The 56,123-nt window shown below is 62.3% G+C and carries 52 protein-coding genes, 2 tRNA genes and 1 pseudogene (2 of these 55 only partly in view); 39 read left to right on the top strand and 16 right to left on the bottom strand.

Annotated elements, in window-relative coordinates; genetic code table 11:
* Together motA and motB are read left to right on the top strand one after the other, a co-directional pair.
* A protein-coding gene (gene motA / locus ACYU03_RS23520) for a flagellar motor stator protein MotA (RefSeq protein ID WP_461887002.1) crosses the window boundary here: on the top strand, window positions 1–518 show its 3' portion. It extends 334 nt beyond the left edge of the window; the window shows 518 of its 852 coding nt (coding positions 335–852); its start codon lies off the left edge, out of view; its stop codon occupies window positions 516–518.
* 3 nt (window positions 519–521) lie between these two features.
* The gene (motB, locus tag ACYU03_RS23515) at window positions 522–1,538 is read left to right on the top strand and encodes a flagellar motor protein MotB (protein WP_461887001.1); all 1,017 of its coding nucleotides are present in this window, start codon (window positions 522–524) and stop codon (window positions 1,536–1,538) included.
* Window positions 1,539–1,595: 57 nt separating this feature from the next.
* On the opposite strand, the gene rsgA is transcribed toward motB, so the two are convergent.
* Window positions 1,596–2,627, bottom strand: a complete 1,032-nt coding sequence (gene rsgA, locus ACYU03_RS23510; protein WP_461887000.1) for a small ribosomal subunit biogenesis GTPase RsgA — start codon at window positions 2,625–2,627, stop codon at window positions 1,596–1,598.
* 85 nt (window positions 2,628–2,712) lie between these two features.
* On the opposite strand from rsgA, the gene orn reads away from it, so the two are divergent.
* Window positions 2,713–3,255 (top strand): oligoribonuclease, encoded by a 543-nt coding sequence (orn, locus tag ACYU03_RS23505; protein ID WP_461886999.1) that lies wholly within the window; start codon window positions 2,713–2,715, stop codon window positions 3,253–3,255.
* 150 nt (window positions 3,256–3,405) lie between these two features.
* Window positions 3,406–4,017, top strand: a complete 612-nt coding sequence (locus ACYU03_RS23500) for a trimeric intracellular cation channel family protein (RefSeq protein WP_461886998.1) — start codon at window positions 3,406–3,408, stop codon at window positions 4,015–4,017.
* 16 nt (window positions 4,018–4,033) lie between these two features.
* Here ACYU03_RS23500 and queG read toward each other — a convergent pair whose 3' ends face one another.
* Window positions 4,034–5,116, bottom strand: a complete 1,083-nt coding sequence (gene queG / locus ACYU03_RS23495; protein WP_461886997.1) for a tRNA epoxyqueuosine(34) reductase QueG — start codon at window positions 5,114–5,116, stop codon at window positions 4,034–4,036.
* 64 nt (window positions 5,117–5,180) lie between these two features.
* Here queG and ACYU03_RS23490 point away from each other — a divergent pair, with 64 nt between their 5' ends.
* From ACYU03_RS23490 to ACYU03_RS23430, 13 genes and pseudogenes are all read left to right on the top strand, one after another.
* Window positions 5,181–6,041: an NAD(P)H-hydrate dehydratase gene (locus ACYU03_RS23490; RefSeq protein WP_461886996.1), complete on the top strand. Its 861-nt coding sequence runs from the start codon at window positions 5,181–5,183 to the stop codon at window positions 6,039–6,041.
* The gene (gene tsaE / locus ACYU03_RS23485) at window positions 6,029–6,502 is read left to right on the top strand and encodes a tRNA (adenosine(37)-N6)-threonylcarbamoyltransferase complex ATPase subunit type 1 TsaE (protein ID WP_461886995.1); all 474 of its coding nucleotides are present in this window, start codon (window positions 6,029–6,031) and stop codon (window positions 6,500–6,502) included. The genes ACYU03_RS23490 and tsaE overlap by 13 nt, the downstream gene beginning before the upstream one ends.
* A complete protein-coding gene (locus ACYU03_RS23480) occupies window positions 6,503–7,936 on the top strand; it encodes an N-acetylmuramoyl-L-alanine amidase (RefSeq protein WP_461886994.1) in 1,434 nt (477 codons plus the stop codon).
* Complete coding sequence (mutL, locus tag ACYU03_RS23475; RefSeq protein ID WP_461886993.1) at window positions 7,933–9,825, top strand: DNA mismatch repair endonuclease MutL; 1,893 nt, start codon at window positions 7,933–7,935, stop codon at window positions 9,823–9,825. Before ACYU03_RS23480 ends, mutL begins: the two co-directional genes overlap by 4 nt.
* Window positions 9,826–9,828: 3 nt before the next feature.
* Complete coding sequence (miaA, locus tag ACYU03_RS23470; RefSeq protein WP_461886992.1) at window positions 9,829–10,800, top strand: tRNA (adenosine(37)-N6)-dimethylallyltransferase MiaA; 972 nt, start codon at window positions 9,829–9,831, stop codon at window positions 10,798–10,800.
* Window positions 10,801–10,894: 94 nt separating this feature from the next.
* Window positions 10,895–11,155 carry an RNA chaperone Hfq gene (gene hfq / locus ACYU03_RS23465; protein WP_461886991.1) on the top strand — a complete coding sequence of 87 codons (261 nt, stop codon included), beginning with the start codon at window positions 10,895–10,897 and terminating at the stop codon, window positions 11,153–11,155.
* Window positions 11,156–11,167: 12 nt separating this feature from the next.
* Window positions 11,168–12,469, top strand: coding sequence for a ribosome rescue GTPase HflX (gene hflX / locus ACYU03_RS23460; RefSeq protein ID WP_461886990.1), 1,302 nt, complete (start codon window positions 11,168–11,170; stop codon window positions 12,467–12,469).
* Between the two features lie 96 nt (window positions 12,470–12,565).
* Window positions 12,566–13,732: an FtsH protease activity modulator HflK gene (gene hflK / locus ACYU03_RS23455; protein WP_461886989.1), complete on the top strand. Its 1,167-nt coding sequence runs from the start codon at window positions 12,566–12,568 to the stop codon at window positions 13,730–13,732.
* The gene (gene hflC, locus ACYU03_RS23450) at window positions 13,732–14,601 is read left to right on the top strand and encodes a protease modulator HflC (protein WP_461886988.1); all 870 of its coding nucleotides are present in this window, start codon (window positions 13,732–13,734) and stop codon (window positions 14,599–14,601) included. The genes hflK and hflC overlap by 1 nt, the downstream gene beginning before the upstream one ends.
* Window positions 14,602–14,863: 262 nt before the next feature.
* A complete protein-coding gene (locus ACYU03_RS23445) occupies window positions 14,864–16,051 on the top strand; it encodes an ATP phosphoribosyltransferase regulatory subunit (protein ID WP_461886987.1) in 1,188 nt (395 codons plus the stop codon).
* A 55-nt stretch (window positions 16,052–16,106) separates the two neighbouring features.
* Window positions 16,107–17,399 (top strand): adenylosuccinate synthase, encoded by a 1,293-nt coding sequence (locus tag ACYU03_RS23440; RefSeq protein ID WP_461886986.1) that lies wholly within the window; start codon window positions 16,107–16,109, stop codon window positions 17,397–17,399.
* Between the two features lie 624 nt (window positions 17,400–18,023).
* Window positions 18,024–18,716 (top strand): annotated as a pseudogene (locus ACYU03_RS23435) (methyl-accepting chemotaxis protein); the annotation flags it as partial.
* Between the two features lie 21 nt (window positions 18,717–18,737).
* Window positions 18,738–19,622: a methyl-accepting chemotaxis protein gene (locus tag ACYU03_RS23430; RefSeq protein WP_461891534.1), complete on the top strand. Its 885-nt coding sequence runs from the start codon at window positions 18,738–18,740 to the stop codon at window positions 19,620–19,622.
* On the opposite strand, the gene ACYU03_RS23425 is transcribed toward ACYU03_RS23430, so the two are convergent.
* The 4 genes from ACYU03_RS23425 to ACYU03_RS23410 form a co-directional block, all read right to left on the bottom strand.
* Entirely contained in the window at window positions 19,619–21,184 is a 1,566-nt protein-coding gene (locus tag ACYU03_RS23425) for an ABC transporter permease (protein ID WP_461886985.1), read from the bottom strand. The two genes, ACYU03_RS23430 and ACYU03_RS23425, sit on opposite strands and share 4 nt — an antisense overlap.
* On the bottom strand, window positions 21,184–22,197 hold the full coding sequence (locus tag ACYU03_RS23420; RefSeq protein ID WP_461886984.1) for an extracellular solute-binding protein: 1,014 nt from the start codon (window positions 22,195–22,197) through the stop codon (window positions 21,184–21,186). Before ACYU03_RS23420 ends, ACYU03_RS23425 begins: the two co-directional genes overlap by 1 nt.
* A gap of 181 nt (window positions 22,198–22,378) precedes the next feature.
* Window positions 22,379–22,465: transfer RNA gene (locus ACYU03_RS23415), tRNA-Leu, on the bottom strand.
* An 80-nt stretch (window positions 22,466–22,545) separates the two neighbouring features.
* Window positions 22,546–22,632 (bottom strand) — tRNA-Leu (locus ACYU03_RS23410).
* A gap of 268 nt (window positions 22,633–22,900) precedes the next feature.
* Between ACYU03_RS23410 and rnr the strand changes: the two genes are divergently transcribed.
* From rnr to ACYU03_RS23370, 8 genes are all read left to right on the top strand, one after another.
* The gene (gene rnr / locus ACYU03_RS23405) at window positions 22,901–25,468 is read left to right on the top strand and encodes a ribonuclease R (RefSeq protein ID WP_461886983.1); all 2,568 of its coding nucleotides are present in this window, start codon (window positions 22,901–22,903) and stop codon (window positions 25,466–25,468) included.
* Entirely contained in the window at window positions 25,465–26,211 is a 747-nt protein-coding gene (gene rlmB, locus ACYU03_RS23400) for a 23S rRNA (guanosine(2251)-2'-O)-methyltransferase RlmB (RefSeq protein WP_461886982.1), read from the top strand. The genes rnr and rlmB overlap by 4 nt, the downstream gene beginning before the upstream one ends.
* Window positions 26,212–26,426: 215 nt before the next feature.
* Window positions 26,427–26,852: a 30S ribosomal protein S6 gene (rpsF, locus tag ACYU03_RS23395; protein ID WP_461886981.1), complete on the top strand. Its 426-nt coding sequence runs from the start codon at window positions 26,427–26,429 to the stop codon at window positions 26,850–26,852.
* Window positions 26,853–26,880: 28 nt separating this feature from the next.
* On the top strand, window positions 26,881–27,111 hold the full coding sequence (gene rpsR, locus ACYU03_RS23390) for a 30S ribosomal protein S18 (protein WP_009403887.1): 231 nt from the start codon (window positions 26,881–26,883) through the stop codon (window positions 27,109–27,111).
* A gap of 34 nt (window positions 27,112–27,145) precedes the next feature.
* A complete protein-coding gene (locus ACYU03_RS23385; RefSeq protein WP_461886980.1) occupies window positions 27,146–28,045 on the top strand; it encodes a hypothetical protein in 900 nt (299 codons plus the stop codon).
* A gap of 21 nt (window positions 28,046–28,066) precedes the next feature.
* On the top strand, window positions 28,067–28,513 hold the full coding sequence (rplI, locus tag ACYU03_RS23380; protein ID WP_461886979.1) for a 50S ribosomal protein L9: 447 nt from the start codon (window positions 28,067–28,069) through the stop codon (window positions 28,511–28,513).
* A gap of 110 nt (window positions 28,514–28,623) precedes the next feature.
* On the top strand, window positions 28,624–30,021 hold the full coding sequence (dnaB, locus tag ACYU03_RS23375) for a replicative DNA helicase (RefSeq protein ID WP_461886978.1): 1,398 nt from the start codon (window positions 28,624–28,626) through the stop codon (window positions 30,019–30,021).
* 178 nt (window positions 30,022–30,199) lie between these two features.
* Complete coding sequence (locus tag ACYU03_RS23370) at window positions 30,200–32,500, top strand: YgiQ family radical SAM protein (protein ID WP_461886977.1); 2,301 nt, start codon at window positions 30,200–30,202, stop codon at window positions 32,498–32,500.
* A gap of 62 nt (window positions 32,501–32,562) precedes the next feature.
* On the opposite strand, the gene ACYU03_RS23365 is transcribed toward ACYU03_RS23370, so the two are convergent.
* The gene (locus ACYU03_RS23365; protein WP_461886976.1) at window positions 32,563–33,150 is read right to left on the bottom strand and encodes an LOG family protein; all 588 of its coding nucleotides are present in this window, start codon (window positions 33,148–33,150) and stop codon (window positions 32,563–32,565) included.
* 348 nt (window positions 33,151–33,498) lie between these two features.
* On the opposite strand from ACYU03_RS23365, the gene azu reads away from it, so the two are divergent.
* Window positions 33,499–33,948 carry an azurin gene (gene azu, locus ACYU03_RS23360; protein WP_461886975.1) on the top strand — a complete coding sequence of 150 codons (450 nt, stop codon included), beginning with the start codon at window positions 33,499–33,501 and terminating at the stop codon, window positions 33,946–33,948.
* A 141-nt stretch (window positions 33,949–34,089) separates the two neighbouring features.
* Here azu and nadE read toward each other — a convergent pair whose 3' ends face one another.
* A complete protein-coding gene (nadE, locus tag ACYU03_RS23355; RefSeq protein ID WP_461886974.1) occupies window positions 34,090–34,917 on the bottom strand; it encodes an ammonia-dependent NAD(+) synthetase in 828 nt (275 codons plus the stop codon).
* 3 nt (window positions 34,918–34,920) lie between these two features.
* A complete protein-coding gene (gene pncB, locus ACYU03_RS23350; protein WP_461886973.1) occupies window positions 34,921–36,126 on the bottom strand; it encodes a nicotinate phosphoribosyltransferase in 1,206 nt (401 codons plus the stop codon).
* Between the two features lie 458 nt (window positions 36,127–36,584).
* Between pncB and ACYU03_RS23345 the strand changes: the two genes are divergently transcribed.
* The 6 genes from ACYU03_RS23345 (at window position 36,585) to ACYU03_RS23320 (ending at window position 43,130) form a co-directional block, all read left to right on the top strand.
* Window positions 36,585–37,718, top strand: coding sequence for a branched-chain amino acid ABC transporter substrate-binding protein (locus tag ACYU03_RS23345; protein WP_461886972.1), 1,134 nt, complete (start codon window positions 36,585–36,587; stop codon window positions 37,716–37,718).
* Between the two features lie 154 nt (window positions 37,719–37,872).
* Window positions 37,873–38,787, top strand: a complete 915-nt coding sequence (locus ACYU03_RS23340; RefSeq protein WP_461886971.1) for an ABC transporter permease subunit — start codon at window positions 37,873–37,875, stop codon at window positions 38,785–38,787.
* A gap of 2 nt (window positions 38,788–38,789) precedes the next feature.
* Window positions 38,790–40,073 carry a high-affinity branched-chain amino acid ABC transporter permease LivM gene (livM, locus tag ACYU03_RS23335; RefSeq protein WP_461886970.1) on the top strand — a complete coding sequence of 428 codons (1,284 nt, stop codon included), beginning with the start codon at window positions 38,790–38,792 and terminating at the stop codon, window positions 40,071–40,073.
* Complete coding sequence (locus ACYU03_RS23330; protein ID WP_461886969.1) at window positions 40,070–40,945, top strand: ABC transporter ATP-binding protein; 876 nt, start codon at window positions 40,070–40,072, stop codon at window positions 40,943–40,945. The genes livM and ACYU03_RS23330 overlap by 4 nt, the downstream gene beginning before the upstream one ends.
* Window positions 40,942–41,658, top strand: coding sequence for an ABC transporter ATP-binding protein (locus ACYU03_RS23325; protein WP_461886968.1), 717 nt, complete (start codon window positions 40,942–40,944; stop codon window positions 41,656–41,658). The genes ACYU03_RS23330 and ACYU03_RS23325 overlap by 4 nt, the downstream gene beginning before the upstream one ends.
* A 704-nt stretch (window positions 41,659–42,362) precedes the next feature.
* Complete coding sequence (locus ACYU03_RS23320; protein WP_461886967.1) at window positions 42,363–43,130, top strand: SDR family oxidoreductase; 768 nt, start codon at window positions 42,363–42,365, stop codon at window positions 43,128–43,130.
* Window positions 43,131–43,165: 35 nt separating this feature from the next.
* Here the strand turns inward: ACYU03_RS23320 and ACYU03_RS23315 are convergent, their stop codons facing one another.
* The 3 genes from ACYU03_RS23315 to ACYU03_RS23305 all read right to left on the bottom strand — a co-directional run bounded on the left by ACYU03_RS23315 (window position 43,166) and on the right by ACYU03_RS23305 (window position 45,696).
* Window positions 43,166–44,269, bottom strand: a complete 1,104-nt coding sequence (locus tag ACYU03_RS23315) for an AGE family epimerase/isomerase (RefSeq protein WP_461886966.1) — start codon at window positions 44,267–44,269, stop codon at window positions 43,166–43,168.
* Window positions 44,270–44,441: 172 nt separating this feature from the next.
* Window positions 44,442–45,074: a TetR family transcriptional regulator gene (locus ACYU03_RS23310; RefSeq protein WP_461886965.1), complete on the bottom strand. Its 633-nt coding sequence runs from the start codon at window positions 45,072–45,074 to the stop codon at window positions 44,442–44,444.
* A gap of 121 nt (window positions 45,075–45,195) precedes the next feature.
* Entirely contained in the window at window positions 45,196–45,696 is a 501-nt protein-coding gene (locus ACYU03_RS23305; protein ID WP_461886964.1) for a phage infection protein, read from the bottom strand.
* A gap of 342 nt (window positions 45,697–46,038) precedes the next feature.
* Here ACYU03_RS23305 and ACYU03_RS23300 point away from each other — a divergent pair, with 342 nt between their 5' ends.
* The gene (locus ACYU03_RS23300) at window positions 46,039–48,099 is read left to right on the top strand and encodes an AsmA family protein (protein ID WP_461886963.1); all 2,061 of its coding nucleotides are present in this window, start codon (window positions 46,039–46,041) and stop codon (window positions 48,097–48,099) included.
* A gap of 96 nt (window positions 48,100–48,195) precedes the next feature.
* On the opposite strand, the gene ACYU03_RS23295 is transcribed toward ACYU03_RS23300, so the two are convergent.
* Together ACYU03_RS23295 and osmE are read right to left on the bottom strand one after the other, a co-directional pair.
* Window positions 48,196–48,726 (bottom strand): ferritin-like domain-containing protein, encoded by a 531-nt coding sequence (locus ACYU03_RS23295; RefSeq protein ID WP_461886962.1) that lies wholly within the window; start codon window positions 48,724–48,726, stop codon window positions 48,196–48,198.
* A 48-nt stretch (window positions 48,727–48,774) separates the two neighbouring features.
* On the bottom strand, window positions 48,775–49,116 hold the full coding sequence (gene osmE / locus ACYU03_RS23290) for an osmotically-inducible lipoprotein OsmE (protein WP_461886961.1): 342 nt from the start codon (window positions 49,114–49,116) through the stop codon (window positions 48,775–48,777).
* 122 nt (window positions 49,117–49,238) lie between these two features.
* Here osmE and ACYU03_RS23285 point away from each other — a divergent pair, with 122 nt between their 5' ends.
* Window positions 49,239–50,129: a lipase family alpha/beta hydrolase gene (locus ACYU03_RS23285; protein WP_461886960.1), complete on the top strand. Its 891-nt coding sequence runs from the start codon at window positions 49,239–49,241 to the stop codon at window positions 50,127–50,129.
* Here ACYU03_RS23285 and ACYU03_RS23280 read toward each other — a convergent pair.
* Entirely contained in the window at window positions 50,110–51,003 is an 894-nt protein-coding gene (locus tag ACYU03_RS23280; protein ID WP_461886959.1) for a DMT family transporter, read from the bottom strand. The genes ACYU03_RS23285 and ACYU03_RS23280 overlap by 20 nt on opposite strands.
* Window positions 51,004–51,100: 97 nt before the next feature.
* On the opposite strand from ACYU03_RS23280, the gene ACYU03_RS23275 reads away from it, so the two are divergent.
* The 3 genes from ACYU03_RS23275 (at window position 51,101) to ACYU03_RS23265 (ending at window position 53,369) form a co-directional block, all read left to right on the top strand.
* A complete protein-coding gene (locus ACYU03_RS23275) occupies window positions 51,101–51,886 on the top strand; it encodes an AraC family transcriptional regulator (protein ID WP_461886958.1) in 786 nt (261 codons plus the stop codon).
* 80 nt (window positions 51,887–51,966) lie between these two features.
* Window positions 51,967–52,248, top strand: a complete 282-nt coding sequence (locus ACYU03_RS23270; protein WP_461886957.1) for a PsiF family protein — start codon at window positions 51,967–51,969, stop codon at window positions 52,246–52,248.
* Window positions 52,249–52,361: 113 nt separating this feature from the next.
* A complete protein-coding gene (locus ACYU03_RS23265; protein WP_461886956.1) occupies window positions 52,362–53,369 on the top strand; it encodes an AI-2E family transporter in 1,008 nt (335 codons plus the stop codon).
* A gap of 81 nt (window positions 53,370–53,450) precedes the next feature.
* On the opposite strand, the gene ACYU03_RS23260 is transcribed toward ACYU03_RS23265, so the two are convergent.
* Window positions 53,451–54,722, bottom strand: a complete 1,272-nt coding sequence (locus ACYU03_RS23260; RefSeq protein WP_461886955.1) for an Hsp70 family protein — start codon at window positions 54,720–54,722, stop codon at window positions 53,451–53,453.
* 161 nt (window positions 54,723–54,883) lie between these two features.
* Here ACYU03_RS23260 and cbpA point away from each other — a divergent pair, with 161 nt between their 5' ends.
* Both cbpA and ACYU03_RS23250 read left to right on the top strand, forming a co-directional pair.
* On the top strand, window positions 54,884–55,828 hold the full coding sequence (gene cbpA / locus ACYU03_RS23255) for a curved DNA-binding protein (RefSeq protein ID WP_461886954.1): 945 nt from the start codon (window positions 54,884–54,886) through the stop codon (window positions 55,826–55,828).
* Between the two features lie 2 nt (window positions 55,829–55,830).
* On the top strand, window positions 55,831–56,123 hold the 5' portion of the coding sequence (locus ACYU03_RS23250; RefSeq protein WP_461886953.1) for a chaperone modulator CbpM. 13 nt of this gene lie beyond the right edge of the window; 293 of the gene's 306 nt are visible here — the first part of the coding sequence; it begins with the start codon at window positions 55,831–55,833; the stop codon falls past the right edge of the window.

Raw genomic sequence — 56,123 nt, 5'->3', positions numbered from 1 at the left:
ACCCGGCGGTGCTCGGCGATGCCCGCATGACCGCGTTCATCTGTGACTACCTGCGCATCATGTCGACCGGCAACATGGCCCCGCACGAGCTCGAGGGCTTGTTCGACATGGAGTTGCTGAGCCTCAAGGAGGAGCTGGACCACCCTTCTCACGCGGTGAACAGCATCGCCGATGGCATGCCCGGCTTCGGTATCGTCGCGGCGGTACTGGGCATTGTGGTGACCATGGCTTCGCTCGGCGATGGCGACCAGACTTCGATCGGCTTGCACGTAGGCGCGGCACTGGTCGGCACCTTCTTCGGTATCCTGGCGGCCTACGGCTTCTTCGGTCCGTTGGCCCACGCGCTGCGCCACGATGCCAAGGAAGAGCTGAACGTCTACGAGGGGATCAAGGCGTCGCTGGTCGCCTCGGCCTCTGGCATGCCGCCATCGCTGGCTGTCGAGTTCGGGCGCAAGGTGCTCTACCCGGCGCACCGGCCGAGTTTCATGGAGCTGGAACAAGCGGTTCGCGGTCGCTGAGTCATGGAGAACAATCAGCCCATCATCGTCAAACGCGTCAAGCGCTTTGGTGGCGATCATCACAGCGGCTCCTGGAAGATCGCCTTCGCCGACTTCGCCACGGCAATGATGGCGTTCTTCCTGGTGCTCTGGCTGTTGTCCAACGCCACTCCGGAGCAGAAGATCGCCATCGCCGGTTACTTCAAGGACCCGATTGGCTTCTCTGAGAGTGGTACGCCCTACATCATCGACTTGGGCGGTTCGCCCCAGCTCTCGCCGGAAAAGACCATCAACCCTGAGGTGAGGTCCGAGGCGACGCCCGATACCAGCATTCACCTGGGCCAGGACAAGATCGAAAGCATGGCCGAGCAGGTTGAGCGCGAGCGTCTCGAACTGCTGCTGCAAGAGTTGCAGAACAAGGTCGAGGAGAACCCGCAGCTGCAGAAGTTCAAGGACCAGATCCTGTTCGAGATCACCCAGGATGGCTTGCGCATCCAGATCATGGATGCCGAGAACCGGCCGATGTTCGATCTGGGCAGCGCGCGCCTGCAGCCATACTTCGAAGACATCCTGTTGGCCATGGCCGACACCATCAAGGCTGTGCCGAACAAGATCAGCATCAGCGGCCACACCGATGCCAAGCCTTACGCCGGCACCGGCAACTTCGGCAATTGGGAGCTGTCGGCCAACCGTGCCAATGCTGCCCGTCGCGCGCTCGTTGCTGGCGGCTACCCGGACGAGCAGGTAGCGCGGGTGGTCGGCTACGCCTCGTCGTCGCTGTTCGACCGCAAAGATCCATTCAACCCGGTCAACCGGCGGATCGACATTATCGTCCTGACCAAGAAGGCCCAGCGTACTATCGAAGGTGAACAGGCGGAGCCGACCCCTTCGTCGACCGGCAATCCGGGCGCAGTGGAGCCGGCTGTGCCGAAAGCCGAAGACGCGGCGCCAGCCCTGGAGCCGGTGCAGCCTCGCGAGTTGCGGCAGAAGCTGAACATCTTCGAGGAGGGTGTATTGAAGATGGACGACGCCCAGGAGTAAACCGGCTTCCTTGCGGATGCACCGGGCAGGAGGCCTGTTTCGGCCTCCTTGTGGGTATCAGTAACTGTCTTCAGGCAGGCTGGCGATGATCGAGCGGTAACTGTTCATGCGTTGAGGCTGGATGCGGCCATCTTCCAGGGCCATGAGCAGGGCGCAGCCAGGCTCGCGGTCGTGTTTGCAGTCACGGAAGCGGCAGGTCCCGATCAGATCGCGGAACTCGATGAAACCCGCTTCGACATCATCGCGGCTGACATGACCCAGGCCGAACTCACGGATGCCTGGGGAGTCGATCAGCTCACCGCCGCCAGGGAAGTGATAGAGACGGGCAGTGGTGGTGGTGTGGGTACCTTGCCCCGACCATTCGGACAGGTCGCCGACGCGTGTCTGGGCGTCGGGCAGCAGGCTGTTGACCAGCGAAGACTTGCCGACGCCTGACTGGCCGACGAACACGCTGATATGTCCGTCCAGGGCCTCCTGCAGGCGTTGCATGCCATCGCCTTGATGGGCCGAGACCTCCAGCAGGGGGTAGCCCAGTTGCCGGTACACCGCCAGCAGGGCGTTGAGCGCCGGAGCGTTTTGCTCGTTGATCAGGTCGGCCTTGTTCAGCAACAGCAAGGGCCGGATGCCGGCGTGCTCGGCAGCCACCAGATAGCGGTCGATCAGGTTGGCCTGGGGTTCCGGCGCGGGGGCGAAGACGATCACGATCAGGTCGACGTTGGCCGCCACCGGCTTGAGTTGGCCGTGGTTGTTCGGGCGGCATAGCTCGGTACTGCGGGGCATCTGCGCGACGATCACGCCAATGCCCTGGTTGCCTGCACGCCAAACCACGCGGTCGCCGGTGACCAGGGCTGGCAGGTTGGCGCGTAGGTGGCAGCGGAACACCTGGCCGGCGACTTCGCCTTCCTGGGCTTCGACCTCGACCTGCACTCCAAAGTGGGCGATCACCAGGCCCAGTTGTTCTGGCCCCAGGTCTCCACCTTCGAGCTCTTGCAGCACGTGCTGCTCGCGTTTGGCGGCGCGGGCAGCGCGCTCATTCTGGATTTTTTCGATACGCCAGTTCTGGCGGCGATTGAGCTGGCGTTTGGCCATGGAGGTTCCGTGGTGGCGGGGCGATAGAAAACGGCAGGCAGTTTAGCATGTAGGCTAATATGGCGGCTTAGTCGAGGAGCCTACCATGCAGAACCCGCAGAACCTGATCTGGATCGATCTGGAAATGACCGGCCTGGATCCGGACAACGATGTCATCATCGAGATGGCCACCATCGTGACCGACAGCGAGCTGAATACGTTGGCCGAAGGCCCGGTGATCGCCATCCACCACAGCGATGAAGTGCTGTCGCGCATGGACGAGTGGAACACCCGCACCCATGGCGCCTCAGGCCTGACCCAGCGCGTGCGTGAGAGCCGCGTCAGCATGGCCGAGGCCGAGGAGGCCACCCTGAAGTTCCTGGAGCAATGGGTGCCGAAGGGCAAGTCGCCGATCTGCGGCAACAGCATCTGCCAGGACCGCCGCTTTCTCTACCGGCACATGCCGAAGCTGGAAGAGTACTTCCACTACCGCAACCTGGACGTTTCGACCCTCAAAGAGCTAGCCGCGCGCTGGGCGCCGCAGGTTCGCGACAGCTTCAAGAAGGGCGGCACGCATCTGGCACTGGACGATATCCGCGAGTCCATCGCCGAACTGCGCCACTACCGCGAGCACTTCATCAAGGGCTAAGCCGGTAAGCTGCAAGCTGCACGAGGTGTGCGCTGATAGTGGTGGCTTGCCTGGTTGGCTGAGCGACAGCGATCAGCTTGAAGTTTGGAGTCTGTGGCTGAGGGGAGTGCCCCCGGTTAGAATGCGCCCCCCTCTGCACGGATCCGCACCATGTTGTTGATGCTCTACCTCATTGCTATCACCGCCGAAGCCATGACCGGCGCGCTCTCGGCCGGGCGTCGCGGCATGGACTGGTTCGGCGTGGTGCTCATCGCCTGTGTTACCGCCCTGGGGGGCGGGTCGGTGCGCGACGTGCTACTTGGGCACTATCCGCTGACTTGGGTGAAACACCCGGAATACCTGGTGCTGACCAGCTTTGCCGCACTGGTGACCATCTTCATCGCGCCGCTGATGCGCCATCTGCGTTCACTTTTCCTGGTGCTCGATGCCCTGGGGCTCGTGGCCTTCACCTTGATCGGCTGCATGACCGCCCTGGAAATGGGCCAGGGCATGCTGGTGGCGTCCATCAGTGGGGTGATCACGGGCGTGTTCGGCGGCATCCTGCGGGATATCTTCTGCAACGACATTCCCCTGGTGTTCCGCCGTGAACTCTATGCCAGCGTGTCCTTCGCCGCCGCCTGGTTCTACCTGGGGTGCGTGTACTTCGAGTTGCCGGCCGAGCAGGCCATGCTGCTGACTTTGTTCGGCGGTTTCCTGGTGCGGCTGCTGGCGATCCGTTTCCATTGGGAAATGCCGAAGTTCCACTACAACGACGCGCATTGAGGGACGCGATACGTTCCTACAGGGGCGGTGTGTGGGCGCGGGATTGGTGTTGGGCCAACGCCCATTGCACATGTTCGCGTACCAGTTCCGATGGATGGTCCTGGCGGGCGCGCAGGGCTTCCAGGACCGGTATGGTCGACGGTGCATTGCCCAGGCCCACGGCCAGGTTGCGCAACCAGCGTTCATAGCCCGCGCGGCGCAAGGGCGAGCCTTCGGTATTGCTGAGGAAGGTCGCTTCGTCCCACAGGAACAGCTCGGCCAGGTTGGCATTGTCTAGGTTGTGGCGTGGTTTGAAGTCGCCCTCGCTGGTTGGGCGGGCGAAGCGATTCCATGGGCAGACGATCTGGCAATCGTCACAGCCGAACACCCGGTTGCCGATCAGCGGGCGCAGTTCGACGGGGATGGCGTTCTTCAACTCGATAGTCAGGTAAGAAATGCAGCGCCGTGCATCGAGCACGTAAGGGCCGATGAAGGCGCCCGTGGGGCAGATGTCCAGGCAGGCCTGGCAGCGGCCGCAGTGTTCGCTGGCCTGGGCGTCATCCACCGGCAGTGGCAGGTCGACGAACAGTTCGCTGAGGAAGAAGTAGCTGCCAGCCTTGCGGTTGAGCAGCAGGGTGTTCTTGCCGATCCAGCCGAGCCCGGCCTGTTGGGCGATGGCCTTTTCCAGTACTGGCGCGCTGTCGACGAAGGCGCGAAAGCCGAACGGGCCGATAGCCTGTTGTATGCGTTCGGCCAGGTGCTGTACGCGTTTGCGGATCAGTTTGTGATAGTCGCGCCCCAGGGCATAGCGGGACACGTAGGCCTTTTCCGGTTGGGCCAGGCGTTGCGCCATCTGCGTGTCGCCGGGCAGGTAGTCCATGCGTAGCGACACCACGCGCAAGGTTCCGGGCACCAGTTGCTCGGGGTGCGAGCGTTTGCTGCCGTGGGCGCTCATGTACTCCATCTCGCCCTGGTAGCCGGCGTCGAGCCAGCGTTGCAGGTGCTGTTCATGCTCGCCAAGGTCCACTCCGGCGATGCCAACATGGGCAAAACCGAGTTCTCTGCCCCAATCCTTGATGGATTCGGCCAGTGCGGTGAGGTCGAGGGTGGCGGCGGACATGGGAAATAAGGCAATACGGGCTCAGGTGCGTATAATTCTGCCAGACATCGGAGCCTTTGACCCCATGCCCCAGACCAAACACCCCACTAATGCACCACAGTTGCTCAGCAGCGTGAACCTGGCCAGCCTGCCACCGCGCCGGCGGGAAGCGCACAAGGGCGATTTTGGCCATGTGCTGGTCGTCGGTGGTGATCTCGGTACTGGTGGCGCGGTGTTGCTCAGTGCCGAGGCGGCCCTGCGTTGTGGGGCAGGGCTGGTTTCCATGGCCACTCGCCCCGAGCATGTGGGCGCGGCCCTGGCCCGCTTGCCCGAGGTCATGTGCCTGGGCGTGAACTCGGCCAACCAGGTGCTGGGCGTGCTGGAGCGCGCCTCGGTTCTGGTGGCTGGTCCTGGCCTGGGCCAGGCGGCGTGGGGGCGCAGCTTGCTGTCGGCGGTAGCGGATGCCGGTCTGCCGCAGGTCTGGGATGCCGACGCGCTCAACTTGCTGGCGCGTACGCCGCTGGCCCTGCCCAGCGGCAGCATCCTTACCCCGCATCCGGGGGAGGCGGCGCGCTTGCTGGGTGTATCTACCGAGGCGGTGCAGGCCGACCGACCCGGTGCGGCGCGCAAGCTGGCGCGCAAATACGCCAGTGTCTGCGTGCTCAAGGGGGCCGGGACACTGGTCGCCGACCCGGCAGGGCAACTGGCCTTGTGCAGCCGCGGGCACCCGGCAATGGCCGGGGCCGGGTTGGGCGATGTGCTCACCGGCGTGTTGGCCGCGCTGCTGGCGCAAGGGATGCAGGCCTGGCCGGCGGCCTGCCTGGGTGTCTGGCTGCATGCCTGTGCCGGTGAACGGCTGGGCGTGCGTGGGCGCGGCCTCGCGGCCAGTGACCTGATTCCGGTTATTCGCGAATTGTTGGAGGAGCATTCAGCGTGTCAGGTGTAACCCTGTTTCTGGCCGACGAACAGGCCATGATCGATTTCGGTGCGCGCTTGGCGCAGGTTACCGGCGGTCACGGCGTGATCTTTCTCGAAGGCGACCTGGGGGCCGGCAAGACGACCTTGTCGCGCGGCCTGATCCGTGGTTTGGGTCACACCGGGGCGGTGAAGAGCCCGACCTTCACCGTGGTCGAGCCTTATGAGATCGGCGAGGTGCGCGCCTACCATTTCGACCTCTACCGCCTGGTTGATCCGGAGGAGCTCGAGTTCATGGGCATTCGTGACTACTTCGAGGGAGACCCTCTCTGTCTGTTCGAATGGCCCCAAAAAGGAGCGGGCGTTTTGCCAAAGCCCGACCTGACCATTACCATAAGCCCCCAAGCGGGTGGACGCTCGCTGATCCTGTCGCCGCAGGGCTCGCGCGGCGAAGCCTGGTGTGCCGCTCTGGCCGTCGAATTCAAACAGTAAATGGGGATAGGTATGCGCATACGCGCGTTGGTCGCTGTCGTTGGACTGCTGCTGACAACAGTGACCGTTGACGCTCTGGCCGTCACGCAAGTCAAGAGCATGCGTCTATGGCGTGCCCCGGACAACACGCGGCTGGTCTTCGACCTGTCCGGTCCTGTGCAGCACAGCGTGTTCACCCTGACCGCGCCGGATCGCCTGGTCATCGACATCAATGGTGCGACCCTGGCTGCTCCATTGACCGTCTCCACCAGCAATACTCCGATCAGCAACGTGCGTTCGGCCCAGCGCACCGCCACCGACCTGCGCGTGGTGGTCGACCTGAAGAAGTCCGTCACGCCCAAGAGCTTCACCCTGACGCCCAATGCCCAATACGGCAACCGCTTGGTGGTCGATCTCTATGACCAGGAAGCCGATGCCGTTGCCGCCACCGCGCCAGCGACGCCAACAACGCCTGCTACCGCGCCCGCCGTACCGGTGACGCCAAGCCAGCCCGCCATCAAGCTGACGCCGGTGCCCAATGGCAAGCGTGACATCGTCGTTGCGATCGATGCTGGCCATGGCGGTGAAGACCCTGGTGCTTCGGGCGCGCGCGGCCAGCATGAAAAAGACGTGGTGCTGAAGATCGCCAAGGAGCTGCAACGCCAGATCAACACCGACAAAGGCTTCCGTGCGGAACTGACCCGTACCGGCGATTACTTCATCCCGCTGCGCAAGCGCACCGAGATCGCCCGTAAGAAGGGCGCCGACTTGTTCATTTCCATTCACGCCGATGCTGCGCCGTCCAAGGCTGCTTTCGGGGCTTCGGTGTTCGCTCTTTCCGACCGCGGAGCCACTTCCGAGACCGCGCGCTGGCTGGCTGACAGCGAAAACCGCTCCGACCTGATCGGCGGCGCCGGCAATGTCAGTCTCGATGACAAGGACCGCATGCTCGCTGGCGTACTGCTCGACCTGTCGATGACCGCGACCCTGAGCTCGAGCCTGGACGTCGGGCAAAAGGTACTGGGCAACCTGGGCCGGATCACTCCATTGCATAAGCGCCGCGTCGAACAGGCGGGGTTCATGGTGTTGAAGTCGCCGGACATTCCCTCGATCCTCGTGGAAACCGGGTTCATCTCCAACGCCAATGAAGCGGCCAAGCTGGCCACCACCAGCCACCAGCAGGCCTTGGCGCGTTCGATCCACAGCGGCGTGCGCCAGTTCTTCCAGCAGAACCCGCCGCCGGGCACCTACATCGCCTGGTTGCGCGACAATGGCAAGATCGCTCAGGGGCCGCGTGAGCACACCGTGCGTCCGGGCGAGACACTGGCCATGATTGCCGTGCGCTACCAGGTCAGCGTGGCCAGCCTGCGCTCGACCAACAAGCTCAAGAGCGATGAGCTGAAGATCGGCCAGCATCTGGATATACCCAGTACTGCCTTGGCGGCCCAGCAATGAGTGGTGGTAGCCGCATCGAGCTGCTCAGCCCGCGGCTGGCCAACCAGATCGCCGCTGGCGAGGTGGTCGAGCGTCCGGCGTCGGTGATCAAGGAACTGCTGGAGAACAGCCTGGACTCCGGTGCCCGGCGCATCGACGTCGAAGTCGAGCAGGGTGGGGTCAAGCTGCTGCGGGTGCGTGATGACGGCAGTGGTATCGCCGCCGATGACCTGCCGCTGGCGTTGGCCCGCCATGCCACCAGCAAGATACGTGAACTGGAAGACCTCGAAGGCGTGTTGAGCCTCGGTTTCCGGGGCGAGGCGCTGGCTTCTATCAGCTCGGTGGCGCGTCTGACCCTCACCTCGCGTACCGCCGCTGCCAGCGAGGCCTGGCAGGTCGAGACCGAGGGGCGCGACATGACCCCGCGGGTCCAGCCTGCGGCACACCCCGTCGGCACCTCGGTGGAAGTGCGTGACCTATTCTTCAATACCCCGGCCCGGCGCAAGTTCCTCAAGACCGAGAAGACCGAGTTCGATCATCTTCAGGAAGTCATCCGGCGCCTGGCCCTGGCTCGTTTCGATGTCGGCTTCCATTTGCGCCACAACGGCAAGAGCATCCTCAGCCTGCACGAGGCGCCGGATGAGATCACCCGTGCGCGCCGGGTTGCGGCCATCTGCGGTCCGGGCTTTCTCGAGCAGGCGTTGCCTATCGAGGTCGAGCGCAACGGCTTGCGTCTGTGGGGCTGGGTCGGCCTGCCGACCTTTTCGCGCAGCCAGGCCGACCTGCAGTACTTTTTCGTCAATGGCCGTGCGGTACGCGACAAGCTGGTCGCCCACGCGGTGCGCCAGGCGTATCGCGATGTGCTGTTCAATGGGCGGCACCCGACCTTCGTGTTGTTCCTCGAACTCGACCCGGCCGGGGTCGATGTCAACGTTCACCCGACCAAGCACGAAGTGCGCTTCCGCGAAGGGCGCATGGTCCATGACTTCCTCTATGGCACCTTGCACCGGGCCTTGGCCGACGTACGCCCGGAAGACCAGCTCGCCGCGCCGGCTGCGGCCAGCGAGATCGTCCGGCCTACAGGCCTGCAGGCTGGTGAGTTCGGTCCCCAGGCTGAGATGCGCCTGGCCACGCCAGTGCTCGAACAGCCGCAAGCAGAGACTCGTCCGGCGTCCGCCGGTAGCGGTTCGGGCTACCAGTACCAATACACCCCGCGCCCGGCCCAGGCGCTGCCGGCCGCAGAGGCCCAGGGTGTCTACCGTGAGTTCTTCGCACCGCTCAACGGCGCCACGGCGCCGGCGGCCTTGCCAGAAAGCCAGGGCGACATCCCGCCGCTGGGCTATGCCCTGGCGCAACTCAAGGGTATCTACATCCTTGCGGAGAACGCGATCGGCCTGGTTCTGGTGGACATGCACGCGGCCCATGAGCGGATCATGTACGAGCGGCTCAAGGTGGCCATGGCCAGCGAGGGCCTGAGCGGCCAGCCGCTGCTGGTGCCCGAGTCGTTGGCGCTGAGCCAGCGCGAGGCTGATTGCGCCGAGGAGCATGCCCAATGGTTCCAGCGCCTGGGCTTCGAGCTGCAGCGCCTGGGCCCGGAGAGCCTCGCCATTCGCCAGATCCCGGCGTTGCTCAAGCAGGCCGAGGCCAACCGCCTGGTGCAGGATGTACTGGCCGACCTGATGGAGTACGGTACCAGCGACCGTATCCAGGCCCACCTGAACGAGTTGCTCGGTACCATGGCTTGCCACGGCGCGGTGCGTGCCAACCGGCGCCTGGCCATACCCGAGATGAACGCGCTGTTGCGCGATATGGAGAGCACCGAGCGCAGCGGGCAGTGCAACCATGGCCGTCCGACCTGGACCCAGATGGGCCTGGACGACCTGGACAAACTCTTCCTGCGCGGTCGATAGAACATGAGCGGCAAGCCCCCTGCGATATTCCTGATGGGCCCGACGGCGGCCGGCAAGACCGATTTGGCCATCGAACTCACCAAGCACCTGCCTTGCGAGCTGATCAGCGTCGATTCGGCGCTGGTCTACCGGGGTATGGACATAGGCACCGCCAAACCATCGAAAGAGGTGTTGGCGGCACACCCCCACCGTCTGATCGACATTCTCGACCCTGCAGAGAGCTATTCGGCCGCCGAGTTTCGCCGTGACGCCCTGGAGGCCATGGCCGAGATCACTGGGCGAGGCAAGATTCCGCTGCTAGTCGGCGGCACCATGCTGTATTACAAGGCCCTGGTCGACGGCTTGGCGGACATGCCCGCCGCAGACGCTCAGGTGCGTGCGGAGCTGGAAGCGCAGGCCCGCGAACTGGGCCTGGCCGACTTGCACCGACAATTGGCCGAGGTCGATCCGGAGTCGGCGGCGCGGATTCACCCCAATGATCCTCAGCGGTTGATCCGAGCGCTGGAGGTCTATCGGGTGAGTGGCGAGAGCATGACCACCCATCGACAGCGTCAATTCGCGGAAAGTCTCGTCGCAGACGCAGGCGGCCGGGGACATTTGCCCTATACTGTCGCCAGTTTGGCAATTGCTCCTACAGATCGTCACATTTTGCATCAGCGAATTGCGTTACGATTTTCGCAGATGCTGGAACAGGGCTTCGTCGACGAGGTCCGAGTGCTGCGAGCCAGAAGTGACTTGCACGCGGGGCTGCCGTCTATACGAGCAGTGGGTTATCGACAGGTCTGGGACTATCTCGACGGCAAGCTGAGCGAGGCCGAGATGCGCGAGCGGGGTATCATTGCCACTCGCCAACTGGCCAAACGCCAATTCACCTGGTTACGCGGCTGGTCCGGCGTGCACTGGCTGGATAGCCTGGCCTGCGACAATCTGTCCCGCACCTTGAAATACCTGGGGACCGTCTCCATATTGAGCTGAGTCCCTGCAATTGCCGTCTATTCTTGGTAATGGGCGGCTTGAATTATCGAATTTCATTGTTTTTTTACTATTGATCCTTACAGGAGTGCGGCATATGTCAAAAGGGCATTCGCTACAAGACCCTTACTTGAACACCTTGAGAAAAGAGAAAGTTCCGGTTTCGATCTATCTGGTCAACGGCATCAAACTGCAGGGCTCGATCGAATCCTTCGACCAGTTCGTGGTCCTGTTGAAGAACACCGTCAGCCAGATGGTCTACAAGCACGCCATCTCGACCGTGGTACCTGCTCGCCCGGTTCGCCTGCCAAGCCCGTCCGACTCCGAGCACGGCGACGCTGAACCAGGTAACGCCTGATAGGAGTCTGCTTTGTTCTTTGAGCGCCACGGTGGTGGTGAACGAGCACTCCTCGTTCACTTGGAAGGTCAGAACCCTGAGGCGCGCGAAGACCCGCAGGAGTTTCAGGAGCTGGCATTATCGGCCGGAGCCGATATTGTCGCGTTCGCCAATGTGGCGCGGCACCAGCCTACCGCCAAATACCTGATTGGCAGCGGCAAGGTCGAAGAATTGCGCGACCTGGTCGGAACCGAGCAGGTAGATCTGGTGATTTTCAATCACACCCTCACGCCCAGTCAGGAACGTAACCTCGAACGTGTCTTCGAGTGCCGCGTGCTTGACCGTACCGGGCTGATTCTCGACATTTTCGCCCAGCGGGCGCGTACCCATGAGGGCAAGCTGCAGGTCGAACTGGCCCAGCTCGAACACATGAGCACGCGGCTGGTCCGCGGCTGGACCCACCTGGAGCGGCAGAAGGGCGGTATCGGCCTGCGCGGGCCGGGTGAAACCCAGTTGGAAACCGACCGGCGCCTGTTGCGGGTCCGCCTACGGCAGATCAAGGCACGCTTGGAGAAGGTACGCAGCCAGCGCGAACAGGCACGGCGTGGACGCAGGCGGGCGGATATCCCGTCGGTGTCGCTGGTGGGATACACCAACGCCGGCAAGTCGACCTTGTTCAATGCCCTGACCACGTCCGACGTGTATGCGGCCGACCAGTTGTTCGCCACCCTCGACCCGACCTTGCGCCGCCTTGAGCTGGATGACGTCGGGCCGATCGTGCTGGCCGACACGGTGGGTTTCATCCGGCACCTGCCGCACAAGCTGGTCGAGGCATTTCGGGCTACGCTCGAAGAGTCGAGCAACTCCGATCTGCTTCTGCACGTGATCGATGCCCATGAGCCGGACCGCATGGAACAGATCGAGCAGGTGATGGCGGTGCTGGGAGAGATCGGCGCCGAAGGCTTGCCGATCCTCGAGGTCTATAACAAACTCGACTTGCTCGAAGATGTTGAGCCGCAGATCCAGCGTGATGCCGACGGCAAACCGCAGAGGGTCTGGGTATCGGCACGTGACGGGCGTGGCCTGGAGCTGGTCGGCCAGGCGATTGCCGAGTTGCTGGGGGATGATCTGTTTATCGGTACCCTGCGCCTGGAGCAGCGTTTTGCCCGCTTGCGCGCGCAATTCTTTGCCCTGGGGGCTGTGCAAGGCGAGGAGCATGATGAACAAGGCAGCAGCCTGCTGAGCGTGCGTCTGCCCCGGGTCGACCTCAATCGCCTGGTCAGTCGCGAGGGTATGGAGCCGCAGGTGTTCATAGAGCAACACACTTTGCAATAAATGCCTGGCGACGACGTCAGGCAGCCGTGACAGGCATTCTGTAGCATTGGACGGCGCGCCGTGGGCGCGTCTTTGCTTTATCAGATGGAGAGCGCTATGGCTTGGAATGAGCCGGGTGGCAACTCGAACAATCAGGATCCCTGGGGCGGGCGCCGTGGTGGCGACAAGAAAGGTCCGCCGGATCTCGACGAGGCCTTCCGCAAGCTGCAGGACAGCCTGAACGGCATGTTCGGCGGTGGTAAGAAACGCGGTGGTGGTGACAGGCATATCGGCAAGGGCGGTGGTTTCGGCCTGCTCGGTATCGGCCTGGCCGTGCTGGCAGCCATTTGGCTGTACAGCGCCGTGTATGTGGTCGATGAACAGGAGCAGGCTGTTGTCCTGCGCTTCGGCAAGTACTACGAGACCGTAGGGCCGGGCCTGAACATCTACTTCCCGCCGATCGATCGCAAATACATGGAGAATGTGACCCGCGAGCGGGCCTACACCAAGCAGGGGCAGATGCTCACCGAGGACGAGAACATCGTCGAGGTGCCGCTGACCGTGCAGTACAAGATCACCAACCTGCAGGATTTCGTGCTCAACGTCGACCAGCCGGAAGTCAGCTTGCAGCATGCGACCGACAGTGCTCTGCGCCACGTGGTGGGTTCCACCGCGATGGACCAGGTGCTGACCGAAGGCCGTGAGCAGATGGCCGTGGAAATTCGCGAGCGTCTGCAGCGCTTCCTCGACACCTACCGCACCGGTATCACCGTGACCCAGGTCAACGTGCAGAGCGCGGCAGCCCCGCGTGAAGTGCAGGAAGCCTTCGACGACGTGATCCGCGCCCGTGAAGACGAGCAGCGTTCCCGCAACCAGGCCGAGTCCTATGCCAACGGCGTGGTGCCGGAAGCACGCGGCCAGGCTCAACGGATCATCGAGGACGCCAACGGTTACCGCGACGAGGTAATCTCGCGGGCCAAGGGTGAGGCCGACCGCTTCAGCAAGCTGGTGGCCGAATACCACAAGGCGCCTGATGTGACCCGTCAGCGTCTTTACCTGGAGACCATGCAAGAGGTCTACAGCAATTCGAGCAAGGTCATGGTGGCAACCAAGGACGGGCAGAACAACCTGCTCTACCTGCCGCTGGACAAGATGGTCGAAGGCGGTCGCAGCAGGCCGGCTCCAGCCAGTGGCGTGTCGGCATCGGCCAACGATGCAGCTGCGCGCGCCGCGGCGGATCTGCAACAGCAACAACAGTCGCTGCGTTCTAGGGAGAGCCGCTGATGAGCAATAAATCGCTGATCGCCCTGATCGTTGCCGTGGTGCTGGCGATCGTGGCCTGGAACAGCTTCTATATCGTGGCCCAGACCGAGCGGGCAGTGCTGCTGCAATTCGGTCGCGTGGTCCAGGCGGATGTCCAGCCTGGCCTGCACGTGAAGGTCCCTTACGTCAACCAGGTGCGCAAGTTCGACGCCCGCCTGATGACACTGGATGCACCGACCCAGCGCTTCCTGACCCTGGAGAAGAAAGCCGTGATGGTCGATGCCTACGCCAAGTGGCGGGTTCAGGATGCCGAGCGCTTCTACACGGCGACCTCGGGCCTCAAGCAGATCGCTGACGAGCGTCTGTCGCGCCGTCTGGAAAGCGGCCTGCGTGACCAGTTCGGTAAGCGCACCCTGCACGAGGTGGTTTCCGGTGAACGTGACGCGCTGATGGCTGACATCACGGCTTCGCTGAACCGCATGGCCAACAAGGAGCTGGGCATCGAGGTCATCGACGTCCGCGTCAAGGCCATCGACCTGCCGAAGGAAGTGAACCGCAGCGTGTTCGATCGTATGAGCACCGAGCGTGAGCGTGAAGCCCGCGAGCACCGCGCCAAGGGTAACGAGTTGGCCGAAGGTATCCGCGCGGATGCCGACCGTCAGCGCCGTGTCCTGCTGGCCGAGGCCTATCGTGAATCGGAAGAGACCCGCGGTGATGGTGATGCCCAGGCGGCTGCCATCTACGCCAAGGCCTACTCCCAGGACCCTGACTTCTACGCGTTCTACCGTAGCCTGCAGGCGTACCGCGAGAGCTTCTCGAGCAAGAGCGACGTGCTGGTCCTGGATCCGAAGAACGAGTTCTTCCGCTACCTGGACAAGAGCAAACCCTGAGCAGAGACCCCGCCGGGCGGCTAAAACGCCTGGCGGGGTGATTTCTGCGTGAAAACGGGTGTATGATGCGGCAGCCGGGAAATTCCCGGCTTTTTTGCGTCTGTAAGTTAATGGCCTGAACGCGGCCGCGACGCAAGGTATTCGAGGGTGTTGGCACGGCGGCAGCGCTGGGATCAGTGCTGCCTGCTGCTGTCTGCCGATACCTGCTTCACTCAAGGCTCGCCCGCAGGCAGGCCGCCCGGACCAAAGGGGAAATGGCGTAATGGCAACGGTAGACCGCTGGCTTCTGCCAGATGGCATCGAAGAAGTACTGCCACCTGAGGCGGCGCGCATCGAGATCGCGCGTCGCCAGGTGTTGGACCTGTTCCAGAGTTGGGGTTACGAACTGGTCGTTACCCCGCATATCGAGTACCTGGAATCGCTGCTGACCGGTGCCGGCCAGGACCTGGACCTGCGTACCTTCAAGGTCGTCGATCCGCAGTCCGGCCGGCTGATGGGCTTCCGTGCCGACTTCACGCCCCAGGTGGCGCGCATCGATGCGCATACCCTGCGCCGCGAAGGGCCGAGCCGCCTGTGCTATGCCGGTAGCGTCCTGCACGCCCAAGCGCGCGCTCTGTCGACGTCGCGCAGCCCGATCCAGCTGGGTGCCGAGCTCTATGGCGATGCCAGTCCGGTCAGTGATGTCGAAGTCATCAGCTTGATGCTGGCCATGCTGCAACTGGCTGATGTGCCCGACGTACACATGGACCTGGGTCATGTGGGCATCTACCGTGGCCTGGCCCGCGCCGCTGGCCTTTCTGGCGCAGCCGAGCAGCAGTTGTTCGACGCGTTGCAGCGCAAGGCCAGCGATGAAGTCTATGAGCTGACTGCTGACCTGCCGAAGGATCTGGGCAACATGCTGCGTGCCCTGACCGAACTGTGTGGCGGCCGCGAAGTGCTGACCGAGGCGCGCGTGCGCCTGGGCCGTGCTCCGGCTGGCGTACTGGCAGCCTTGGACGACCTGCTGGCAATCGCTGACCGCCTGGCGGCGCGTTACCCGGATTTGCCGCTGTATTTCGACTTGGGCGAGCTGCGGGGCTACCACTATCACACCGGCGTGGTGTTCGCCGTGTTCGTCCCCGGAGTCGGTCAGTCGATCGCCCAGGGCGGGCGCTACGATGACATCGGCGCCGACTTTGGCCGGGCGCGCCCGGCCACCGGTTTCTCTACGGATTTGAAGACCCTGGTCACACTGGGGCGAGCGGAGGTCGTGTTGCCTTCTGGCGGGATCTGGATGCCCGACAGCGGCGATGCGGCCCTCTGGCAGTTGGTCTGCCAGTTGCGCAACGAGGGCCAGCGAGTGGTCCAGGCTTTGCCTGGGCAGCCGTTGAGTGCTGCTCTCGAGGCGGATTGTGATCGGCAATTGATTCAGCAAGACGGGCGCTGGCAGGTTCTGCCGCTGACCCAGTGAGTTTCTCCGCCGGCAGTTGCCGGCACCCAAGATTGCGTGAATGAGGACAAGTGTTATGGGTAAGAATGTCGTCGTCCTGGGCACCCAATGGGGTGATGAGGGCAAAGGCAAGATCGTCGACCTGCTGACCGAACATGCTGCCGCCGTAGTGCGCTACCAGGGCGGCCACAACGCAGGCCACACCCTGGTGATCGACGGTGAGAAGACCGTGCTGCACCTGATTCCCTCGGGCATCCTGCGTGAAGGCGTTCAGTGCCTGATCGGCAACGGCGTGGTGGTTGCACCGGACGCCCTGCTGCGCGAAATCACCAAGTTGGAAGAGAAGGGTGTGCCTGTGCGCGAGCGCCTGCGCATCAGCCCCTCCTGCCCGCTGATCCTGTCTTATCACGTGGCGCTGGACCAGGCCCGTGAAAAGGCTCGTGGCGAACAGAAGATCGGTACCACCGGTCGTGGTATCGGCCCAGCCTACGAAGACAAGGTGGCCCGTCGCGGCCTGCGCGTCGGCGACCTGTTCCATCGTGAGCGCTTCGCTGCCAAGCTGGGTGAGCTGCTGGATTATCACAACTTCCAGTTGGTCAACTACTACAAAGAGCCGGCGATCGACTTCCAGCAGACCCTGGATGAGTGCATGGCTTATGCCGAACAACTCGAGCCGATGATGCAGGACGTCACCGCTGAGCTGCATGTCCTGCGCCGCGCTGGCAAGGACATCATGTTCGAAGGCGCCCAGGGCTCGCTGCTGGACATCGACCACGGCACCTACCCGTACGTCACCAGCTCGAACACCACTGCTGGCGGCATCGCCACCGGTTCCGGCGTTGGCCCGATGTACCTGGACTACATCCTGGGCATCACCAAGGCCTACACCACCCGTGTTGGTTCCGGTCCGTTCCCGACCGAGCTGTTCGATGACATCGGTGCGTTCCTCGCCAAGCGTGGTCATGAGTTTGGCGCCACTACTGGTCGCGCCCGTCGTTGCGGTTGGTTCGATGCCGTGATCTTGCGTCGCGCCATCGATGTCAACAGCATCTCCGGTCTGTGCCTGACCAAGCTGGACGTGCTCGATGGCTTGGAGACCATCAATATCTGCGTGGGCTACAAGAACGAGAACGGTGCGGTTATCGACGCCCCGACCGATGCCGACAGCTACATCGGCCTGGAGCCGGTGTACGAGGAAATGTCCGGCTGGAGCGAGTCGACCCTGGGTGCCAAGACCCTGGACGAACTGCCAGCCAATGCGCGTGCCTACATCAAGCGCATCGAAGAGCTGGTTGGCGCGCCGATCGATATCATTTCCACTGGCCCGGACCGCAACGAGACCATCGTGCTGCGCCATCCGTTCGCCTGATCGAGCCCCTTAAAGGCTGATCCAGCGCCGCGCTCCCGCAAGGGGGCGCGGCGTTTTTATTTTGCAGCCAGCGTCAGCTGGCGATGATGGGCGGCGCGGCGCTGCCCTTTGGCAAGACGGTGCCTTGCATCGCCAACTGACGTTGGCGCCTACCCTAGTACTGCACCCCCCTAGGGTGTTTGTAAGTTTATTTGTCGTTTATGCCTGCTGCTCCGGCACAACCTTTGCTGTAAGAATGGTCCTAAAGTGCCATCAGTTTAATGGCGCCAGAAGTATGAGGGTCTCCACGTGTCCGCCGTTCTCTCACTGTTACGAAGCCGCCTGTTGCGGCCAGTCTTTGTTGCCCTTGGTATCGCTCTTTTGGTGCAGGTGCTGGTCGCGGTCGCCCTGACCCGGAGCACGGTCACCGCGTTGGAGGCCGACTTGGGCGAGCGCCTTGGTGGTGATAGCGAGAAGCTGTCCGCAGAGCTGGAGCAAGCCGGGCAGGAAGTACGCTCCAGTCTGGACAGCCTTTCGGCCAGTACGCGCCAACGCCTGACGGCGGGTCTGTCCTCGCGTCTGGAGGGCGAGCAGCAACAGCTGCGCGCTACCTTGGAGAAGAATCTCAAGGATTCGGCCAACGACATGGCCGAACTGCTCGCCTCAGTCGCCCCTCGCGCCATGTGGGACAACGACGTGCCCATGCTTTCGGAGTTCGCCCGGCGCGCGCAACGTAATCCCAGCGTACTGTTCGTGGTCTACGACGATGCCGAGGGACAGCATCTAACCCGCTACCTGAACCGGCAGAACCCCATCAACCAGGCCTTGATCGAGAAGGGCGCGGGCGAGCGGGCGCTGGACAAGGTGCTCGATGCTGCCCGCAATGACCCGTCGGTGTACTTTGTCGAAGCTTCGATCAGCCCCAATGGCGTGGAAATCGGCAAGGTGCTGATGGGCGTCTCCACGGTGGCGGTGGAGCAGGAGCTCAAGGCCCTGGATCAGCGTTTTACGGCGCTGATCGCCAGCGGTGACCAACTGGTGGGGGACAGCCTGGTCGGTGCCGCCGCCGATAGCGGCAAGGCCCTGCGCGCACGGCTGGAGGCAGCCCAGTCCAGCGCTGGAGCCATGCAGGCGAACACTGCGCAAAGTGTGCGTGAGGCGGCGGCTGAGTTGCGCTGGCGGATCGGGCTGGGTCTGGCCTTGGTCGGCCTGGGGGTGTTGCTGCTGGTGGCTGTGGTGCTCGGGCGCCGAGTGGTGAGCAAGCTGCGTTTGCTGATCGCTGCGCTCAATGACTTGGCCGCGGGCGAGGGCGATTTGACCAAGCGCGTGACCCTGGACAGTCGCGACGAAATCGGCGACATGGCTTGCGCGGTCAACCGTTTCGTCGACAAGCTGCAGCCCATCGTGCGTGAGGCGGGCGAAGTGGCCCAGCGCACCGGCATCGAGATCGGCACCATGGCCCAGCACAATGCCGGTGCCGATGCCGCCGCGGCGTTGCAGCGCGACGAAGTGGCGGCCAGCCTGCGAGATCTGTCGACCATGGCCGACGAGGCCCAGGCCGAGAGCCAGGCCATGCAGGCCGCTTTGCAGCAGGTGGTGGATATCCGCCAGGCAACGGACGAGAACAGTCGCACATCCACGCAGTTGGCTGGCCTGATCGAGAACCTGGCCGGACAGGTGGAAACCGGCTCTGAGGTAATCGAGCGCCTGGCCCAGCAAAGCGAGCAGATCGAAGTGGTGCTGACCGTGATCCATGGCATCGCCGAGCAGACCAACCTGTTGGCGCTGAACGCTGCGATCGAGGCGGCACGGGCTGGCGAGACCGGGCGGGGTTTTGCCGTGGTCGCCGACGAAGTGCGGGCCCTGGCCAGCAAGACGCAGAGTTCGACCGGTGATATCCAGGCGCATATCGGCGCCCTGCAGCAGGGGGCGAAGGAAGCGGTGGCAGCCATCAGCCAGGCCGGGCGCCAGGCCAGCGAGGGCTTGCTGGTGCTGCGCGACAATGCGCGATTGCAACAGTCGGTGCAGGCTTCGGTGGAGCAGGTGCATGCGGCGATCGGCCTGGCCACCCGCGCAGCTGAGCAGCAGGCCCATGGCGCCCAGGCGGTACGTGGGCGGGTCGAGAACATCCATGCCCAGGCCGAGCGCGCCGCTGAGGTGGTCATGCAGACCACCGCCAGCAGCAAAGTGCTCGACGACCTGGCGGCTCAGCTCAAGGCCAGTCTGGGGCAGTTCCGAGCCTAAGCCTTGTTCAGGTACATCCGCGTCGTCAGCAGGTAAACCGGCAACCCGGATACTAGGATCAGCAACGCCGCATAGGGCGCCGCCGCAGCGAACTCGACATTGGCGGTATGCGCCCAGACCTCGGTGGCCAGGGTGGTCATGCCGGTCGGGCTGAGCAGCAGGGTGGCTGTCAGTTCCTTCATGGCGTCAAGGAACACCAGGGCGAACGCCGCCGCCAAGGCTGGGAAGATGATCGGCAGGGTCACCCGGCAAAAGGCTCCGAACGACGACGCACCCAGGGTTCGCGCGGCTTCTTCCAGCTGCGGCGACGCCTTGTTCAGCGCCGTGCGCACCGGCGCCTGGGCCAGCGGCAGGAACAGCAGAGCATAGGCCAGCAAGAGCAGCCCAGTGGTCTGGTACAACACGGGCACATAGTGCAATGCGAAGTACACCAGCGTCAGGGCGATCACCAGGCCCGGCAGGGCATGCAGCAGGTAGGGCAGTCGTTCGGCCCAGATCGCCAGGCGGCCCTTGTAGCGCACCACCAGGAAGCTGATCGGCAGGGCTAGCAATAGGCTGAAGCCGGCGCCGCCGAGCGACAGCGACAAAGATGAAAGCAAGGCGCGGCTGATATCGGCCACCGGGAAGGCCGCGGACGAACCGACACTCAGCCAGTAGCCGAGCATAGCCAGCGGAATACCGCTGCCCAACAGCGCCAGCCCGAGGCAGAACAGCTGGCCCAACGGCGTCCAGGCGCGCAGGCGAACCGGCGCGGCGCGGCGGGCCACGCCTTGGCCGATGCGCACGTGACGGGCCTTGCCGCGCACGCGCAACTCCAGCCAGAGCATCAGCAGGCAGAGTGCCAGCAGCACAGCCGAGAGCATTGCTGCGTTGGCGTTGCTGAACTCCAGTTCGAACTGCTGGTAGATCGCCGTGGTGAAGGTCTGCAGGCCGAGGATCGACAGAGCGCCGAACTCCACCAGCATGTGCAGGGCAATCAACAGGGCGCCACCGAGCATCGAGGGCCATAGCAGCGGCAGGGTGATCTTGAAGAACACGCCCCAGCGGCCGCACCCTAGGGTGCGCGCCGACTCCTCCAGGGAGGTGTCGAGGTTGCGCAAGGTCGCCGCCACCGGCAGGAACACCAGTGGATACTTGGACAGCGCCATGACCAGGATGGCTCCGCCCAGCCCCTCGAAGCGCGGGCTGAGCGATACCCAGGTGAAGCTACTGACAAAAGCCGGTACGGCGAATGGCAGGCAGAGGATCACTCCCCACAGGCGCCGGCCAGGCAGGTCGCTGCGTTCTAGCAACCAGGCCAGTGCCAGTCCAACCACCAGGCAGGTCAGGGTGACCCCGACCATCAGCATCAAGGTATTGCGCATCAGGCCCCAGACGAAGGGACGCCAGAGCAGGCGCAGGGCCTCGTGCCAGCCGGCCTGCCAAGTCTTGAGCGCAACGTACAGTAATGGCAGCAGACTCATGGCCACCAGGAACAGCACCGGCAGCACCACCCATATCGAGGGGCGCTTGCGGCGCGGCACGAAGCGAACCAGTGCTGGCTCGGGCAGAGCGGCACTCATCAGAGCAAGCCGACTTCGCGTTCAAGCTCCAGGGCTTCCTCGGCGTTGCCAAGGTCGGCCGGGGTGATCTTCGGCGGGCGCAGCTCTTCGAACGGCTTCAGTCCCTGGTCGGACACCATGCCTTTGTGCAGAGGGTATTCGGCGGTGGTCTGGGTGATCACGCGCTGGCCTTCTTCACTGGCCATCCAGTTCAGCAGGGCCTGGGCTTCTTTCGGATGTTTACTTGCCTTGACTGCGGCTGCGCCGGAGATGGTCACCAGGCCGCCGGCGTCGCCATCGGCCAAGTAGTACAGCTTGGAATCCAATTGGCCACGCTCGCGCTTGAGGGCGTACCAGTAGTAGTTGTTCACCAGCACGGCGGCCACTTCGCCGTTTTCCACGGCCTTGAGGGCGACCATGTTGTTGGTGTAGGTCTTGCCGAAGGCCTTCAGGCCCGTTAGCCACTCCTCGGCGGCATCACGCCCGTGCATCTTCAGGATGGCCACGGCCTGTTCCTGGAAGGCACCGCTGGTAGGGACGAACCCGACCTTGCCGTCCCACTCGGGGTTGGCGAAATCCATGACCGATTGCGGCAGGTCTTTCTCATCGATCTGCTTGGGATTGAAGACCACGACCCGGGTGCGGGCCGTCACGCCCATCCAGGTGCCGTTGGCCGCGACGTATTCCTTGGGCAGCATCTGCAGGGTCGCGTCGTCGATCGTGGCCAGCAGGCCGAGTTCGCCGAGGTTGTTCAGGGGCGGCGACTCTTCGGTATAGATCACATCGGCTGGCGAGCGGTCGCCTTCCTCGATGATCTGGCTGGCCAACTGATTGCTGCTGCCCTTGCGGATGTTGATGTGGATGCCGGTCTTGGCCTCGTAGGCCTTGGCGATGGCCTCGCCGATTTCCTTGTGCTGGCCGTTGTACAGGGTCAGGGTCACCGGTTCGGCAGCCATGGCAGCTGGCGCGCCAAGCACCAGGCCGAACAGAGCGGCAGCCAGGGTGCGCATCAGCGGTTTCGGGCGGATCGTCATGCGGGTACTTCCTCGCTTACGGCTACATATTTGGAAACAATGATAAACGATATTGTTTCTCAAGTGACCGGGTGGAGGAAAATTCATGAGCTGGCTATCGGTTATATCCAGCGTGAGAAGGGCAGAAGGTAAATCGCAGGCAAGAAAAAACCCGCTAGCGAGCTAGCGGGTTTTTTGAATATGGTGCCCAGAAGAAGACTCGAACTTCCACGACCGTAAGGTCACCAGCACCTGAAGCTGGCGTGTCTACCAATTTCACCATCTGGGCAAAGTGTGCAGCATTAAAACATGAAGCAGTGTAGCGTGTCGCATAAATTCCAGATAACGTGAGCATCTGAAACTTGAAATTGGTGCCCAGGAGAAGACTCGAACTTCCACGACCGTAAGGTCACCAGCACCTGAAGCTGGCGTGTCTACCAATTTCACCACCTGGGCTTCGCTGAAGGGCTAACTCGATGGTTCACATCGGTCCGCTTTTCAACTATAACGACGGTGTCCGTCGTTGTGGTGCGCACTATACGGATGCCCCAAAGGGCTGTAAAGCCCCGATTGGAAAAAAATCTCAAAAAATTCAACTTGTTGATTCCGCAGGCTTTCAAGGGCGCTGCGGACCCTCTGGCGGGGCTGTCCAAGCCTGACATTTCCGGTTTCAATACGCCTATGCCAAACTATCCCTTATATAGACCAAGGTGAACCCCTCCTGATGGCCGATTGGCAATCCCTCGATCCCGAGGCCGCACGTGAAGCGGAAAAATACGAAAACCCCATCCCCAGCCGTGAGCTGATCCTGCAACACCTTGCCGAACGCGGTGAGCCAGCTGCGCGAGAGCAACTGGTGGCGGAGTTCGGCCTGACCACTGAAGACCAGATCGAAGCTCTGCGGCGCCGTCTGCGCGCCATGGAGCGTGATGGCCAGTTGATCTACACCCGGCGCGGCACCTATGCCCCGGTGGACAAGCTGGACCTGATTCTTGGCCGTGTTTCCGGCCACCGCGATGGTTTCGGCTTCCTTATTCCCGACGATGGAAGCGATGACCTGTTCCTCAGCCCGGCGCAGATGCGCCTGGTGTTCGATGGCGACCGCGCCCTGGCCCGGGTCTCCGGTGTGGACCGCCGTGGCCGCCGTGAAGGCGTGTTGGTGGAGGTGATCTCCCGCGCCCATGAAAGCGTGGTCGGCCGCTACTTCGAGGAGGGCGGCATCGGCTTCGTCACCCCGGACAACCCGAAGATCCAGCAGGAAGTGCTGGTCACTGCCGGGCGCAACGGCGGCGCGAAGATCGGCCAGTTCGTTGAGATCAAGATCACCCACTGGCCAACCCCACGCTTCCAGCCCCAGGGCGATGTGGTCGAAGTGATCGGCAACTATATGGCGCCGGGCATGGAAATCGACGTTGCGCTGCGCAGCTACGACATTCCCCATGTCTGGCCCCAGGCCGTGATCAAGGAAGCGCGCAAGTTCCGCTCCGAGGTCGAAGAGAAAGACAAGGAAAAGCGGGTCGACCTGCGCCACCTGCCATTCGTCACCATCGATGGTGAAGATGCCCGCGACTTCGACGACGCTGTCTACTGCGAGCCACTGGGCAAGTTGCGCCTGTTCTCGGGCGGCTGGCGGCTGTACGTGGCGATCGCCGACGTTTCCAGCTATGTTCGTCTGGGTTCGGCCCTGGACACTGAAGCCCAATTGCGTGGCAACTCGGTGTATTTCCCCGAGCGCGTGGTGCCGATGTTGCCCGAGGAGCTCTCCAACGGCCTGTGCTCGCTGAACCCGCACGTCGACCGCTTGGCGATGGTCTGTGAAATGACCATCAACAAGACCGGGCAGATGGTCGATTACCAGTTCTACGAAGCGGTGATTCACTCCCATGCGCGGCTGACCTACAACAAGGTCAGCAGCATGCTCGAGCACGCCCGCACCCGTGAGGGCAAGGCCCTACGGGCCGAGTATGACGAAGTACTGCCGGACCTGAAGAACCTCCACGCGCTGTACAAGGTCCTGCTGGCGGCGCGCCACAACCGTGGTGCGATCGACTTCGAAACCCAGGAAACCCGCATCATCTTCGGTGCCGAGCGCAAGATCGCGGAAATCCGCCCGACCGTGCGCAACGACGCCCACAAGATGATCGAGGAGTGCATGCTGGCAGCCAACGTGGCCACCGCCGAGTTCCTCAAGAAGCATGAAGTCCCGGCCCTGTACCGGGTGCACGATGGTCCGCCGCCGGAGCGCCTGGAAAAACTGCGCGCTTTTCTTGGTGAGCTGGGGCTGTCGCTGCACAAAGGCAAGGAACCTTCGCCGAAGGACTACCAGGCCCTGTTGGCGCAGATCGCCGACCGTCCAGATTTCCACCTGATCCAGACTGTGATGCTGCGCTCCCTGAGCCAGGCCGTGTACAGCGTCGACAACCATGGCCACTTCGGCCTGAACTACGAGGCTTACACCCACTTCACCTCGCCGATCCGCCGTTACCCGGACCTGCTGGTGCACCGGGCTATCCGCAGTGTGATCCGCTCCCGTCAGGACACCCCGCACGTCAAGCGTGCCGGGGCGATGAGCATTCCCAAGGCGCGCATCTATCCATATGACGAGAACACCCTGGAGCAGTTGGGCGAGCAGTGTTCGATGAGCGAGCGGCGCGCCGACGAGGCCACCCGCGACGTGGTCAACTGGCTCAAGTGCGAATACATGAAGGACCGCGTCGGCGAGACCTTCCCGGGCGTGATCACCGCGGTGACCGGGTTCGGCCTGTTCGTCGAGCTGACCGACATCTATGTGGAAGGCCTGGTGCACGTCAGCGCGCTGCCGGGCGACTACTATCACTTCGACCCGATCCACCATCGGCTGTCCGGTGAGCGTAGTGGGCGTAGCTTCCGCCTGGGCGACACGATCGAGGTCAAGGTCATGCGCGTCAACCTGGAGGAGCGCAAGATCGATTTCGAAGTGGCTGAAAGCACGCTCAGTGCTCCGATCGGCCGTAAGCGCCGTGCCACTACCGACGCACCAGCCAGCGCCCCGGTTGCGGCCGAACCGGCCAAAGCCGAGCCGGCGCGACGCAGCAAGAAGAGTGAAACGGCCGAAGCCTATTTCCCTTCCCATGCCGTGCAGCGCAACGCCGAGGTGCGCAAGAGCCGTGAAATGAAGAAGGCGCTGATGAGCGACGCCCGTACTGGCAAGTCGGAGAAACCCGGCAAGTCCTCCTCCGGCAAGCCGCCGACCAAGCATCGCAAAGGGCCGTCGAAGTCGGGCGCCGCACGTAAAGGCAAGAGCAAGCCATGAGTCAGTTGGAAAAGATCTACGGTGTGCATGCGGTGCAGGCCTTGTTGCACCACCACCCGAAGCGGGTCAAGCAGATCTGGCTGTCCGAAGGGCGCAGCGAGCCGCGCACCCAGGCCCTAGTCGAGCTGGCGGCGCAAAACCGCATCCCGGTCGGCCAGGCCGAGCGGCGCGAGCTGGACGCTTGGGTCGAAGGTGTGCACCAGGGCGTGGTCGCCGAGGTCAGCCCTAGTCAGGTCTGGGGCGAGGCGATGCTCGACGAGTTGATCGAGCGCAGTGAGCGTCCACCGCTGATCCTGGTGCTGGACGGCGTGACCGACCCGCACAACCTTGGCGCTTGCCTGCGCACGGCCGATGCCGCGGGGGCTTTGGCGGTCGTGATTCCCAAGGACAAATCGGCAACCCTGACCGCCGTGGTGCGCAAGGTCGCATGCGGCGCGGCGGAGGTCATGCCGCTGGTGGCCGTGACCAACCTGGCGCGCACTTTGGAGAAGCTCCAGCAGCGCGGGCTCTGGGTGGTCGGTACGGCGGGAGAGGCCGAGCAGGAAGTCTACCAGCAGGACCTGACCGGGCCGATCGTGCTGGTCATGGGGGCTGAAGGCAAAGGCATGCGCCGCCTGACCCGCGAGCACTGCGATTTCCTGGTCAAGTTGCCAATGGCAGGCAGCGTGAGCAGCCTGAACGTGTCGGTAGCCACCGGCGTTTGCCTGTTTGAGGCCGTGCGGCAGCGCCAAGGCAAGCGTTGAGTCGATCGCGGGGCGCTGGCCTGTCCCGCGAATTCATTTCCCGCTGTTCAAATAATCGCCAATCGCCTTGCTTGTGTCCCGTACCTTCTCTACAATTGCGCCCCTTGCCGTGCAGGCAGGCGCGCATGTGCCTCTTTCCAAGGCAAGACATACAGTGTCATTCACTCCTTGTCTGACCAGGTTGCTGGCAGACTACTAACCCGTAAGGAGCATTCATGCGTCATTACGAAATCATCTTCCTGGTCCACCCTGACCAGAGCGAGCAAGTCGGCGGCATGGTTGAGCGTTACACCAAGCTGATCGAAGAAGATGGTGGCAAGATCCACCGTCTGGAAGACTGGGGCCGTCGTCAACTGGCCTATGCAATCAACAATGTTCACAAGGCTCACTACGTGATGCTGAACGTTGAGTGCACCAGCAAAGCTCTGGCTGAACTGGAAGACAACTTCCGCTACAACGATGCCGTGATCCGTAACCTGGTCATCCGTCGTGACGAAGCCGTTACCGGCCAGTCCGAGATGCTCAAGGCTGAAGAAAACCGCAGTGAGCGCCGTGAGCGTCGCGACCGTCCTGAGAATGCTGAAAGCGCCGAAGGCGATGACAGCAATGACAGCGACAACAGCGATAACGCTGACGAGTAATCCACGGACCTTTTGAGGAGCCTATTACATGGCACGTTTCTTCCGTCGTCGTAAATTCTGCCGCTTCACTGCTGAAGACGTGAAAGAGATCGACTACAAAGATCTCAACACCCTGAAAGCTTACGTATCCGAAACCGGCAAGATCGTTCCAAGCCGTATCACCGGTACCAAAGCTCGTTATCAGCGTCAGCTGGCTACCGCTATCAAGCGCGCCCGCTTCCTGGCCCTGCTGCCCTACACCGACAGCCACGGCCGCTGAGACCGGGTCGTCGACAAGTAGTAAGGGATAGAGCATGCGAGCGTTGGCTGATTTCATCATGCGCGGTCGCGTGCAGGCCACTGTAGTGGTGGTCGGTTGTGCGGCATTGCCGCTGTTGTTCTGGTTGAGTGCCGCTGCCGGGAGCCTGGTGTTCCTGCGGCGCGGTTTCAAGGATGCTTCGTCAGTCCTCGCCTGGGCATTGTTGCCGGCGTTGGCCTGGTGGTTCTTCGGTGAGCCGCGCACCCTCATGGTGCTGCTGGGGACACTGGGACTGGCTGCGCTGTTGCGCGCCGGGCAATCCTGGAACCGGGTGCTGTTGTTCAGCATCGCCTTGGGCCTGGTGTATGGCGTTGTCCTGGGTTCGGTGTTTCGCGAACCGATTGAAGCTCTGGCGCGAGCGCTTGAAAAAGCCCTGCCGCAGATGCTCGACGGTCTCTACCAGCAGATGTCGGTAGAGGAGCAAGCCCGCCTCGGAGGCCTGATCGTACCGGTGCTCAATGGCCTGATCGCGGCCCTGCTGCAAGCTGTCAGCGTGCTGGCCCTGATGTTGGGGCGCTACTGGCAGGCCGTGTTGTACAACCCGGGAGGTTTCGGCCGCGAGTTTCAGGCGGTACGGATTCCCCTGGTGCCGGCGCTGGTGCTGCTGGCGTGCATGCTGGTCGGTCCGAACTTCGGTCCCGGCCTGGCGATGCTGACGCCGTTGTGCAGTGTGCCGCTCCTGTTCGCAGGCATCGCCCTGCTGCATGGGCTGGTAGCGCAGAAACGACTGGGCCGGTTCTGGCTGGTCGGGTTGTACGTGACACTGGTGCTGTTCATGCAACTGACCTATCCGTTGCTCGTGGTATTGGCCATTGTCGATAGCCTGATTGATTTTCGCGGTCGCAAGTCTCCTGAGAAGGGTGACGACAGCGGTTCTGCGAACGGTGAAGGTTAAAAGTTAAGAGGTTTATACCAAATGGAACTGATCCTGCTGGAAAAAGTCGCCAACCTGGGCAACCTGGGCGACAAAGTAAAAGTTAAGGCCGGTTATGGCCGTAACTTCCTGCTGCCATTCGGCAAGGCCGTTGCTGCCACCGCCGACAACCTGGCCGCGTTCGAAGAGCGTCGCGCCGAGCTGGAAAAACTGGCTGCAGACAAGAAAGCTTCGGCTGAAAGCCGCGCTGCCCAACTGGCCGAGCTGGAAGTGACCATCACTGCCACCGCTGGCGACGAAGGCAAGCTGTTCGGTTCGATCGGCACCCACGACATCGCTGACGCCCTGACCGCCTCCGGCGTTGAAGTGGCCAAGGCTGAAGTTCGTCTGCCGAACGGCACCATCCGTAACGTCGGCGAATACGACGTTGCCGTGCACCTGCACAGCGACGTTGAAGCCACCGTTCGCGTGGTTGTTGTCGCAGCCTAAGCTGTACCGATCGGCTGGCTCCTTGCGTGCCAGCCGGTTAACATCGGGCACGGTCCTGCATTGCAGGTCGTGCCCTTTGTCTTTTTCATCTCCCTGAATTCCGCGTGGCCATGAACGAGATCTCAACCCCCGAGCAATTCGACCTGCAAACCGCTGCCCTGAAGGTGCCGCCGCATTCCATCGAGGCCGAACAGGCCGTGCTCGGTGGTCTGATGCTGGACAACAACGCTTGGGAGCGAGTGCTGGATCAGGTGTCGGACGGTGATTTCTATCGGCATGACCATCGCCTGATCTTCCGCGCCATCCACAAGCTGGTGGACCAGAACATCCCGTTCGACGTGGTCACCCTGCATGAGCAACTGGACAAGGAAGGCCTTTCGTCCCAGGTCGGTGGCCTCGGCTACCTGGGTGAGCTGGCGAAGAACACCCCGTCGGTGGCCAACATCAAGGCCTATGCGCAGATCATTCGCGAACGTGCGACCCTGCGCCAGTTGATCAGTATCAGCACCGACATCGCCGACAGCGCTTTCAACCCCCAGGGGCGCAACGCCGAGGAGATCCTCGACGAGGCCGAGCGGCAGATCTTCCAGATCGCCGAAGCACGGCCCAAGACCGGTGGCCCGGTGGGGGTCAACGACCTGTTGACCAAGGCCATCGACCGTATCGATACGCTGTTCAACTCCGATAACGACATCACCGGCCTGTCCACTGGCTACACCGACCTGGACGAGAAGACCAGCGGCCTGCAACCAGCCGACCTGATCATCGTCGCCGGCCGTCCATCCATGGGTAAGACCACCTTTGCGATGAACCTGGTGGAAAACGCCGTGTTGCGCAGCGATAAGGTAGTGTTGGTGTATTCCCTGGAGATGCCAGGTGAATCGCTGGTCATGCGTATGCTCTCTTCGCTGGGGCGCATCGACCAGACCAAGATCCGTTCCGGTCAGCTCGATGACGATGACTGGCCCCGGCTGACCTCCGCGGTCAACCTGCTCAACGACCGCAAGCTGTTCATCGACGATACCGCCGGTATCAGCCCGTCGGAAATGCGGGCGCGGACCCGGCGCCTGGTGCGTGAACATGGTGATATCGCCATGATCATGATCGACTACCTGCAGTTGATGCAGATCCCAGGCTCCAGCGGCGACAACCGGACCAACGAGATTTCCGAGATCTCCCGCTCGCTCAAGGCCCTGGCCAAGGAGTTCAACTGCCCGGTGATCGCCCTGTCCCAGCTCAACCGCTCGCTGGAGCAGCGCCCGAACAAGCGTCCGGTGAACTCCGACTTGCGTGAGTCCGGAGCGATCGAGCAGGACGCCGACGTGATCATGTTCGTCTACCGGGATGAGGTCTATCACCCCGAAACCGAGCACAAGGGCGTGGCCGAGATCATCATCGGCAAGCAGCGTAACGGCCCTATCGGCTTCGTGCGTCTGGCGTTCATTGGCAAGTACACTCGTTTCGAGAACCTGGCGCCGGGCAGCTACAACTTCGACGACGACGAGTAACGGCGTATCCTGCTGGCGTTACCGCGCCTGTGGGGGCTTTGTATAGCGAGCTTCCCCCGTGGTCGGCGTCGTCTGTGGGATTGGTCTGGTGAATCCGACTTGCACCGTCGGACTTGATCAAAATTTGTGCTATATTCCGCGCCCGCGATTTCCCTGCACAACAGAATCGGTCACTGACATGCAAGCAGCCAAACCACTCTTCGACTATCCCAAGTACTGGGCCGAATGCTTCGGGCCAGCACCTTTCCTGCCGATGAGCAGGGAGGAGATGGATCAGCTCGGCTGGGATTCCTGCGACATCATCATCGTGACCGGCGACGCTTACGTCGACCATCCGTCGTTCGGCATGGCCATCATCGGTCGCCTGCTGGAGGCCCAGGGCTTTCGCGTGGGCATCATTGCCCAGCCGAACTGGCAGTCCAAGGACGACTTCATGAAGCTGGGCGAGCCGAACCTGTTCTTCGGCGTCGCGGCGGGCAACATGGACTCGATGATCAACCGCTATACCGCGGACAAGAAGATCCGTTCCGACGACGCCTACACCCCGGGTGGTTTGGCCGGCAAGCGCCCAGACCGCGCCAGCCTGGTGTATAGCCAGCGCTGCAAGGAAGCCTACAAGCATGTGCCGATCGTCTTGGGTGGCATCGAGGCCTCCCTGCGCCGCATTGCTCACTACGACTACTGGCAGGACAAGGTCCGCCACTCGATCCTCATCGACGCCAGCGCCGACATCCTGCTGTACGGCAATGCTGAGCGCGCCATCGTCGAGGTTGCCCAACGCTTGTCTTTCGGCGAGTCCATCGAAAGCATCACTGACGTGCGCGGTACGGCCTTCATCCGTCGTGATACCCCAAAGGGTTGGTATGAGATCGACTCGACACGTATTGACCGCCCGGGCAAGGTCGACAAGATCATCAACCCCTACGTCAACACCCAGGACACCCAGGCGTGCGCCATCGAGCAGGCCAAGGGCGAGGCCGAGGATCCGAACGAAGCCAAGGTAGTGCAGATTCTCGAAAGTCCGCGCATGACCCGTGACAAGACGGTGATCCGCCTGCCATCGTTCGAGAAGGTACGCAATGACCCAGTGCTCTATGCCCACGCCAACCGTGTGCTGCACCTGGAAACCAACCCTGGCAATGCGCGCGCGATGGTACAGAAGCATGGCGAGGTGGATGTATGGTTCAACCCGCCACCCATCCCCATGACGACCGAAGAAATGGACTATGTGTTCGGCATGCCTTACGCACGTGTTCCGCACCCGGCCTATGGCAAGGAGCGCATCCCGGCCTACGAGATGATCCGTTTCTCCGTGAACATCATGCGTGGCTGCTTTGGTGGTTGCACCTTCTGTTCGATCACCGAGCATGAAGGGCGCATTATCCAGAACCGCTCCCACGAGTCGATCATTCGGGAAATCGAAGAAATCCGCGACAAGGTTCCGGGTTTTACCGGGGTGATTTCCGATCTGGGCGGTCCGACCGCCAACATGTACCGGATCGCCTGCAAGAGTACCGAGATCGAGACCCACTGCCGCAAGCCATCTTGTGTATTCCCTGGCATCTGCCCGAACTTGAACACCGACCACTCGTCGTTGATCAAGCTGTACCGCAGCGCCCGTGCCTTGCCGGGGGTGAAGAAGATCCTGATCGCCTCGGGCCTGCGCTACGATCTGGCGGTCGAATCGCCGGAGTATGTGAAGGAACTGGTCACCCACCATGTTGGCGGCTACCTGAAGATCGCCCCGGAGCACACTGAAGAAGGCCCGCTGAACCAGATGATGAAGCCGGGCATCGGAACCTATGATCGCTTCAAGCGGATGTTCGAGAAGTTCTCGAAAGAGGCGGGCAAGGAGCAGTACCTGATCCCGTACTTCATCGCCGCGCACCCGGGCACCACTGACGAAGACATGATGAACCTGGCCCTGTGGCTCAAGGGCAACGGCTTCCGTGCCGACCAGGTGCAGGCCTTCTACCCGTCGCCGATGGCTTCGGCCACGGCCATGTACCACTCGGGCAAGAACCCACTGCGCAAGGTCACCTACAAGAGCGACCCGGTGACCATCGTCAAGAGCGAGGCGCAGCGCCGCCTGCACAAGGCCTTCCTGCGTTACCACGATCCGAAGGGCTGGCCGATGCTGCGCGAGGCCCTGCAGCGCATGGGCCGTGCCGATCTGATTGGTTCGGGCAAGCACCAGTTGATCCCGTTGCACCAGCCGGAGAGCGACGGTTATCACAGCGCCCGGCGCAAGAACTCGACCCCGTCCGGCAGCCATAAGGTGGGCAAGGAGCAGAAGATCCTCACCCAGCACACCGGCCTGCCACCGCGTGCCAGCGATGGCAGCAAGCCGTGGGACAAGCGCGAGCAGGCCAAGGCCGCTGCGTTTGCCCGCAACCAGCAGGCGGCCAAGGAGCGCAAGGAAGCGGGCAAGGGCGGCAAAGGCAAGAAGAAGTCACGCCAGCCGGTGATTCCGCGTTAAGCGACGGCTACAGGTTGACGTAGGCGCTAGCTGACGCTGGCTTCTACGTCATTCTGCAGGCCTCAATCCGGCTTCTTGTCCACCCACTTCGGCAGCACCGGGGCCTTGAACTCGTTCATGGCCTCGAGCAGGTCTGTCGGCTGTTGGCTGAGCATCAACATCTCCCTGTGTTGCGGCCGTACGAAACCCTCTTCCACCACATGGTCCAGGAAGCTGCCCAGCTTGCTGTAGAAACCATTCACATCCAGCAGGCCCAGGGGTTTGCCGTGATAGCCGAGCTGGCCCCAAGTCCAGACTTCGAACAGTTCTTCCAGGGTTCCCAGGCCGCCGGGCAGGGCGATGAACGCATCGCTGAGTTCGGCCATGCGCGCTTTGCGCGCATGCATGCCGTCGACCACTTCCAAGCGGGTCAGGCCGCGGTGGCCGACCTCGGCATCCATCAGACTTTGCGGAATGATGCCGATCACTTCACCGCCAGCGGCCATGGCCGCATCAGCGACGATGCCCATCAAGCCCACCGCGCCACCACCATAGACCAGCGTCAGGCCCCGCTGGGCGACGGTCTGCCCGAGGGCGATGGCGGCCTCGCGATAGGCCGGGTTGACGCCGGTGCTGGCGCCGCAGAATACACAAACGGAACGTATAGGCATTGCTTCTCTCCCATTGCAAGCGCACACAGGGTAAGGGGCATGCCCTTCGCTTCCAAGCCTGGATTCACTCGGGACGGGAGAATTCACAGGTGGCGCCGGCGGCGCCGCAGGCGTAGGCGGCTAGCAGGCTGTTGATCAAGCTACCAAGGGACATGTTGTTTGCTCCTAAATGAGAGGTTGTCCCATCGTCTATTATTGGCGCATGATGTGCCCTTTGGTTTTGTGTATACAATCCATAGAACAATTCAACTGTCTGGCCCTTGGCCACCGCCTTGACTCATATCAGGGAGGGTGTGCCGTTGCTCAGGCAGCATGCGAACTGATAAAACCCTGCCAAGGAGATTCACGATGTTTGCGAAAGCTGTTGCTGTATCCCTGCTGACCCTCGCCAGTGCCCAAGTCTTTGCTGCTGAGTGTGAGGTGACAGTCGAGTCGACCGACCAGATGTCCTACACCACCAACGAATTCACCGTCGACAAGAGTTGTAAGGAGTTCACTGTCAAACTGACTCACTCCGGCAACCTGCCGAAGAACGTCATGGGTCACAACCTGGTGATCAGTAAGACTGAGGACATGCAGGCCATTGCTACCGAAGGCCTGACTCAGGGCATCGACAAGGGTTACCTGAAGGAAGACAACGCCAACATCATCGCCCACACCGCGATGATCGGCGCGCCGGAGAAAGAAACCGAAGTGAAATTCGACACTTCCAAGCTGGAAGCCGGTGGTGACTACAGCTTCTTCTGCACTTTCCCAGGCCACATCTCGATGATGAAGGGTAAAGTCATCGTCAAGTAATGACCCACTATGGGAGGGCTTTGCCCTCCTATCGCGGCACAAGGCCGCTCCCGCAGAACTGGCGCCGATTTCAAAGGTGGCGCTGAGTCTGAGAGAGCGGCCTTGCGTCGTAATAGGGCCGCCAAGCGGCCCCAAGGGCCCTCAAGGCGCGAAAGGCTGTTCGCGCTTGTGCTGGGTCTTGCGATAGGTGGCGACGATAATGTCGAAAGCTTCCTGGCTGACCGGCTCGCCGTGCAGGAAGGCGTCGATTTCCTGGTAGGTCACGCCATGGGAAGCTTCGTCCGGCTTGCCCGGCTCCAGGTCTTCCAGGTCGGCGGTCGGCACTTTCTCCACCAGCGATTCTGGCGCGCCAAAGCTGCGGGCAATGGCACGTACCTGGTTCTTCACCAGGCCGCTGAGTGGCGCCAGGTCACAGGCTCCGTCACCGAACTTGGTAAAGAAGCCCATTACCGCCTCTGCAGCATGGTCGGTGCCGATCACCAGGCCCTGGCGTGCGCCAGCGATGGTGTACTGGGCGACCATGCGAATGCGGGCCTTGGTATTGCCGACCACGAAGTCGACCATGGCCGGCGCGCCGTTTTCCAGTGCCTTGACTTCAGCCGCCAGGGCACGCACCGCCGGGGCGATGTCGACGGTATGCACTTCATCGGCCTTGATCACTTCCAGGCTGGCCTGGGCGTCGTGCTCGTCATGCTGTACCTGGTAAGGCAGGCGCACCGCGATGAAGCGGTAAGCCTGATCGCCAGTTTCTGCGCGCAACTCGTTGATCGCGCGCTGGGCGAGCAGGGCGGCGGTCAGCGAATCGACACCGCCGCTGATGCCCAGGACCAGGGTCTTGAGCCTGGCATTGGCCAGGCAGTCCTTGATGAAGGCCACGCGCCGGGCTACTTCGGCCTCGAGCGCGGCGGCGTCGGCGAAGGGCGGCTGCACCTTGAGCTGCTGCGCAATCTCTCGCTGGACGGCTTGCATGGGTTACTCCTTGCTGGGGACTTTGAATACATGACGTAGGTAGGCGACGAAGTTAGGGTCGCGGCACTGTGTCTTGGCGGCTTCATCGGAAATCTTGGCAACCGGCGAGCCGTTGCAGTCGGTCATTTTAAGCACGATGTTCATCGGCACCACCCCGGGGATGTCGCACGTCAGGTTGGTACCAATGCCGAAGCTGACATTGATGCGACCGCGCAGGGCCCTGAAGATTTCCAGCGACCGGGTTAGGTTGAGGCCATCGGAGAACACCAGGGTCTTTGTCATCGGGTCGATACCCAGCTCGCGGTAATGGGTGATGGCCTTTTCGGCCCAGAGCACCGGATCACCGGAGTCGTGGCGCAGGCCGTCGAACAGCTTGGCGAAGTACAGGTCGAAATCGCCCAGGAAGGCATCCATGGTGATGCAATCGGTCAGAGCGATGCCGAGCAAGCCGCGGTACTCGCGGACCCAGCAATCCAGGGCGGCGATCTGGCTGTCGATCAGCCGCGGACCGAGCTGCTGGTGGGCCATGATCCATTCGTGGGCCATGGTGCCCAAGGGCTTGATATCCAGTTTCCATGCCAGGTTGACGTTGCTGGTGCCTACGAAGCGTGCTGGGAAGTCATCGCGCAACAGCCGCACCACCTCTTCCTGCACCTTGCTCGAGAAGCGTCTGCGCGTGCCGAAGTCGGCGACCTGCAGTTCGGCCAGCTCATCGTCGCTGGCGTGGGCGCGCAGCCAGTCGAACTTGCGGTAGAGCTGGTCACGCGCTTCGCCCAGGCGCATCTGTGGATAACGCTGGCGGTTGCGCACTTCGCTGATGATTGCCAGTAGTGGCACTTCGAAGAGGATCACATGCAGCCAGGGGCCGCGCAGGCGCAGGCATAGCTGGTCGTCTTCGATGCCGAGTTGCAGGTAGCGCAGGTTGAAGCGGAACAAGCCGAGAAAGCGCAGGAAGTCCGGTTTGATGAAACTGATACGTTCGAGAAAGCCCAGCTGTTCGTCATCCAGGCTAAGTTCGCAAAGCTGCTCGATCTGAGTGCGGATTTCTGCCAGATAAGGGCGCAGGTCTTCGCCATTGCGGCACCTGAACTCCCACTCCACATCCACGTCAGGGTAGTTGTGCAGCACCGCCTGCATCATGGTCAGCTTGTAGAAGTCGGTGTCGAGCAGGTTGTGCACGATGCGCTCGGCGAATGCGCTCTCGCTCATTGAAGGGCTCCAGGTCGGCGGCGCTCTCCGAAGCGGATGAAGCGCGCGGAATTGGTGGCCATTGTGCCAGCCTTTTTCTCCGGATGAGGAAAATCAGCAAATTGACAGGGAGCTGCGGCGATTTTCCGTGCGCCAGCTAGCCTTGGAAAGGTGCTCGCTGTAGCAGTTTCGCACCAGGAATGTGCACTTCGGTGACGTCGGCTGTTACAGGTCGGTTGCACGTTAACACTTGCCAGGGTTGCAATGATGGCACTTGCGGGTTGCTCCTTTGTCGAGGGATTGGTGGCGCCTGCCTTGGGGCAGGCGGTTGCACGCTCAATAAAGAAAAGGCCGTCGGTCGCCTACAGGCAACTTCCCAGCGTGTTTTCCCGGAAGACAAAACCAATGGCACGGCCCTTGCTCGGAGCAAGTGCTGAAAGTTGTAGTGCCAACCAAAAAAACTCTAGGAGCACCACCTCATGTCGCAGACGTTTTACAAGAAAGGTTTCCTGGCTCTCGCCGTGGCTTCGGCGCTGGGTGTTTCTTCGTATGTTCAGGCCGACATCAAGTTCGGTGTAGCAGGCCCGATGACCGGTGCCAACGCAGCGTTTGGCGAGCAGTACATGAAAGGTGCGCAGGCAGCGGCCGACAAGATCAACGCTGCAGGCGGGGTGAACGGCGAGAAGATTGTCCTGGTCAAGGCCGACGATGCCTGTGAGCCCAAGCAGGCCGTGGCGGTGGCCAACCGTCTGGTCGACCAGGAAAAAGTCGCTGCTGTGGTGGGACACTTCTGCTCTTCTTCCACCATCCCCGCCTCGGAAGTCTATGACGAGGCCGGCATCATCGCCGTTACTCCCGGCTCGACCAACCCCCAGGTGACCGAGCGTGGCCTTTCCGCAATATTCCGCATGTGCGGGCGTGACGATCAGCAAGGCATCATCGCCGGCGATTACATCGTCGACGTGCTCAAGGGCAAGAAGGTCGTGGTACTGCACGACAAGGACACCTATGGCCAGGGCCTTGCCGATGCGACCAAGACCCAACTGGCCAAGCGCGGCGTAACCCCAGTGTTCTACGAGGGCCTGACCCGCGGCGAGAAGGACTTCAGCGCCGTGGTCACCAAGATTCGCGGTACGGGTGCCGACGTTGTCTACTTCGGTGGCTTGCATCCGGAAGCCGGCCCATTGGTGCGCCAGCTGCGTGAAGCTGGCCTGGAGATCCCGTTCATGTCCGATGATGGCATCGTCACCGATGAACTGGTCGCCACTGCCGGGGGCGCGAAGTACACCAACGGCGTGTACATGACCTTCGGCGCCGACCCGCGCCTGCTGCCGGACAGCAAGGCGGTGGTCGACGAGTTCCGCAAGAGCGGCACCGAGCCTGAAGGCTACACGCTTTACGCCTACGCCTCGGTCCAGGTCCTGGCCGCGGCCTTCAACGGCGCCAAGTCGAACAACAGCGAGGACGCCGCCAAGTGGCTCAAGGCCAACCCGGTCCAGACCGTCATGGGCGAGAAGCGCTTTGACAGCAAGGGCGATCTGACCGTCTCCGACTACGTGGTCTATCAGTGGGATGCCAACGGCAAGTACCACCAACTGGAAAAACAAAAATAACAAAGGCCCAGGCCCGGGCGCGCGCCTGGGCCAATGCCCCTGCGGTACCCGTTTCTACTCGTAGATCTGCACCAGTTCTGCGCTGCGAGGGCCGTGTCATCCCAGGCCCGCCGTGGTCGGCGCTCGTGCAATCTCAATCAGGTGAGATTGCGTTATGGATGGTATTTTCCTGCAGCAACTGATCAATGGGCTGACCCTGGGGTCTGTCTATGGTCTGATCGCCATCGGCTACACAATGGTCTATGGCATCATCGGCATGATCAACTTCGCGCACGGCGAGGTGTATATGATCTCCGCGTACCTCGCGGCGATCAGCCTGGCATTGCTGGCTTATTTCGGTATCGAATCCTTCCCTTTGCTGATGCTGGGAACGCTGTTGTTCACCATCGTCGTCACCGGTGTCTATGGCTTCACCATCGAGCGCATCGCCTACAAGCCCCTGCGTAACTCCACCCGTCTGGCACCTTTGATCAGTGCCATCGGTATCTCGCTGATCCTGCAGAACTACGCGCAGATCAGCCAGGGCGCCCGCCAGCAAGGCGTGCCGACCCTCCTTGAAGGGGCCTGGCGTGTCGAGGTGGGGACTGGTTTCGTGCAACTGACCTATACCAAGATATTCATCCTCGTCGCTGCCTTCGTCGGTATGGGCCTGCTCACCTACGTGATCAAGTTCACCAAGCTCGGCCGCATGTGCCGCGCTACTCAGCAAGACCGCAAGATGGCCTCGATCCTGGGGATCAATACCGACCGGGTGATCTCCTATGTGTTCGTCATCGGCGCGGTGATGGCCGCCCTGGCCGGCGTGCTGATCACCATGAACTACGGCACCTTCGACTTCTATGCCGGCTTCATCATCGGTATCAAGGCATTCACCGCCGCGGTACTCGGCGGCATTGGCTCGCTGCCCGGTGCCATGCTCGGCGGGATCATCCTCGGGATTTCCGAGTCGCTGTTCTCCGGCCTGATCAACTCCGACTACAAGGACGTGTTCAGCTTCTCTCTGCTGGTGCTGATCCTGATCTTCCGTCCCCAAGGTCTGCTGGGGCGCCCGCTCGTGGCTAAGGTGTGAGTATGTCTGCTGCCAATTCTTCCGGACTCGATATCAAACGCAGCCTGATCGAGACGATCGTCGCCGGCTTGCTGGCCCTGATCGTCTTTGGCCCCGTCGTTGGCGTGGTGCTCGATGGCTACAGCTTCAATGCCGAACCTTCCCGCGTGGCCTGGCTGGTCGGCGGGGTGATGGTCGGGCGCTTCGTGCTCAGCCTGTTCCTGCAGACCGCCACTGGCCAACGCATTCTCCATGGCTTCGACAGCGGCGGTTCAGGCGTGCACGTGCTGGCGCCGAACTACAAATCGCGCCTGCGCTGGATCATCCCGGCGCTGATCGTGATCGCCATCGTCTTTCCGGTGTTCGCCAACAAGTACCTGCTGACCGTGGTCATCCTCGGCCTGATCTACGTGCTGCTGGGTCTGGGCCTGAACATCGTGGTCGGTCTGGCCGGCCTGCTCGACCTCGGCTATGTGGCCTTCTACGCCATTGGCGCTTACGGCCTGGCGCTGGGGTACCAGTACCTGGGCCTGGGCTTCTGGACCGTCCTGCCACTGGCGGCGATCGCTGCGGCGCTGGCCGGCTGCATACTCGGCTTCCCGGTGTTGCGCATGCATGGTGACTACCTGGCCATCGTGACCTTGGGCTTTGGCGAGATCATCCGCCTGGTGCTGAATAACTGGTTGTCGTTCACCGGAGGCCCGAATGGCATGCCAGCGCCTTCGCCGACCTTTTTAGGCCTGGAGTTCGGCCGCCGGGCCAAGGACGGCGGGGTGCCGTTCCATGAGTTCTTCGGCATCGACTACAACCCCAACCTGAAATTCCTGTTCATCTACATCGTGCTGTTCATGGTCGTGCTGGCGGTGCTCTACATCAAGCACCGGCTGACCCGCATGCCCGTAGGCCGGGCCTGGGAAGCCCTGCGCGAGGACGAGATCGCCTGCCGCTCCATGGGCCTGAACCATGTGCTGGTGAAACTCTCGGCCTTCACCATCGGCGCTTCTACCGCAGGCTTGGCCGGAGTGTTCTTCGCCACTTACCAGGGCTTCGTCAACCCATCGTCCTTCACCTTCTTCGAGTCGGCGCTGATCCTGGCCATCGTGGTGCTCGGCGGCATGGGCTCGACCGTGGGGGTGGTGATCGCGGCGTTCGTACTGACCGTGGCGCCGGAGTTGCTGCGCAGCTTCTCCGAGTACCGGGTGTTACTGTTCGGTGTACTCATGGTGCTGATGATGATCTGGCGACCGCGTGGGCTGATCCGTATCAGTCGCACCGGTGTGGTCCCGCGTAAAGGAGTGGCGCCATGAGCGACGATATCATTCTCTCGGTCGACAACCTGATGATGCAGTTCGGTGGCATCAAGGCGCTCAGCGACGTCAGCCTGAAGGTCAAGCGCAACGACATCTTTGCCCTGATCGGCCCCAATGGCGCCGGCAAGACCACGGTCTTCAACTGCCTGACCGGTTTCTACAAGGCCACAGGCGGACATATCGAACTGAACATGCGTGGTACCCGGACCAACATCATCCAACTGCTCGGCGAGCGCTTTCAGGTGGCGGACTTCATCTCGCCCAAGCGCCTCGCCAGCCGCGTGTTCTACAAGATGTTCGGTGGTACCCACCTGGTCAACCGCGCAGGGTTGGCGCGGACTTTCCAGAACATTCGCCTGTTCAAGGAAATGTCGGTTGTCGAGAACCTGCTGGTGGCCCAGCACATGTGGGTCAACCGCAGCCTGCTGGCCGGGGTGCTCAACACCAAGGGCTATCGCAAGGCGGAAAGCGACGCGCTGGACCACGCCTTCTACTGGCTGGAAGTCGTCGATCTGGTCGACTGCGCCAACCGTCTGGCTGGCGAGTTGTCCTATGGCCAGCAGCGCCGTCTGGAAATCGCCCGGGCCATGTGCACACGGCCTAAGATCATCTGCCTGGACGAGCCGGCCGCTGGCCTCAACCCCCAGGAGACCGAAGCCCTGAGCCGGATGATCCGCGTGCTGCGCGACGAGCATGACATCACCGTGGTGCTGATCGAGCATGACATGGGCATGGTCATGAGTATCTCCGACCATATCGTCGTGCTCGACCACGGCAAACTGATCGCCGAGGGCACGCCCCAGGAGATCCGCAACAACCCGACGGTGATCGCCGCCTACCTGGGTGCCGACGAAGAGGAACTGGTATGAGTGCGCCCATTCTCGAACTCAAGGACCTGGATGTGTTCTATGGGCCGATCCAGGCGTTGAAGAAGGTCTCGATGTACATCAACGAAGGTGAGACGGTCAGCCTGATCGGTGCCAATGGCGCCGGCAAGTCGACCCTGCTGATGTCGATCTTCGGCCAGCCGCGCGCGGCCAGCGGGCAGATCGTCTATCGCGGCACCGACATCACCCGCAAGTCGTCGCACTACATCGCTTCCAACGGCATCGCCCAGTCGCCGGAAGGGCGACGGGTGTTCCCCGACATGACGGTGGAGGAGAACCTGATGATGGGGACCATCCCCATTGGCGACAAGCATGCCAGCGAAGACATGCAGCGTATGTACGAGCTGTTCCCGCGCCTCAAGGAGCGGCGTAACCAGCGGGCCATGACCATGTCCGGTGGTGAGCAGCAAATGCTCGCCATCGCCCGTGCGCTGATGAGCCGGCCCAAGCTTCTGCTGCTGGATGAGCCGTCGCTGGGATTGGCGCCGATCGTGGTCAAGCAGATCTTCGCCACCCTGCGCGAACTGGCCCAGACTGGCATGACCATCTTCCTGGTGGAGCAGAACGCCAACCATGCGCTCAAGCTCTCAGACCGCGCCTACGTGATGGTCAACGGGCAGATCCGCATGACCGGGACCGGGCAGGAGTTGCTGGTCAATGAGGAGGTGCGCAACGCCTATCTTGGAGGGCATTGAGCGGAGGGCGTTCCGAAGCGATTTCGGAGCGCCAGCCCATAGGATTCCAGCATGCCTCGATGCTTGCGAGCGACGCTAGATTAGGAGCCAGTGCCCATCGCCAGCGTCGTCGTCAGCGCAGCACTCCAAACTCCACTATTGCCTGTTCATCCTTATGTGGACAACTTGCCGCACCCCCTGCGTAAAGTACGCCAGAAAGTCACCGCAAGTGCTTGTTTCCACAGGGGGGACTTGTCCACGGATCGTGTGGAGGCGGCTGTGGAAAAGTTGGTGGCACATGGCTAAAGCCCGCGTCGGTAAAGGCTTTCACGAGGTTGGTCGTTTTTTGATCGTTCTTCGTTTGTGCATGATTTTTCAAGGTTCTTATCTCATTCGCAGGCCGTCAACCTAATTGGAGAAACCTGTGGATAAGTCTGTGGGAAAGCCTTGGACAGACCTCTGCATGCAGCATGGCTGAAAGCCTTGCGCCAGCATTGAGGGTGATTTCCGATGGAACTGTCCGTGACACTGGCGCTCGAGTTGCCCCCAATCTGTGGGGAAAGGCCTGTGGATAAGGTGCGCATAGCCCGCGCTGGCCCCTCTGTCGCAAGGCTTTCGGGGTGTTGTACATTTTTTGCCCAGCGCCATCGGCAGCTTGCTGAGGCGGCCGGCGGCGGGCATTCTGCAAGACCTGCCGTCGGCAACCCACTGCGAAGGAGAACTGCATGACTTCCACCCTGTTCATCACTGGCGCGACCTCCGGTTTCGGCGAGGCCTGCGCCCGGCGCTTCGCCGACGCCGGCTGGTCGCTGGTGCTCACTGGGCGCCGTAAGGAGCGTCTGGATGCCCTGTGTGCCGAGCTGTCGGCCAAGACCGAAGTGCACGGCCTGGTGCTGGATGTGCGCGACCGCAAGGCCATGGAGGAGGCGATTGCCAACCTGCCGCCGGCATTCGCCAAGCTGCGCGGCCTGATCAACAATGCTGGCCTGGCATTGGGCGCCGATCCTGCGCAGAAATGTGATCTGGATGACTGGGACACCATGGTCGATACCAACATCAAAGGCCTGATGTACAGCACCCGCCTGCTGTTGCCGCGGCTGATCGCCCACGGTCGTGGGGCGACCATCCTCAATGTCGGCTCGGTCGCTGGCAACTACCCGTATCCGGGCAGCCATGTGTATGGCGGCACCAAAGCGTTCGTCGGCCAGTTCTCCCTGAGCCTGCGTTGCGACCTGCGTGGCACTGGTGTGCGGGTCAGCAACATCGAACCTGGCCTGTGCGAGAGCGAGTTCTCCCTGGTGCGCTTTGGTGGCGACCAGTCGCGCTACGACGCCACCTACGCGGGTGCCGAGCCGATCCAACCGCAGGATATCGCCGAAACCGTCTTCTGGATCCTCAACCAGCCGGCGCACATCAACATCAACAGCCTGGAGCTGATGCCCGTGAGCCAGGACTGGGCCGGGTTCTCGATCGACCGTTCGGCCAAGGGCTGATAGGCGTTAGGATGGGGGCTGCCGCGGCCTGGGCATCAGGCCAGGCGCTGCAGCCCTTCCAGGCAGGTCGCCAGGTGATAGGGCGTGGTCGATGGCATGTCATGCCGGCTGACCGCGCCGTCGGCGTCACGGCATTCATGCCAGCCGCCCTCATGCAGAAAGCGCTGCTCCAGCGCTTGCAACTGCGCGAGCAGCTTCTCTTCAGTGTCCGGCCGCAGTGCCAGGGCGCGCAGGTACTCGGCTTGTGCCCAGATGCGCTGGGTGGCGTCGACGACCTGGCCATCCACATCGAGCATCGCCAGTACCGCCGAGTCCTTTACGCCATGCTGCTCGGCATAGCCGAAAGCACGGCTGATCGAGGCATGCAGCGGGCTGCCGCGTAACAGCACTGAGGTCTCGAGCAAATAGAACCACTCGAACTGGTGGCCTGGCTCGAACCAGTTATCCACAGAGCCCCGGGGCCTTTCCAGCATCAGGCCGTGCTGCGGCTCGATGAAATGCTCTTGTAGCGCGCTACACAGTTGTTCGAGAGCTTGCTGCACCTGTGGATCGTCGCGTACCGCCAGGGTTTCGAGAAAGGCTTCGGCCAAGTGCATCTGCGGATTCTGCAGCGGGCCGCTGCCCAAGTCTGACCAATCCTCATCGAGGCTGGCCTCATACAGGCCGTCATCACGGGCGAAGCGCTCGGCCACGACGTTCAATGCGGCATTGAGGGTGGACTCCACCAGCGGCTCGCGCACTTTGCCCCAGTAATGGGCGCAGGCGAAGACGATGAAGGCGTGGGTGTAGAGATCCTTGCGTCGGTCCAGGGGCTGGCCTTGGGCATCGATGCTGTAGAACCAGCCGCCATGTTCGGCATCATGGAAATGCCGTTGCAACGAGCGGAACAGCGCGGCGGCCCGCTCGGCGGCGCCAGGCTGCCCGATGCGGCTGCTGAACAGGTACAACTGACGGGCGCAGGCCATGGCCCGGTAGCGCTGTACCGGTAGCGGCTGCTGCTGGGCGTCGAGGGCCTCATAGGGCAATGCCATATCGGCGTTCCATCCCGGGCCTTGCCACAGTGGCACGATGCGCTCGGCAAAATGCTGGCGGAATCGAGCAAGGAGAGGGCTGAGCAGGGCAGGGTTAGGGTCGGGCATGGAAAAATCGTCGCAATCGGGCGTTGCGCGCCATGGTAGCAGGAATGCGGAATTGTAACCGTTGGAGCTGGTTTGCCGGGCGGTTGTGAATCGAGGGCGAAGTCCTCGCCGCAGTGTTGTCAGTACTGACGCAATCGCGGGCAAGCCCGCTCCTACAGAGTGGTGAGCAGGCCTAGCCCGGATTCCCCAGGCCTTGCCAATGCCGCGCGCCGACGAAGATGAAGCGCAATTGCTGGGTAATCTTCTCCTGCGGGCTCAGTGGTTGAGGATTATCTGGATCGGGGCTGTCGATCAACTCCGGCAGGGTGGCGAACACGGTCTTGACCACCAGGTCGGCCATCACTGCCAGGGCCGCGCCGTCCAGATGCTGCCAGCGTGGCATGTGCGCAAGGTCCGTGGCCAGGTCCGTGCTGATGTCCTGGCGCAGACGGGCAATGGCCTGGCGCACCGGTTGCGAGCCACCGTATTGCTCACGGGCGAGAAACAGGAATTGGGCACGGTGGGCGGCGACCACATCGAGGAAGATGCGCACCGAAGCATCGGTGATCCCTCCCAGCTCGATTTCATTTTGCCGCACCAGGCGGATGGTCTGGCGAAACGTGGCGTCGACCTCGCTGACCAGGGCCAGCCCGAGTTCATCCATGTCGCTGAAGTGTCGGTAGAAGCCGGTGGGAACTATGCCTGCCGCCTTGGCTACCTCGCGCAGGCTGATACTGCCGAAACCTCGGCCACTCTCCATTAGCTGGCAGGCGGCACCTAGCAGGGCCTGGCGGGTCTGTAGCTTCTGTTCGGCACGCGGCAGCATGGTCGGATATCGGTTGCGGTACGGGTCCGCACTCTAGATAAAAAAACGAAGCCCGGTCAATGGACCGGGCTTGGAGGGGAGCAACTGCAGCGCTGGGGTATCTTGTTTTCAGGCATGGCGATCAGCTCACACGGCTGTTTTCGATCAGGCGGTCAGAGCCACCCTCGGCGACACGGTTGTTACGATCGATCAGGCGGTCAGAGCCACCTTCGGCGACACGGTTGTTACGATCGATCAGGCGATCGGAGCCACCTTCGGCGACACGGTTGTTACGATCGATCAGACGGTCGGAGCCACCCTCGGCAACGCGGTTGTTACGTTCGATCAGACGGTCGGAGCCACCTTCGGCGACGCGATTATTGCGTTCGATCAGGCGGTCGGAGCCACCTTCGGCGACGCGATTGTTGCGTTCGATCAGACGGTCGGAACCACCTTCGGCGACGCGGTTGTTGCGCTCGATCAATCGGTCAGAGCCACCTTCAGCTACGGTTTTCAGGGGCTGGGCGATTTCGGCCGAGCTAGAGCGGGACTCAGCGGTCAGGTGCTGGTCAGCGGCCGGCAAGGCGAAAGCGTTGGCGGCCAGGATGGATAAGGAGAGGCTCAGCAGCAGTTGGCGTTTCATGGTTCGGTGCTCCTTGGAGGGGCTGGAAAGTGGGTACAGCGCCAATGCTACGCTTGGTAACGCAATATAGAAGTTCATAAGGATAATGGTCACAATTAATAGGATTGATGGCCCTCCTAGGCCGCTCTAAATCAATGGTTTATGAGAGTTTTATGGCAAGTGGCCGCTACTGTTTTCAGGTAACACGAAGCTGTCTGCACGCAGGAAAACTGAGGAAAGGGTCAGGAAAATCTTCGCTATCATGCGCGGCTGATTAAACCCCTCGGGGTTTCATCAGTCCGACATATTGAGTGCCATTGTCGCGCCCGCTTTGTGCCATGCAGTCATCAGGAGAATCACGCAATGACGCGTCCTGCCAGAATCTTCACCTGGATCCTTGCCAGCCTGCTGTTCCTTCTGGCAGTACTGGTGGTGGTCATTGCCACTTTTGACTGGAACCGCGTAAAGCCCACGTTGAACGAGAAAGTCTCCGAGGCTCTACACCGGCCCTTCGCGATCAACGGTAACCTTGACGTGCGCTGGCAGCGCGAGCCGGAAGAGGGCGGCTGGCGTGCCTGGGTGCCATGGCCGCGCTTCATTGCCGAAGACCTTACCCTGGGTAACCCTGACTGGCTCAAGGAGCCGCAAATGGTCGGCCTCGAACGTGTCGAGTTCCGCCTGTCGCCCTTGCCTTTGCTGTTCCAGCAGATCGTCATTCCGCGTATCGACCTGGCCAAGCCTACTGCCAAGCTCACGCGCTTGGCCGATGGTCGCGCCAACTGGACCTTTGACTTGGGCCCCGAGGATGAGAACGCCGAACCTTCGAGCTGGGTACTGGACATCGGTGCCATTGGCTTCGACCAGGGTAACGTCAGCCTCGACGACCAGATCTTGAAAACCACGCTGCAGGTGCAGATAGACCCGTTGGGCAAACCCATCCCGTTCAGTGAGATCGTTGGCAAGGCCAGTGCCGACAAGGCGGGAGGAGCCCAGGACTATGCCTTCGGCCTCAAGGTACAAGGGCGCTACAAGGGGCAGGCACTGTCGGGTAACGGCAAGATCGGTGGCCTGCTGGCGCTGCAGGATGCCGCGCAACCGTTCCCGTTGCAGGCGGATGTACGCATCGCCGACACCCACGTTGTCCTCGCCGGCACCCTGACCGACCCGAGCAACCTCGGTGCCCTCGACCTGCGCCTACGCCTCTCGGGCAGCAGCCTGGGCAACCTGTATCCGTTGACCGGCGTGACCCTGCCAGACTCGCCCGCCTACTCCACCGATGGCCACCTGACTGCCAACCTGCGCGATCCGGACGGCGCCACGTTCCGCTACCAAGGCTTCAACGGCAAGATCGGTGATAGCGACATCCATGGCGACCTGGCTTTCGTCGCCAGCCAGCCACGGCCGAAACTGACCGGCACGCTGGTCTCCAACCAATTACTGTTCAAGGACCTGGCGCCGCTGATCGGTGCCGATTCCAATGCCGAGCAGAAGGCCCGCGGCGGGGCGAGTAAGCAGCCTGCCGGCAAGGTGCTGCCTGTGGAGGAGTTCCGCACCGATCGCTGGCGCGCCATGGACGCGGACGTCAGGTTCAGCGGCAAGCGCATCGTTCATAGCGAACAGCTGCCGTTCAATGACCTGGCCAGCCATGTGTTGCTGGACGATGGCGTGCTGCGCCTGGAGCCGCTGCGCTTCGGGGTGGCCGGCGGCAACCTCGAGGCGCGGATCCGCCTGGACGGGCGCAGCGTGCCCTTGCAGGGCCGTGCACAGTTGACCGCCCGTGGCTTCAAGCTCAAGCAGCTGTTCCCCAGTTTTGCTCCGATGCAGACCAGTTTCGGCGAGCTCAACGGCGATGCCAGCCTCACTGGGCGCGGCAACTCGGTGGCGGCCTTGCTGGGTACTTCCAGTGGCGACCTACGCCTGTTGATCAACGACGGTGCGATCAGCCGCAGCCTGATGGAGATCGCTGGGTTGAACGTGGGCAACTACGTGGTCGACAAGCTGTTCGGGGACGAGGACGTGAAGATCAACTGCGCGGCGGCCGACGTGGGGATCAAGGATGGTCTGGCCAGCACTCGGCTGTTTGTCTTCGACACCGAGAACGCCATCATCTACGTCAATGGCACGGCCAACTTTGCCAGCGAACAGTTGGACCTGAAGATCACGCCGCAATCCAAGGGCTTACGCTTGTTCTCGCTGCGTTCGCCATTGTATGTGCGCGGCCCCTTCGCCAAGCCAAGCGCCGGAGTGCAGGCGGTGCCGTTGGCCTTGCGTGGTGCTGGCATGGTCGCCCTTGGCGTGGCCATCGGCCCGGCAGCAGGCCTGTTGGCGCTGATCGCGCCAAGCGGTGACGAGCCGAACCAGTGCACGCCGTTGCTGGAGCGGATGAAGGCGGGCAAGGCGCCGCAGGCGGTGAAGGCCAACTGATCATGGGTGCGATTGCCCAGCATGTTGTAGGAGCTAGCGTCAGCTGACGCTGGCTCCTACCGGTATCGCGGGAACTATCCTGGGGCAGTTGAGGCGTCAGAGCCCTTTGAGTAGGTCCGCCATGTCATCGGCATGCTCTTCTTCCTGGGCCAGGATGTCCTCGAAGATGCGCCGGGTGGTCGGGTCCGCCTCGCCGATGTACTGGATGATCTCGCGGTAGCTGTCGATGGCGATGCGTTCGGCCACCAAGTCTTCCAGCACCATTTCCTTGAGTGTGTTGCCCTCGACGTACTGGGCATGGGAGTTCTTGCTCAGGTTGTCGGGGTTGAAGTCCGGCTCGCCACCAAGCTGGACAATGCGCTCGGCCAGGCGGTCGGCATGCTCGGCTTCCTGGGTGGCATGTTCGAGAAACTCCTCGGCCGCGACGCTGGCCTTGATGCCACTCGCCATGAAGTAGTGGCGCTTGTAGCGCAGGGTGCAGACCAACTCGGTGGCCAGCGACTCGTTGAGCAGGCGCAGGATCTCTTCGCGGTCGGCATTGTAGCCTTCGGTCACGGCGCCTTGCTCGACGTGCTGGCGCGCACGTTCGCGCAGGGTTTTCACATCGGTCAGTTCAACGTTGCTCATTTTCATCTCCGAACGGGTCAGGATGGGGGGCACGGGTGTAGGAGAGGCTCAGGCGCCGGGGGCGGCTTCCCTGTCCTCTTCGCGTTGTTTACAAGTCTTGAAGCCCTTGGCATCGACATGGCCGGTGGCGTCGAAGCGCACGTAGTAAGGCTGTTGGTGACCGTCGCGGTTGAGGATGTAGTCGTTGCAGGTGCCGCCGTGGGGCAGGTCGCTCACGCTGGATGGGCTGCCGCCGATGGCGATGACCTGCTGCATGGTCATGCCGTTCTCGACCTGCTTGACCAGCGGTTCGTTGCGGTAGGTGACGTAGTCGACCGGGTTTTCCGGACGGCTGCCGCAGGCGGCCAGGGTGGCACTTGCCAGAAGGATTGCCAGGGTCTGCTTGTACATGGTCCCGCTCCTTGCTCAGGGTCTGTTCTGGTTGGAACCGCGCGCAGCGCCAGGAGTTCGATTGCGGTCGCCATGGCTGGCGCTGTAGTGTTGAGCGACTGTCCACGGAGGGGAATGCGGCGATGAACCAGGATCTGGCCACACGCTATCCGCTGGTGCTGGTGCCGGGCATGCTCGGTTTCGTACGTCTGCTGCTCTATCCCTATTGGTACGGCATCGTCCCGGCCTTGCGCCGTGGAGGCGCGCAGGTGTTCGCGGTGCAGGTCTCGCCGCTGCATTCAAGCGAGCTGCGCGGCGAGCAGTTGCTGGCGATCATCGAAGACATCTGCCAACGCACCGGCGCGCCCAAGGTCAATCTGCTCGGTCATAGCCAAGGAGCCTTGAGCGCCCGCTACGCGGCGGCCAAGCGGCCGGACCGGGTGGCCTCGGTGACCTCCATCGCCGGCCCCAACCATGGTTCGGAACTGGCTGACTACTTGGCGCGCAGGGCGCCGGGGGACTCACCCCAGGGCCGCCTGCTCAAAGCCCTGTTGCATGCGGTCGGTCTGTTGATGGGCTGGCTGGAGACCGGCTGGCGCCGCGAGCGCTTGCCGATCGATGTGCATGCTTCGCACCAGTCCCTGACCTGCGACGGCGTAGCATTGTTCAACCAGGCTTATCCACAGGGCCTGCCGACCACTTGGGGCGGCGAGGGCCCAGCCGAGGTCAACGGGGTGCGTTATTACTCCTGGTCCGGCACTTTGCAGCCGGGGCTGACTGACCAGGGTCTCAACCGCTTCGATGGCAGCAATCGCTTTTGCCGCCTGTTCGCGCGCAGTTTCGTCAGGGAGCCGGGGCAGTGCGACGGCATGGTCGGGCGCTTCAGCTCGCACCTGGGCCAGGTGATCGGCGATGACTATCCGCTGGACCATCTGGACATCGTCAATCAGTCGCTGGGTGCGGTCGGCAAGGGCGCCGAGCCGGTCCGGCTGTTCACCGAGCACGCCGCCCGGCTCAAGGCTGCGGGGCTGTAGCGGCGCGGCGCAGTGGGGTGGTCCAGCGTTCGGCGAGGATCACCCCGGCCAGGGTCAGCAGGCCACCGTAGAGGTGATAGGTGGCGAGCTGTTCGCCCAGCACCAGGGCGGCGATCACCGCCGTCACTGCTGGCAGCAGGTTGAAGAACAGGGTGGTGCGGCTGGGCCCCAGGCGGTGCACGGCCTGCATCCACACCAGTGGGGCGATCATCGAGGCGAGGATGCAGGCATACAGCACCAGGCCGATATTGCCCGTGCCCAGGCCGGTCTTCGGCGACAGCAAGAACAACGGCAGTAGCACGATGATCGCTACCAACACCTGGAGATAGAGCAACTGCAACTGCGGCAGGCGCAATTGCCATTTCTTCAGCAGGGTGCTGTAGAGGGCGTAGGCGAGGGTCGCGACCAGCATCAGCAGGTCTCCACTGTTCAGGCCTTGGTGCAGCAGCGCCTGTGGATTACCGGCGGAAACCACCTCCAGCACCCCGACGAAGGACACCACTGCCCCGATCAACGCGCCGAAGGTCAGGCGTTGGCCCAGCCAGGCGATCGAGAGGGCCAGCGACATCAGTGGCATCAGCGAGAGGATGATGCCCATGTTGGTGGCGCTGGTGATGCCTGCAGCGAAGTAGGCCAGGCTTTGGTATATCGCCATGCCCAGCACGCCCAGCACGAAGACCTTGCCCAAGTGCGGGCGGATCGCCGCGCGGTTGCGCCACACCGGGCGCAGCAGGAAGGGGGTGAACAGCAGCCCCGCCAGCAGCCAGCGGTAGAAGCCGATCTCGGCCGGGAAGATGGCCCCGGCCGACATTTTGGTGACCACGGTATTGCCGGCCCAGATCAGGATCGCCAGCAATGGAAACGCATAATTCATGTGAAGCGGACTCTTGATAAGGCAGGCCGCATTATCACCCTGTCCGTTGACAAGCTTATACTTCCATCCAGACAACCTGCCCATCGAAGCAGACAGTATGACTCGCAAATACCTCGATATTCCCCGGTTCGAGCAGTTGCCGGCACCGGTGTACTTCCGCTACGACGAGTTCGGTGCCGATACCCACAGCGCTGCGCACCGCCATCCTTGGGGCCAGCTCAACTACGCCTCCCGTGGGGTGATGCACCTGGACATCGACGGCCAGCGCTTTATTTCGCCCCCGCATTACGCGGTGTGGGTGCCGCCAGGCACCGAGCATAGCTGCTACAACCCCCAGGCCATCGTCTACCGCTCCGTCTACCTAGACCGCAGCCTGTGCCACGATCTGCCGCAGGAGGCGTGCAGCCTGGTGATCAGCGATATCCTCAAGGCCATCCTCGGCGATTTCGCCCGTCGTGACCTCAGGGTGGCCCAGAGCGAGTGCGACCAGCGCCTGGTACAGGTCCTGATCGACCAGTTGCACCAGGCCCCGACCCAGACCTGCTACCTGCCCTATGCCCGCAGCGTTGGCCTGCGCCAGGTTCTCGAAGCCCTGCACGCCGAACCGGGGGACAACCGTCCGCTGGCTGACTGGGCAGGTCGCATCCATGTCAGCGAACGAACCCTGGCCCGCCAGTTCCTCCGTGAGCTGGGCATCAGTTTCGGCGAATGGCGCCTGCGCTTGCGGTTCCTGCGGGCCATCGAAGCGCTGGAGGCCGATACACCGATCCAGTCCATCGCTTATGACCTGGGCTATAGCAGTCCGTCGGCCTTCATCGCCATGTTCCAGCGCCAGGCCCATTGCACTCCGGAGCACTACCGGCGCCAGGCCCGGAGGGCTTGAGCGGGCCCTGACTTGTAAAAAATCTTGTCTACACTGAGGCCAACGTCGCGCAGAGGGCGCGGTGAAAAGGAGATCACTCCATGAGAATGGTGCGTGTACCGTTGCTGTTGGTAGGAATGTTGATGTGCGCGCAAGGATTTGCCGCCAATACGCAACAGCAGAAGATGGCGACCTGCAATGCCGAAGCGACCACTAAGGAACTGAAAGGGGATGAGCGCAAAGCGTTCATGAGCACCTGCCTGAAGGCCAAGAAACTCACTCAGCAGGAGAAGATGACCAAGTGCAATGCCGAAGCTACGGCCCAGTCGCTCAAGGGCGATGAACGCAGGACCTACATGAGTGAGTGTCTGAAGAATAAATGAGCTGGCGCCCGGGGCATGGGGTCATTGCTGGCTGAGTGCTGGCCAACCCTCTATGCCTGCCGGGCGAAGGCTGGCAGACTGCGCGTTTTCCCGCAGTCGCCTGCCGAGGTTGTATGACCTTCACTGCCCGCCAGATCACCCTGGCCAGCTGGATCATTGTCCTGACCGGGCTGTTGCTCGCCTTGCCGCTGAAGCTGTTGCCCAGCCTTCTGGCGGGCTTGCTGGTGTTCGAGCTGGTGAACATGCTCACGCCCAGGCTGCAACCGCTGATCGCCGGGCAGCGGGCGCGCTGGCTGGCGGTGGCATTGCTCGGCACTCTGGTGGTCAGCACCCTGACCCTGCTGTTTGCCGGTGCCTTCAGCTTCCTCCTGCATGAGGCGGAAAACCCTGGCGCCTCGTTGGACCGGTTCATGATCCTGGTGGACCAGGCCCGCGGCCAGTTACCGCCTTTCGTCGACGCCTACCTGCCGGCCAGTGCCGCCGAGTTCAAGGTGGCCATCGGCGATTGGCTCAAGAGCCATCTGGGGGAGCTGCAACTGGTTGGCAAGGGCGCGGCGCACATGTTCGTCACCTTGCTGATCGGCATGATCCTGGGCGCCATCGTCGCGTTGCAGCGCATGCCCGACCTGTCCCGGCGCAAGCCGCTGGCCGCCGCGCTGTTCGAGCGCTTGAACCTGTTGGTGCAGGCCTTCCGCAACATCGTTTTCGCGCAGATCAAGATTTCCCTGCTCAACACTTTCTTCACCGGGATCTTCCTGGCCGTGATCTTCCCGTTGTTCGACGTACACCTGCCGTTGACCAAGACGCTCATTGTCCTGACCTTCCTGCTGGGGCTCCTGCCGGTGATTGGCAATGTGATATCCAACACCCTGATCACCATCGTCGGCCTGTCGCTGTCGATCTGGGTGGCGGTGGCCGCGCTGGGCTACCTGATCCTTATCCACAAGGTCGAGTACTTCCTCAACGCACGCATCGTTGGCGGCCAGATCAGCGCCAAGTCTTGGGAGCTACTGCTGGCGATGCTGGTGTTCGAGGCCGCGTTCGGCCTGCCGGGGGTGGTGGCAGGGCCGATCTACTATGCGTACCTGAAGAGTGAGTTGCGCCGCGCCGAACTGGTCTGACGGGCCTTGTCGGAGCGACCTAGTGTGGCGATGGGGCGCGCAGCGACCCCAAGCCAAACGACAGCGTTACGCCCAGGGGTATCAGGCCGTGCCATAGCGCTTGCGGGCTTCGATCGCCAGGCCGCTGCCGATGCTGCCGAAGATGTTGCCTTCCACATGCCGTGCATTGGGCAGCATGGCCGCGACGCTCTGGCGCAGTGCCGGGATGCCGCTGGAGCCGCCAGTGAAGAACACGGTGTCGACCTGGGCCTCGCGGACACCGGCTCTGGTCAGCAACTCGGTGACGCTGCCGCGCACGCGTTCGAGCAGGTTGTCGATGGCGTCTTCGAACAGTGGGCGGGTCAGGTCTGCCATCAATCCCGGTTCGATACGGCCCAGGTCGACCTGGCGGCTTTCGGCTTCGGTCAGTTCGATCTTGCTGGCCTCCACTTCCATGGCCAGCCAGTGCCCGGCGCGTTGTTCGATCAGCTTGAACAGGCGGTCGATGCCCAGGGTGTCCTCGATGTCGTAGCGCATGCTGCCTAGGGCTAGTTGCGATTTCTGCGAGTACACCGAGTTGATGGTGTGCCAGGTGGCCAGGTTGAGGTGGTAGCTGGTCGGCATCAACGCCTGGCTCTTCATCCGGCTGCCATAGCCGAACAGCGGCATCACGCCCTGCAGGCTGAGCTGCTTGTCGAAGTCGGTACCGCCAATGTGCACGCCACCGGTGGCGAGGATGTCGCTGTGGCGGTCGTCGAGCAGGTGGCGCTCCGGCGCCAGGCGCACCAAGGAGAAGTCCGAGGTACCACCGCCGATATCGACGATCAGCACCAATTCTTCACGGCTGATGCCCGACTCGTAGTCGAAGGCTGCGGCAATGGGCTCGTACTGGAAGGAGACTTCCTTGAAGCCGATCTTGCGCGCGACTTCGGCCAGGGTGTCCTCGGCCTCCTGGTCGGCGGCCGGGTCTTCGTCGACGAAGAACACCGGGCGCCCCAGCACCACTTCGTCGAAGCTGCGTCCGGCGTTGGCCTCGGCACGTTTCTTCAACTCGCCGATGAACATCCCCAGCAGGTCCTTGAATGGCAGGGCAGTGCCCAGCACGCTGGTGTCGTGCTTGATCAGCTTGGAGCCGAGCAGGCTCTTGAGCGAGCGCATCAGGCGCCCTTCGTAGCCTTCCAGGTATTCGTGCAGAGCCAGGCGGCCGTAAACCGGGCGACGCTCCTCGATATTGAAGAAGACCACCGACGGCAGGGTGATCTTGCCGTCTTCCAGAGTGATCAGCGATTCGACGCCGGGGCGGTGCCAGCCGACCGTGGAGTTGGAGGTGCCGAAATCGATGCCGCAGGCACGGGCCGGGGATACGTCAGACATGGGGAGAAGCTTCCGGAGGCAAAACGGCCGCGCAGTTTATGCCAGTGGCCAGCAGAATCAAGACCGATTGTCTGTCTTGCGGCAAAGCCAATGACGCCTTGAAAGGCTATGCTTGACCCCAATCTACGGATGCATTGAATAATTTTACGGTGATGCCTTAGATGGACTTCAAAGACTACTACAAGATACTGGGCGTCGAGCCGACGGCGGACGACAAGGCGATCAAGGCCGCGTACCGCAAATTGGCGCGCAAGTATCACCCCGACGTCAGCAAGGAGCGTGACGCCGAAGACAAATTCAAGGAGGCCAACGAGGCCTATGAGGCCTTGAGCAGCCCGGAAAAACGTGCCGAATACGACGAACTGCGCAAGTACGGCCAGCATGGCCGGCCATTCCAGGGGCCACCGGGCTGGGAAAGCCGTGGCGGCAATGGTGGTTTCGAGAGCGGCGACTTTTCCGATTTCTTCAGTTCGATCTTCGGTGCGCGTGGCGGCAACCCTTTTGGTCGTGGTCAGCAGCACAGTGCCGGTAGGCGGGGGCAGGACGTGGAAATGGAACTGGCGATCTTCCTCGAGGAGACCCTGAGCACTGAGTCGAAGAAGATCAGCTTCCAAGTGCCGCAGTACAACGCCAACGGCCAGCGCACCGGTCATACCACCAAGACCCTCAACGTGAAGATTCCCGCTGGCGTCAGCGATGGCGAGCGCATCCGCCTCAAGGGCCAAGGGGCGCCGGGAGTCGGTGGCGGCGCCAACGGCGACCTGTTCCTGACCATCCGCATGGCACCGCACCCGCTGTTCGATGTCGAAGGTCATGACCTGATCATCACCGTGCCTCTGGCGCCTTGGGAGGCCGCCTTGGGCACCAAGGTCGCGGTGCCGACCCTGACCGGCAAGATCAACCTGACCATCCGCCCCGACAGCCAGAGCGGGCAGCGCCTGCGGGTCAAGGGCATGGGCCTGGCCAACAAGCAGGGCCAGCGCGGTGACCTCTATGCCCAGCTGAAGGTGGTCATGCCGAGCCAGTCCGATGCAGCCGCCCGCGAACTTTGGAGCCAGCTTTCGGAGAAGGCTGCGTTCAACCCGAGGACACAATGGAGTAGTTGATCATGAGCAGCACCCTGATCGTTCAACTGGACATGCGAACCCTCTGCCAGGAGGCTGACCTTTCGGCCGATTGCGTGATCGAAATCGTCGAGCACGGCATCGTTGAACCTTCGGGGCGAACGCCGGACGACTGGCTGTTCGACGACCAGGCCCCGTTGGTGATCAAGCGCGCGGCCAAGCTTCACCAGGAGCTGGAACTGGAATGGGAAGGGGTGGCGCTGGCGCTGGAGCTGCTCGAAGAGGTGCAGCAACTGCGCAGTGAGAACAGCATGCTCCGGCAGCGGCTGGGCAGGTT

The organism is Pseudomonas sp. X10, assembly GCF_054889225.1.
This window is presented reverse-complemented; position numbering and strand designations above follow the sequence as displayed.

Excerpts from the sequence above, each read along its gene's own strand:
- motB (WP_461887001.1), top strand. The coding sequence starts at position 522 with ATGGAGAACAATCAGCCCATCATCGTCAAACGCGTCAAGCGCTTTGGT.
- rsgA (WP_461887000.1), bottom strand. The coding sequence starts at position 2,627 with ATGGCCAAACGCCAGCTCAATCGCCGCCAGAACTGGCGTATCGAAAAA.
- orn (WP_461886999.1), top strand. The coding sequence starts at position 2,713 with ATGCAGAACCCGCAGAACCTGATCTGGATCGATCTGGAAATGACCGGC.
- ACYU03_RS23500 (WP_461886998.1), top strand. The coding sequence starts at position 3,406 with ATGTTGTTGATGCTCTACCTCATTGCTATCACCGCCGAAGCCATGACC.
- queG (WP_461886997.1), bottom strand. The coding sequence starts at position 5,116 with ATGTCCGCCGCCACCCTCGACCTCACCGCACTGGCCGAATCCATCAAG.
- ACYU03_RS23490 (WP_461886996.1), top strand. The coding sequence starts at position 5,181 with ATGCCCCAGACCAAACACCCCACTAATGCACCACAGTTGCTCAGCAGC.
- ACYU03_RS23480 (WP_461886994.1), top strand. The coding sequence starts at position 6,503 with ATGGGGATAGGTATGCGCATACGCGCGTTGGTCGCTGTCGTTGGACTG.
- mutL (WP_461886993.1), top strand. The coding sequence starts at position 7,933 with ATGAGTGGTGGTAGCCGCATCGAGCTGCTCAGCCCGCGGCTGGCCAAC.
- miaA (WP_461886992.1), top strand. The coding sequence starts at position 9,829 with ATGAGCGGCAAGCCCCCTGCGATATTCCTGATGGGCCCGACGGCGGCC.
- hfq (WP_461886991.1), top strand. The coding sequence starts at position 10,895 with ATGTCAAAAGGGCATTCGCTACAAGACCCTTACTTGAACACCTTGAGA.
- hflK (WP_461886989.1), top strand. The coding sequence starts at position 12,566 with ATGGCTTGGAATGAGCCGGGTGGCAACTCGAACAATCAGGATCCCTGG.
- hflC (WP_461886988.1), top strand. The coding sequence starts at position 13,732 with ATGAGCAATAAATCGCTGATCGCCCTGATCGTTGCCGTGGTGCTGGCG.
- ACYU03_RS23445 (WP_461886987.1), top strand. The coding sequence starts at position 14,864 with ATGGCAACGGTAGACCGCTGGCTTCTGCCAGATGGCATCGAAGAAGTA.
- ACYU03_RS23440 (WP_461886986.1), top strand. The coding sequence starts at position 16,107 with ATGGGTAAGAATGTCGTCGTCCTGGGCACCCAATGGGGTGATGAGGGC.
- ACYU03_RS23430 (WP_461891534.1), top strand. The coding sequence starts at position 18,738 with ATGGCTTGCGCGGTCAACCGTTTCGTCGACAAGCTGCAGCCCATCGTG.
- ACYU03_RS23425 (WP_461886985.1), bottom strand. The coding sequence starts at position 21,184 with ATGAGTGCCGCTCTGCCCGAGCCAGCACTGGTTCGCTTCGTGCCGCGC.
- ACYU03_RS23420 (WP_461886984.1), bottom strand. The coding sequence starts at position 22,197 with ATGACGATCCGCCCGAAACCGCTGATGCGCACCCTGGCTGCCGCTCTG.
- rnr (WP_461886983.1), top strand. The coding sequence starts at position 22,901 with ATGGCCGATTGGCAATCCCTCGATCCCGAGGCCGCACGTGAAGCGGAA.
- rlmB (WP_461886982.1), top strand. The coding sequence starts at position 25,465 with ATGAGTCAGTTGGAAAAGATCTACGGTGTGCATGCGGTGCAGGCCTTG.
- rpsF (WP_461886981.1), top strand. The coding sequence starts at position 26,427 with ATGCGTCATTACGAAATCATCTTCCTGGTCCACCCTGACCAGAGCGAG.
- rpsR (WP_009403887.1), top strand. The coding sequence starts at position 26,881 with ATGGCACGTTTCTTCCGTCGTCGTAAATTCTGCCGCTTCACTGCTGAA.
- ACYU03_RS23385 (WP_461886980.1), top strand. The coding sequence starts at position 27,146 with ATGCGAGCGTTGGCTGATTTCATCATGCGCGGTCGCGTGCAGGCCACT.
- rplI (WP_461886979.1), top strand. The coding sequence starts at position 28,067 with ATGGAACTGATCCTGCTGGAAAAAGTCGCCAACCTGGGCAACCTGGGC.
- dnaB (WP_461886978.1), top strand. The coding sequence starts at position 28,624 with ATGAACGAGATCTCAACCCCCGAGCAATTCGACCTGCAAACCGCTGCC.
- ACYU03_RS23370 (WP_461886977.1), top strand. The coding sequence starts at position 30,200 with ATGCAAGCAGCCAAACCACTCTTCGACTATCCCAAGTACTGGGCCGAA.
- ACYU03_RS23365 (WP_461886976.1), bottom strand. The coding sequence starts at position 33,150 with ATGCCTATACGTTCCGTTTGTGTATTCTGCGGCGCCAGCACCGGCGTC.
- azu (WP_461886975.1), top strand. The coding sequence starts at position 33,499 with ATGTTTGCGAAAGCTGTTGCTGTATCCCTGCTGACCCTCGCCAGTGCC.
- nadE (WP_461886974.1), bottom strand. The coding sequence starts at position 34,917 with ATGCAAGCCGTCCAGCGAGAGATTGCGCAGCAGCTCAAGGTGCAGCCG.
- pncB (WP_461886973.1), bottom strand. The coding sequence starts at position 36,126 with ATGAGCGAGAGCGCATTCGCCGAGCGCATCGTGCACAACCTGCTCGAC.
- ACYU03_RS23345 (WP_461886972.1), top strand. The coding sequence starts at position 36,585 with ATGTCGCAGACGTTTTACAAGAAAGGTTTCCTGGCTCTCGCCGTGGCT.
- ACYU03_RS23340 (WP_461886971.1), top strand. The coding sequence starts at position 37,873 with ATGGATGGTATTTTCCTGCAGCAACTGATCAATGGGCTGACCCTGGGG.
- livM (WP_461886970.1), top strand. The coding sequence starts at position 38,790 with ATGTCTGCTGCCAATTCTTCCGGACTCGATATCAAACGCAGCCTGATC.
- ACYU03_RS23330 (WP_461886969.1), top strand. The coding sequence starts at position 40,070 with ATGAGCGACGATATCATTCTCTCGGTCGACAACCTGATGATGCAGTTC.
- ACYU03_RS23325 (WP_461886968.1), top strand. The coding sequence starts at position 40,942 with ATGAGTGCGCCCATTCTCGAACTCAAGGACCTGGATGTGTTCTATGGG.
- ACYU03_RS23320 (WP_461886967.1), top strand. The coding sequence starts at position 42,363 with ATGACTTCCACCCTGTTCATCACTGGCGCGACCTCCGGTTTCGGCGAG.
- ACYU03_RS23315 (WP_461886966.1), bottom strand. The coding sequence starts at position 44,269 with ATGCCCGACCCTAACCCTGCCCTGCTCAGCCCTCTCCTTGCTCGATTC.
- ACYU03_RS23310 (WP_461886965.1), bottom strand. The coding sequence starts at position 45,074 with ATGCTGCCGCGTGCCGAACAGAAGCTACAGACCCGCCAGGCCCTGCTA.
- ACYU03_RS23305 (WP_461886964.1), bottom strand. The coding sequence starts at position 45,696 with ATGAAACGCCAACTGCTGCTGAGCCTCTCCTTATCCATCCTGGCCGCC.
- ACYU03_RS23300 (WP_461886963.1), top strand. The coding sequence starts at position 46,039 with ATGACGCGTCCTGCCAGAATCTTCACCTGGATCCTTGCCAGCCTGCTG.
- ACYU03_RS23295 (WP_461886962.1), bottom strand. The coding sequence starts at position 48,726 with ATGAGCAACGTTGAACTGACCGATGTGAAAACCCTGCGCGAACGTGCG.
- osmE (WP_461886961.1), bottom strand. The coding sequence starts at position 49,116 with ATGTACAAGCAGACCCTGGCAATCCTTCTGGCAAGTGCCACCCTGGCC.
- ACYU03_RS23285 (WP_461886960.1), top strand. The coding sequence starts at position 49,239 with ATGAACCAGGATCTGGCCACACGCTATCCGCTGGTGCTGGTGCCGGGC.
- ACYU03_RS23280 (WP_461886959.1), bottom strand. The coding sequence starts at position 51,003 with ATGAATTATGCGTTTCCATTGCTGGCGATCCTGATCTGGGCCGGCAAT.
- ACYU03_RS23275 (WP_461886958.1), top strand. The coding sequence starts at position 51,101 with ATGACTCGCAAATACCTCGATATTCCCCGGTTCGAGCAGTTGCCGGCA.
- ACYU03_RS23270 (WP_461886957.1), top strand. The coding sequence starts at position 51,967 with ATGAGAATGGTGCGTGTACCGTTGCTGTTGGTAGGAATGTTGATGTGC.
- ACYU03_RS23265 (WP_461886956.1), top strand. The coding sequence starts at position 52,362 with ATGACCTTCACTGCCCGCCAGATCACCCTGGCCAGCTGGATCATTGTC.
- ACYU03_RS23260 (WP_461886955.1), bottom strand. The coding sequence starts at position 54,722 with ATGTCTGACGTATCCCCGGCCCGTGCCTGCGGCATCGATTTCGGCACC.
- cbpA (WP_461886954.1), top strand. The coding sequence starts at position 54,884 with ATGGACTTCAAAGACTACTACAAGATACTGGGCGTCGAGCCGACGGCG.